The following is a 57,671-nucleotide window of genomic DNA, read 5'->3' as shown; positions in this document are numbered from 1 at the left end:
CCGTGGTCTCCTTCGTCCAGGGCAGCTGGCTCGGCATCGTGTGGGTGCTGCTGTCCGGCGTCTCGTCCAACATGGCGTGGTACTACTGGCGCCGCCGCCCGCAGCGCGTCACCAGCTGACTGCCTCCTCGCAGACCGGGGTCTGCTCCTGCCACAGGCTGCTGAAGAGGTCCCGCCCGCAGTACGTCTCCAGGTCCGAGATGCAGAGCCCGTCGAGGACGGCGTGGATCACCCCGAAGAAGGCGGCGTTCACCTCGGGGATGAAGAGGAACACGAACACCGCGAGCAGCCCGAAGGGCGCGTACGGCTCCACCTTCCGCCGGACCCGGTAGGACAGCCACGGCTCGATCACGCCGTAGCCGTCCAGGCCGGGCACGGGCAGGAAGTTCAGGATCGCCGCCGTCACCTGGAGCAGCGCGATGAACGCGAGCGCGAAGCGGAAGGGGATCGGCACGCCGTCCAGGGCGCCCAGCCAGAAGGGCGCGGTGCACACGATTGCGAACAGGACGTTCGTCAGCGGGCCGGCCGCCGAAACCAGGCTCTGCTTCCAGCGGCTGCGGATGCGGTGCTGCTCGATGAAGACCGCGCCGCCGGGCAGACCGATACCGCCCATGATCACGAAGACGACCGGCAGCACGATGCTGAGCAGCACGTGCGTGTACTTCAGCGGGTTGAGGGTCAGATAGCCCTTCGCGCCGATGGAGATGTCACCGCCGTGCAGGGCCGTGCGGGCGTGCGCGTACTCGTGCAGGCAGAGCGAGACGATCCACGTCGACGTCACGAAGAGGAAGACGGCCAGGCCCAGGTTCGAGGAGAAACCCGTCCACACCGCCCACCCGGTGACCACCATGACGGCGGCGATACCGAGGAAGACGGGGCTGATCCTCCGCTCGCTGTGGCGGGACGTGACGGTGGCCATGGGCGGCGCTCCTGGGCTCGGGGACGTAGGAGACCGTACCCGACGACCCTCTGGGCACACGCCGCCCACTGGCCACCGCCCACCCTCACGTCCGCTTGCGGAACTTGGCGACCGCGAGCGGTGCCGTCACCAGCGTGATGCCCGCCGCCCACGCCAGCGTCGTCCACACCGACTCGGCGACCGGGCCGCCGTTGACGAGGTTGCGCGCCGCGTCGGCGAGGTTCGACAGGGGGTTGTACTCGGTGAACGCCCGCAGCCAGCCCGGCATCGACGAGGGCGGCGCGAAGATGGACGAACCGAACTGGAGGGGGAACAGCACCAGCATCGCCATCCCTTGGACGGCCTGCGCCGTCTTCATCGTGAGGCCGAGCAGGAGGAAGATCCACATCAGGGACGCGCCGAAGACCACGGACAGGCCGACGGCCGCGAGGAGGGAGAGCACCGAGGTGCTGATCTCCAGCCCCAGCAGGAAGCCCATGGCGAGCAGGATGGCCGAGGCGATCACCATCCGGCCGATCTCCACCACGATCTTGGCGATGAGGACGGACGACCGGGCGATGGGCAGCGTCCGGAACCGGTCCATGACGCCCGTGCGGAAGTCGTCGTTGATGCCGGTGCCGACGGCCATGGCGATGTTCAGGCCCATCATGCCCATCAGCCCGGGCACGACGTAGTTCACGTAGGAGTCCCGGTCGCCGCCCAGCACGAGCCCGACCGAGCCGCCGAAGACGAACACGAACAGCACCGTCAGGATGATGGGCGTCAGGACGACGTCGAACATCGACTGCGGATCCTGCTTCAGGTGCAGGGCGTTGCGCCGGACCAGCGCGCCGATGTGCCGCAGGTTGGCCCGCGCGGCCCGGGTGCCGACCGCGCTCACGCGGCCACCTCCTCGACGGCGGCCGTACCGGCGGCCGGTGACGACTTCTCGCCCGTGATGGCGAGGAACACCTCGTCCAGACTGGGCAGATGGGTGCCGATGTGCGTGATGCCGAAGCCGCGCGTGGCCAGGAGGCCGACGACCGCGGTCAGTTGCTCGTCACTGAGGATCGGTACGTACAGCAGGCCGTCCTCCGGCACGACCGTGGAGCCCGCGATGCCGTCCAGGCCGCTGTCGGCGAGCGCCCGCGCCATCGCGGGCAGGTCCGCCGGGTCCACCGGCCGCACCTGGAGCGTGCGGCCGCCGACCTTGGCCTTGAGCTCGTCCACCCGGCCGGTGGCGATGACGTGGCCCCGGTCGATGACGGTGAGCTCGTGCGCCAGCTGCTCGGCCTCCTCCATGTACTGGGTGGTGAGCAGGACCGTGGCGCCGTCGGTGACCAGGCGCTTGATCTCGTCCCACACCTCGTTGCGGGACCGGGGGTCCAGGCCCGTCGTCGGCTCGTCCAGGTACAGCACCGCCGGGCGGCCGATCATGGAGGCGGCCAGGTCGAGGCGGCGCCGCATGCCGCCGGAGTACGTCATCACCGCGCGCCCCGCGGCCTCGGCGAGCGAGAAGCGCTCCAGGAGCTCGTCGGCGCGCTGCCGGGCGTCCCTGCGCGACAGGTCGAGCAGGCGCCCGATCATGTACAGGTTCTCCCAGCCGGACAGCTTCTCGTCGACCGAGGCGTACTGGCCGGTGAGGCCGATGACGCGGCGCAGTGCGCGGGGCTCGCGCACCACGTCGTACCCGGCGACGGTCGCGGTGCCGGCGTCGGGCACGACGAGCGTGGACAGGCAGCGGACGAGCGTGGTCTTGCCGGCGCCGTTGGGGCCGAGGACTCCGAGGACGGTGCCCTCGCGGACGTCGAGGTCCACGCCGTCCAGCGCCCTGGTTTCGCCGTAGTGCTTCACGAGGCCGCGTACCTCGACGGCGTTGGTGTCGGATGGTCGTGTCATGTCACCCATGTCACCAGCCGTCACCGACACGTCACCGACACGGCACCGATACGCGGCCTACGGTCGGTCAGCGCTTGGCGTAGTCGCCGAAGCCGACCCAGTCGAGCATGACGCACGGCTCGTCGCCGAGCACCCAGGCGTCGTGGCCCGGCTCGATGGACGCGAAGTCGCCGGGGCCGACCTCGCCTTCCGTGCCGTCGTCCATGACGACCTTCATGCGGCCGCTGACGACGTAGCCGGCGTGGGCGGCCATGCAGCTGTCCGTGCCGGCGATGGGCTTGACGTGCTTGGACCACTGCCAGCCCGGTTCGAAGACCGCGCGCCCGACGGGGCCGCGGTCCGTGGTGATGAGGTCGAGCTTTCCCTTGCCCTCTTCGAAGGGGCGGGTCTCGTCGGCCGCGTCGAAGTTCTTCCGGACGATTCCGGCCATGGTGACCACCTCCTCCTTCGAGGCTATGCCCAATGCCGACAGCCCGCCGATGGGGGAAGTCGGCGGGCTGTCGTCCGTACCGGGAGTGGCTTGGTGGCCTGGTGGCTCAGTGGAAGGTGTGCTCCTCCGCCGGGAACGCCCCGCCGGCCACGTCCTCGGCGAAGGCCTTCGCCGCGTCGCCGAGCGTCTGCCGCAGGCTCGCGTACTGCTTGGTGAAGCGCGGCACCTTGCCGCCGGTCAGCCCGGCCATGTCGGTCCAGACCAGGACCTGCGCGTCCGTGTCCGGGCCGGCGCCGATGCCGATGGTCGGGATGTGCAGCGACCGGGTGACCTCGGCGGCCAGCTCCGCCGGGACCAGCTCCAGGACCACGGCGAAGGCGCCCGCGTCCTGCGCGGCCTTCGCGTCGTTCAGCAGCCGGTGGGCGGCCTCGTCGCCGCGGCCCTGCACCCGGTAGCCCATGGTGTTGACGGACTGCGGGGTCAGGCCGAGGTGCGACATGACGGGGATGCCGGCCTGGACCAGCATCTCGGTCTGCGGCAGCGAGCGCTCGCCGCCCTCCAGCTTGATCGCGCCGACGCCCGCCTCCTTGACCAGGCGCGTCGCGGAGCGCAGGGCCTGGACGGGGCCTTCCTGGTACGAGCCGAAGGGCAGGTCGCCGACGACCAGGGCGCGCTTGGTGCCCCGTACGACGGCGGCGGAGAGCAGGGCCATCTCGTCCATCGTGACGGGCACGGTGGTGTCGTAGCCGAGGTGGCAGTTGCCCATGGAGTCGCCGACGAGGATGACCGGGATGCCGGCCTCGTCGAAGACGGACGCGGTCATCGCGTCGTACGCGGTCAGCATGGGCCACTTCTCGCCGCGCTCCTTGGCGGCGGCGATGTCGTGGACGGTGATGCGGCGGGTGCCCTTGCCGCCGTACAGCGCCTTGCCGGTGTCGGCGGGCCGCTGCTGTTCCCGGGCAGCCTGAAGCGTCATGGAAAACGGCTCCTTCGTCATCTCGAGGCGCCCTGACGGCGTCCCCGGACCAGGTCCATGGTGGCACTTCGTGCCGCGTGGGGGGAAGTGGGGCCCCGGCCACTCCGACTGGCGTAAGGGCCCACGGCAGGGACGGGTGGGGCGGCAAATCCACCATTACGGTCGGAACATGCCCGTACCGGAACCCGTAGCCCCCGCAGACGCCCACGCCGCCGTACCGGAAGCGGTCCACCGCCGCCGCTGGCTCATCCTCGGCGTCCTGATGTTCAGCCTGCTCATCGTCGTGCTGGACAACTCCATCCTCAACGTCGCGGTCAGGACCATCGCCGCCCCCGCGCCCGTAGGCCTCGGCGCCGCCCAGAGCGAGCTGGAGTGGGCGATCAACGCGTACACGCTCGTCTTCGCCGGCCTGCTCTTCACCTCCGGGCTGCTCGGCGACCGGCTCGGCCGCAAGAAGGTCCTGCTCGTCGGCCTGGTCGTCTTCGGCACGGGCTCCGCGCTCGCCGCGCTGTCCGACGCGCCCGGCGAGCTGATCGCCTATCGGGCGCTCATGGGGGTGGGCGGCGCGCTGGTGATGCCCGCCACCCTCGCCATCCTGATGAACGTCTTCGAGCGCGACGAGCAGCCGAAGGCCATCGGCATCTGGGCCGGCAGCGTGGGCCTCGGCATCGCCATCGGGCCGGTCACCGGCGGGCTGCTCCTGGAGCACTTCTGGTGGGGCTCGATCTTCCTGGTCAACGTCCCCGTCGTGCTCGTCGCGCTGGTCGCCATGGTCCTGCTGGTGCCGGACTCCAAGGACCCGCGCCCCGGCCGGCTCGACCCGCCGGGCGTGGCCCTCTCCATCGTCGGCCTCGTCCTGCTGGTGTACGGCATCATCCGGGGCGGCGAGCTCGCCGACTTCACCCACCCCACCTCCCTGCTGCCGCTGCTCGGCGGGCTCGCGGTGCTGGCCGGTTTCGTCCTGCACGAGAAGCGCACCGACCACCCGGCCATCGACATGGCGCACTTCCGCAAGCCCGCGTTCTCCGGCGCTGTCGCCGCCATCTCGCTGGTGTTCTTCGCGCTGATGGGCGTGACCTTCGTCGCGGCGTTCTACCTCCAGAGCCTGCGCGGCTACAGCGCCCTCCAGGCCGGGCTGCTCCTGCTGCCGCTGGCCGTGGCGCAGCTGCTCTTCGCGCCCCGGGCGCGGCTGGCGGTGGCGCGGTTCGGGGCCCGGGCCGTGTGCACGGCGGGCATGCTCGTGATCGCCGGGTGCCTCGCCTCCTTCGCCTTCTACGACGCGTCCACGCCCGTGTGGGTCCTGGAGGTGGTGCTCTTCGCGCAGGGCGCCGGGATGGCACACGTCATGCCGCCGGTGACGGTCACCGTGATGCAGTCGCTGCCACGGGCGCGGGCCGGCGCCGGCTCGGCGATCAGCAACACCTTCCGGCAGGTCGGCGGGGCGCTGGGGGTCGCGGTCCTCGGCTCGGTGCTGTCGACCGCGTACCGCGACGGCGTCGAGGGCCGCCTGGGCGCGGTTCCGCCGGGCACGGCCCGGGACGCGGCGGGGGAGTCCATCGAGGGCACCCTCGCGGCCGCCGACCGCCTCGGCGCCGCGGGGCGGGACCTGGCCCCGGCCGCGTACGACGCCTTCCTCGCCGCCATGCACCTCACCGCCCTGGTGTCGACGGGCGCCGCACTGGTGGGCGCGGCGGTGGTGGCCACCGTGCTGCCGGCCCGCAAGCCTCCGCACGGCCACGGCGGCGGCCCAGCGCCGCAGGCGCCCCACGGGGACGCGCGGGAGGAGCCGGTACGCCGTTGACACGGTGACCGCACAGCGGTCGCAAATATGCGTGTTCTGTCACAGCTGCCGCCCCGACCGCAACCTTCGGAACCCTGCTGCGCCGCAATCTCGTCCTCGAGGCAGTACGGCCGTCACCCGATCCCCTAGGGTCGGGGGTCCGGGGGACGGTGAGCACGACAAGCAAGGCAGTGAGGACGACGGAAATGGCGCAGGTGGACGCGGTGGAGACGGGGAGCGGCGGCGGCGCGGAGCGCGAACGCACCGGATCCCGGGTCCGATCGGTGGCCGGCCGCTTGCGCCGCGATCCGGGGATCTGGCGCCGGGGCGTCCTGCTCGCCCTCTGCGCGGTGCTCCTGGCGCTGCTGATGGTCTTCCACGCCGAGATCCCGAACCGCGTCGGCAACATCGGCAGCCTCATGGAGACGTTCCTGCCGTGGCTCGGCGTCTTCCTGCCGGTCCTCCTCGTCGCCGGGCTGCTGCGCCGCTCGGCGACCGCGCTGGTCGCCCTGGTGCTGCCCGTCGCCGTCTGGCTCAACTTTTTCGGCGGCCTCGCCACCGACAAGTCCGGCCCCGGCGGCGACCTCATGGTCGTCTCGCACAACGTCAACGCCGACAACCCCGACCCCGAGGGCACCGCCCGCAGCGTCGCCGACTCCGGCGCCGACGTCGTGGCCCTGGAGGAGCTGAAGCCGGCCATGGTCCCGGTGTACGAGGCGGCGCTCGCCGACCGGTACCCGTACCACTCCGTCCAGGGCACGGTCGGCCTGTGGAGCACGTACCCGCTGAAGGACAGCGCCCCGGTCGACATCCGGCTGGGCTGGACGCGCGCCATGCGCGCCACCGTCTCCACGCCCAAGGGCGACTTCGCGGTGTACGTCGCCCACCTGCCGTCGGTCCGGGTCAAGCTCAACGCCGGCTTCACCGCCAACCAGCGCGACAACAGCGCCGACGCCCTCGGCGAGGCCATCGCCCGCGAGCGGCTCGACGACGTGATCCTCCTCGGCGACCTCAACGGCACGATGAACGACCGCTCGCTCAACGCGGTCACCTCGCAGCTGCGCTCCACGCAGGGCGCGGCGGGCGACGGCATGGGCTTCAGCTGGCCGGCCGCGTTCCCGATGGCGCGGATCGACCAGATCCTGGTGCGGGGCGTCGAGCCGGTCGCCTCCTGGACGCTCCCGGCGACGGACAGCGACCACCTGCCCATCGCGGCCCGCGTGACGCTCTGAAAACGTCTTCTGCGTCTTCTACGCCGTCGTCTCGCGCCAGCGGTTGGTGATCGGCAGGCGCCGGTCCTTGCCGAAGCCCTTGGCCGAGATCTTGGTGCCCGGCGGGTACTGGCGCCGCTTGTACTCGGCGACGTCCACCAGCCGCAGCGTCCTCGTCACCAGCTCCTCGTCGAAACCGGCCGCGACGATGGCGTCCTTGCCCCGGTCGCGGTCGACGTACAGCTCCAGGATCCGGTCCAGGACGTCGTAGTCGGGCAGCGAGTCCGTGTCGACCTGGCCGGGGCGCAGCTCGGCGCTCGGCGGCTTGGTGATGGACGCCTCCGGGATCGGCGGGGTCTGCCCGCGCTCCTCGGCCGCCCGGTTGCGCCACCGCGCCAGCCGGAAGACCGCCGTCTTGTACACGTCCTTGATCGGCCCGTACGCGCCGACCGAGTCGCCGTACAGCGTCGAGTAGCCGACCGCCAGCTCGGACTTGTTGCCGGGGGCCAGGACGATGTGGCCCTCCTGGTTGGAGAGCGCCATCAGCAGCGTGCCGCGCAGCCGCGACTGGAGATTCTCCTCCGCCAGGCCCGTGAGCCCCAGGGACCCCATGTACGCGTCGAACATCGGCTCGATCGGTACGGTGCGGAAGTTCAGCCCGGTGCGGCGGGCCAGCTCGGCCGCGTCGTCCCGCGAGTGCTGGGAGCTGTACTTGGACGGCATCGACACGCCGTACACGTTCCCCGCGCCCAGCGCGTCGCAGGCGATCGCCGCGACGAGCGCGGAGTCGATGCCGCCGGACAGGCCGACCAGCACGGAGCGGAAGCCGTTCTTCGCGGCGTACGCCCGCAGGCCCACGACCAGCGCGGTGTACACCTCCTCGTCGTCGTCGAGGCGCTCCGCGTACCCGCCCGTCAGCTCCGGCTCGTACGCCGGCAGCGGCTCCTCCGACAGCACCACCCGGTCGATGCGCAGCCCGTCGTCGACCACGCCCTCCGGCGCGTCCGCGGCAGCGGCCGGCAGGTCCAGGTCCAGGATCACGCTGCCCTCGGCGAACTGCGGCGCCCGCGCGACGACCTCGCCGTCCCGGTCCACGACGATCGAGTCGCCGTCGAAGACCAGCTCGTCCTGGCCGCCGATCATCGCCAGGTACGCCAGCGTGCAGCCGGCCTCCTGGGCCCGCTTGCGCACCAGCTCCAGGCGGACGTCGTCCTTGTTCTGCTCGTACGGCGAGGCGTTGATCGAGACCAGCAGCCCCGCCCGCGCGCTGCGGGCGGCCGGGACGCGCCCGCCGTCCTGCCACAGGTCCTCGCAGATCGCCAGCGCGACGTCCACGCCGTGGACGCGGACGACCGGCATGGTGTCACCCGGCACGAAGTACCGGAACTCGTCGAACACGCCGTAGTTGGGCAGGTGGTGCTTGGCGAACGACAGCACGACCTCACCGCCGTACAGCACGGCCGCGGCGTTCTGCGGCGCCCCGGCCGGCTGACCGTACCGGGGCTGGGCCTTCTCGGCCCGGTCCAGGTACCCGACGACGACCGGCAGCTCCCCGAACCCCTCGTCGGCCAGCCGCCGGGCGAGCTCCCGCAGCGCGCCGCGGGAGGCCTCCACGAACGACGACCGCAGGGCGAGGTCCTCGACGGGGTAGCCCGTCAGCACCATCTCGGGGAACGCGACGAGGTGCGCCCCCTGCTCGGCGGCGTGCCGGGTCCAGTGGACGACGGCCTCGGCGTTGGCTGTGAGATCGCCGACCGTCGAGTCGATCTGATTCAGGGCGAGGCGTAGTTGAGGCACCCGGCCAGTGTAATCGTCAAAGCGACGCAATGTCCGGAGAGGCACGGACGAAGGGCACGGACGAAGGGCACGGCCTGCCGGCCGTGCCCTTCGTGTGCGATGTCGATGTGGGTGCTACGGCGCGTAGACCCGCTCGGCGAACTCGGCCACCTGCTGGTCCGACAGGTGCCGGGCGAGGTCGGCCTCGCTGATCATGCCGACCAGGCGCTTGTTCTCGATGACCGGAAGCCGGCGGATCTGGTGGTCCTTCATCATCTTCAGGACCTCGCTGACGTCCGCGTTGGCGTCGATCCAGCGCGGCGTGCCCTTCGCCATGTCACCCGCCGTCACCCGTGCCGGGTCGTGGCCCTCGGCCACACAGCCGACGACGATGTCGCGGTCGGTGAGGATGCCGCAGAGGCGCTCGTTCTCATCCGCGATGGGCAGCGCGCCGACGTTCTCGTCGCGCATCATCTGCGCGGCGCGGTCGAGGGTCTCGGTGTGGGGGAGCCACCGTGCGCCGGGGTGCATGATGTCCTTGGCGGTGGTCATGGGGTGCGTACCTCCGTAATGCAGGGTCATAAGGCCGTACGTCCCCGAGCGCTTCCCATTCTCGTCCCGCCCGCGTGCCCCCGCGACCGCTGTGGGCCGTCACGGGGGCAGCACGGGTGGCACCGCCGGCGGAGGTCAGCCCCGCGGCTTCGCCCCGCGCGTGGCCAGCATGTCCGTCATCAGCCGGACCTCCGACTCCTGCGCGTCGACCATGCCCTGGGCGAGCCGCCGCTCGACCGGGGTCGTGCACTTCTCGACGCAGCCGCGCGCCATGTGCACGCCGCCCTTGTGGTGGTCGATCATCAGCTGGAGGTACAGGACCTCCGCGTCCTTGCCGCTCGCCGCCCGCAGCCGGTCGAGCTCGGCCCTGGTCGCCATGCCGGGCATGAGCGCCTGCGAGCCCTGGGCCGAGCCATCGGCCGAGCCGTGGGACGAGCCATGGGACGAGCCGTGGGACGAGCCATGGGATGGCATGCCCATCCAGGCCATCGGCTCCTGGTCCATGGCCACCTTCGGCAGCCCCCACAGGTCGAGCCAGCCCATCATCATGCCGCGCTGGTTGGCCTGGGTGTTGGCGATGTCGTACGCCAGCCGGCGCACCTCCTCGTCCGCCGTGCGGTCCCGCACGATGAACGACATCTCCACCGCCTGCTGGTGGTGGTCCGACATGTCGCGCGCGAACCCGGCGTCCGCCGAGTCCGCCGCGGGCGTACGCGCCTCCCCCTCGCCGCCCCGGCCGCCGGCCGTGGCGACCGTCGCCACCCCGGCGAAGAGCAGCGCGAGCACGACCGCCACGGCGGCGGCCACGTGCGTGCGGGTCAGCTTCACTGCGACGCGCCTATTCCGCCGGTGCACGCCGCGCCCGGCTCGGGGGTCTGCGGGCCCTTCACGTACTTGGTGAGGAACTGGTCCACCCGCGGGTCGTCGGCCCCGTCCACGGTGACCTGCTTGCCCCAGGCGCTCAGCATGATCGCCCCGGCCTGGTCCTTGACCGGGCTCATCAGCGTGTAGGGGGTCTTGCCGACCTTCTCCTCCAGCTTCTTCACGTCGGCGGCCGGGGCCTTGTCGTTGTACGTCACCCACACCGCGCCGTGCTCCAGCGAGTGGACGGCGTTCTCGTTGCGGACCGGCTCCTTGTAGACGTCGCCGTCGCAGTTCTGCCACACCGGGTGGTGGTCGCCGCCGACCGGCGGCTTCATCGGGTACGCGACCGGCGTGGTGGGGTGGTTGCGCCCGAGCTTCTTCGCGTCCCAGGACTTCTCGTCCTTGATGGGCGCCTTGGCCGCGGCCTCCTCCTGCCGCTGCTGCTCCTTCTCCTCGTTCAGCACGTACACGCCGAAGCCGACGAGGCCCGCGACCACCACCGTGCTCAGGGTGATGGTGATGATCCGGTTGCGGCGCTCGCGCGCCTTCTCGGCACGGCGCATCTCCTCTATTCGGGCACGGCGGTCGGCGCTGGAGGTGTTGCGGTTGGCAGCCATGATGTCGATGTCCTTCGTAGGTAGGGGGGTGGTGTTCCACATGCGGGGCGCTGGACACCCCCTAGGTCCGCAGCACCTGAAGGACATGGAGATCGGGGGCCCGCGCCCGCACCCCGGACCGGTCCGGCCGGTCGACGGCGTACGCCTCGGTGAGCGCCGCGAGACCGTCGGTCTGCCGCGGCGGATCGAGCGGCGGGGCGGTGAGGACGGCGGGGGAGAGGTGCGGGAACAGCGCGCAGTCGCCGTGGTCGTACGGACAGGTGTACTCGGTGGCGACGGCGGCGAGCGTGATCCGACGGGGCTCGTCCTGCCGGGCCTCGGGGCGGTCGCCCCCGCCCAGACAGACGAAGAGCGCGGCGAGCAGCGTCACCACGGCGCTCCCGAGCACCATGGGACGCGCGACGCGTATGAGCCCCAGGCCCCCCATGGGCGCTGATGGTAACGGCCGGGGGCCTACGGGGCCACGGCCGCCGCCCCGCTTCCGTCCGGCGCGCTCAGCGCCAGCAGCGCCACGTCGTCGGCGATCACGCCCGCGTACGCGGACAGGTCCCGCCACACCTCGCGCACCAGCTCCACCGGGGGGCCCGCGTGGCGCGGGACGCGCGAGGCGAGCGGGTAGAACGCGCCTGCGGAGTCCCGCGCCTCCGTCACGCCGTCGGTGTGCGCGAGGAGGATGTCCACCGGGCGCAGCGCCACGGTCGTCACGGGCGGCGGCCGGTACTCCGCGAGCCCCAGGCCCAGCGGCGACCCCGGTTCCACGGCCACCTCCCGCGCCCCCTCGCCGTTCACCAGCAGCGGCGCCGGGTGCCCGCAGCTGAGCACCCGCACGGTCGCCTCACCGCCCGCCCGCGGCGGCGCGAACTCCATCAGGACGGCGGTGGCGAACACCTCCGCCTCCGCGCCCTGGCGCCCCGCCGCGTCGACCACAAGCCGCCGGTCCAGCCGGGCCGCGACCCCGCCCAGCTCGGGCTCGTCGAGCACCGCCTCCCGGAAGGTGCCGAGCAGTGCCGCCACCGTCGCGACGGCCGCGAGCCCGTGCCCCTGGACGTCGGCGACGACGGCCCGTACGCCGTACGGACCGTCCTGCACGTCGTACAGGTCGCCGCCGACGAGCGTGCCGCGCTCGGCGGCCCGGTACAGCGCCCCGCACCGCACCGGCCCCACCCGCTCCGGCAGCGGCGGCAGCACCGCGAGCTGCGCGGCCTGCGCGACCGTCCGCACGGAGACCAGCTGGGCGTCCCGGCGCGCCCGCAGCCACGCCAGGAGCACGCTGACCGCGCCGATGAGCGAGAACGCCAGCAGGTCCCCCTGGGTGACGTCGTCGGCCCGGATGTCCGGCATGAGCAGCAGCCCGAAGAGCGTGCCGGAGACCAGGGCCGTGCCGAGCATCCCGTACACCAGGGACGTCAGCGGCGGCACGACGGCGAAGGCGAAGCCGAGCTGGACGGTGGCGGGCGTGGTCAGCTGGACGACCACCAGGAGGAGCAGCGCCAGCCACGGCAGCAGGCGCAGCCAGTCCGGCACGCGGGTGCCGGGCAGCTCCTGTGCGCCACGGTCCATAAGGCCCAGTCTGCGAGGCTGCCGTTACGTACGCCACAGCCCGGCATGCAGTATGGGTTCGCAACGTGCACGAAACCGTGTGGTGGCATGCTGGCCTGATCAGCGAGGATGGGTGTTGGAAATGGACAAGCAGCAGGAATTTGTGCTCCGCACGCTCGAGGAGCGCGACATCCGGTTCGTGCGCCTGTGGTTCACGGACGTGCTGGGCTTCCTGAAGTCGGTCGCCGTCGCACCCGCCGAGCTCGAACAGGCTTTCGATGAGGGGATCGGCTTCGACGGCTCGGCCATCGAGGGCTTCGCCCGGGTGTACGAATCCGACATGATCGCCAAGCCCGACCCGGGCACGTTCCAGATCCTCCCCTGGCGCGCCGAGGCCCCGGGCACCGCCCGCATGTTCTGCGACATCCTCATGCCCGACGGCTCGCCCTCCTTCGCCGACCCCCGCTACGTCCTCAAGCGCATCCTGGCCAAGACGTCCGACCTCGGGTTCACCTTCTACACCCACCCCGAGATCGAGTTCTTCCTGCTGAAGGACAAGCCGCTGGACGGCACCAAGCCGGTTCCCGCCGACAACTCCGGCTACTTCGACCACACCCCGCAGAACGTCGGCATGGACTTCCGCCGCCAGGCGATCACCATGCTCGAGTCGATGGGCATCTCCGTCGAGTTCAGCCACCACGAGGGCGCCCCCGGTCAGCAGGAGATCGACCTGCGGTACGCGGACGCGCTGTCGACGGCCGACAACATCATGACGTTCCGCCTGGTCATGAAGCAGGTCGCGCTGGAGCAGGGCGTCCAGGCCACCTTCATGCCGAAGCCGTTCTCCGAATACCCCGGCTCCGGGATGCACACCCACCTCTCCCTCTTCGAGGGCGACCGCAACGCGTTCTACGAGTCCGGCGCCGAGTACCAGCTGTCCAAGGTGGGACGTTCCTTCATCGCGGGCCTGCTGCGCCACGCGGCGGAGATCTCGGCCGTCACCAACCAGTGGGTCAACTCCTACAAGCGCATCTGGGGCGGCTCCGCCCGCACCGCCGGCTCCGGCGGCGAGGCCCCCTCCTACATCTGCTGGGGCCACAACAACCGCTCCGCCCTGATCCGCGTCCCCATGTACAAGCCCGGCAAGACCGGCTCCTCCCGCGTCGAGGTCCGCTCCGTCGACTCCGGCGCCAACCCCTACCTGGCGTACGCGGTCCTCCTCGCGGCCGGCCTCAAGGGCATCGAGGAGAACTACGAACTCGGCCCCGGCGCCGACGACGACGTCTGGGCCCTCTCCGACGCCGAACGCCGCGCGATGGGCATCGAACCGCTCCCGCAGAACCTCGGCGAGGCGATCTCCCTGATGGAGCGCAGCGAGCTGGTGGCCGAGACCCTCGGCGAGCACGTCTTCGACTTCTTCCTCCGCAACAAGAAGCAGGAGTGGGAGGAGTACCGCTCCGAGGTCACGGCCTTCGAGCTGCGGAAGAACCTGCCGGTTCTGTAACCGCAGGTCAGGCGCAGTGCCCAGCAGCAACGGCAACCCGGGTCAGCGGCACTCAGCCGCTGACCCGGAGCCGTCTCAACGGCCCACCTTCGCCGACCGGGTCCGGCCAGATGATCAATTCCAAGGGATGCCTGCGGAGGGTGTGGGGTGGGCGGCGGCCGAAGCCACCGCGAGACGGTCAGGCGGCGGGCTGCCGGCCCTGGTTGTCGAGGTGGCAGTGGGCGGTCAGGCGTCAGGGTCGACTTCGGGGTGCGTGAAACGCAAGGGCTTGCCCAGCGACCGGGCGTAGGCGATTTCGGCTCGGGTGCTGTCTCCGATGTAGTCGCCGACTACGAGTACCTCATCAGCGAGGCGGATCTTCGCCCGGTGCAGATCGTCGAGTCGAACTTTCAGCGCCTCCGCCTCGACAGGATCGGACCAAAGTTCGTGCGGCGACTTCATGTCACAACCCGGTTTGACGACAATCTTTCCGGCTTTGGTCTCCCGCAGATCGGCCTCGTTCATCTCGGTCATGAAGCGGGTGGAGCCGCAGATCACGACGATACGCGGGAGGCTCAACAGCTTCTTCGCGTCGGCGAGCTTCTCCTCGGGGGTGAGCAGGTGCGGGTATGACACTGGTTCCTCCTGGTGGTGTGGCCCAAGGGGTGCTGCGGAGACGAGAACGAGGGTGTCCAAGATCGTTGTGTGGCGAACGACGTGGACACCCTCGCGACAGCACTCTATGCGGCGACCGACGACATGCTGACGGAGCATCCCGACCTGGCGCCGTGGCGCCCGCTAGTCGGCATTACGCCCCGCCTGAGCGATGCCGAACTGGTCACCCTCGCCACGATGCAGGCCATCGAATCGATCAACGAGGCCTTAAGGGACAGCTTGACCTCGACCGGCACCGAGGGCGCGCACACCCGAGGTGTCATCGCCCGCCTCATGCATCGCATCGTCGCGCTGACCGCCGCGATCTGGCACGACGTCCCCACCAGGCAAACGGTCCTACGTTCATTGTTCGCCTACGATCAACGACCCCTTGGAATAGATCATCTAGAGCTACGGATCAGAAGGTTGCAGGTTCGAATCCTGCCGAGTGCACAACAAGCCGGGGGCCCCGGGCGGGAGTCCGGGGCCTCTGATGTTGCCGGGGCGCGCCCCGGCGGGATCACCCGCTGGTCGGTGGGGCCCTGCGGACGACTTGGCGGCTGCATGGACTCGCGGTCAGCCGCTGCATGAGCCCTCCTCCACAGGGTGCGCTTCTTGCCAGGTGTGCTGTTCGGCGTGCCCGGCGAACAGGCAGCAGCCCTCCCGCTCGGGGCCCGGTCCGACCACCGGGCAGTCCGGCAGTACGACCAGTTCCACGTCGGCCTCGTCCCAGCGGAGCCAGAGCGCGGTGCCGTACTCAAAGTCGTCGAGAAGGCCGTAGTGCTCACCGGTTTCATGCGTGGACAGCTGGCACTGCACGGCGCGGTCTAGGCATTCTGCGGTCGACCTCGCCTGCGCTTCCCGCACGAGGTCCAGCGGCAACCGACGCCATTGCGCGCACCGCATCACGACATCGTCCGGAGAGAGTCGATGGCGCTCTGCGGCGCGCATCTGCGGCACGTACACGGCGGAAAGCCGCGGCCGTCCGGGATCATCGGTTTCTTCCCCACGCGCACCTCCACCAAGGGGCCCCATGTGCGGCCGGAGTCGCGTGACACCCGCAGTGTCATCCGTACGTCGTCCTGTCCGTTCACCATGGCCAAGAGCATCGCGATCCGCAGGAACCGCCAGAAAGGCCAGGCGGATTACCCAACCTGGGTACCATTACCCCTGGTTGGTCATGAGTAGCGATCGGTAGTCATCTCGCCGGAGCGTGCCCGATGCCCGAGCCATACCGCTCGAAGGAACTCCCGGTCAGCCTGCTCACGGATCCGGCGATGATTGAGGCATGCCAGGCCAGGGACTTCGGCCGTATCTTCCAGCTGGTCAAGGCCCGAGCGGGCATCTACCCATCGACGATCGCGCGGCGTTGCGATCTCACCCCCAGCCGTGTCGGCGAGGTGATGGCCGGGCGGCGGCAGTTGCTGCACATGGACGTGATCGAGCGGATTTCGGACGGGCTGCGCATCCCCGGGCACATGCTGGGCCTCGCCCGACGCTCATGGGAGACCCCGCAGAACCTGACCGCCGTCCCACGTGAATCCCCCGAGGAGCCGACGCCCACCGACGCCCAGGTGGCGTCGGGCTTGCCGGGGGCGGACGTGGACAGCATCCTCGCCCTGGCGGCCGAGCGGGACCTCAGCCCCTCGACGCTGGACGCCCTGCACTCGTCGATCGCGGACTACTGGCGGCGGGACGACGAGCACGGCGGCGAGACCCTACGGCCAGCCGTGGTGGGCCAGCTCCGGTACGTCGTAGGCCTCCTCAGGGAGCAGCGCCCCACGCCCATGCGGAACGGCCTGCACAGCATCGCGGCCGAGCTGGCCCGGCTCACCGGGTGGACCTACTTCGACGCCCGCCAGTACAACCAGGCCCGCGCCTACTTCACCGAAGCCCTCGGCCTGGCCAAGGCCGTGGAAGACCGCCAGCTCATGGCCAACGTCCTCGCCTGCATGAGCCTCCAGGCCACGTACCAGGACAAGCCCGGAGACGCCCTCGCACTCGTCACGGCCGCGCAGGACCAGGCCCGAGGCGCTGAGGGAACGACACCCCGCGTGCAGGCCATGCTCGCGATGCGTGAAGCCTTCGCCCACGCCGTCCTCGGGAACCGCGGCGCCACGCACCGCGCGATCTCCGAAGCCCACAGCCACTTCGGGCGGATCAGCGCCGACGATCCGGACCCGGCCTGGGTGGCCTACTTCGACGAGCCGAAGCTGATCGTGGACACCGGCATCGCACACGGCCGCCTGGGCGAAGCCGCCCTCGCCGAACCGCTCATCGCGGACGCCCTTCGCCGTGAACCCCGATCGAATCACCGAGGCCGTGCCTTCCACGCCCTCTGGCTGGCTCGCACCCAGCTCCATCGCGGCAAGCTCGACGAGGCGTGCCACACGGCGATGGATGCCCTGGCGCCGGCGGCGGCCGTCAGCTCACGACGGGTCGCCGGTCACCTCCGGGAGTTCTACGAGCAGTTGGAACCCTTTCGCCGGGAGACGGCCGCGGTGGCTTTCGAGGCCCGGCTCCGGGAGGCACTGCCCAGGCAGGTCAGCGGGTCGCCTCGTCCATGAGCACGTAGAGCAACCCGACGAGGGAGCCGCTACTGACGATCTCGCGGCGGTCGATCATCCCGCGAACATCGGCCAGCGGGATCCACTCAACCCGGTCCGACTCGTTCTTCTCGGTCGGCGGCCCCTCGTACGTCGCCCCGTCGGCGCGGAAGACGTGGTGCTGGGAGTCGGTGATGCCGTTGGCGGGCTCGGCGTAGATCAGCGGCTTGATGGGGCCGGGGCGCCAGCCGGTCTCCTCCAGGACCTCACGGGCCGCCGCCTCGGCCGGCGTTTCGCCCTCCTCGACGAGGCCCATGGGCAGCTCCCATGCCCAGGCGTCGGTGATGAAGCGGTGCCGCCACATCATCAGGACCTCGCGGCGGTCGTTGACGACGGCAGCCACGGCGAGGTGTCGGAGGCGGACGACGTGGTGCTCCCAGCGGTTGCCGTCCGGCGTCTCGATGTCGGTGAGCCACAGGTTCACCCACTTGTTCTCGTAGATCGGACGTTCCCCGTGGATCTTCCACTGCATCGCGGCGGCCCCTCTCCATCGGCCTTCAGCATCCCAGAACTGGGATGGAAGCCATCAGGGTTCGCCACGCCCGTGACGCACGGACGACTGTTGGTGCCGCTCTGCGCCTCGGCGCGTATGACGCTACTGCGGCCGTGCTTGTGACACTGGGCGCTTGCCGTGCTTCCACTTGCCCGAGCGTCGGTCCAAGGCGCCGCCACGGAAGCAACCAGAGACTCGGCAGCACGCCCCGGCCTGCGGTAAGACTTCCTCTACCTCATCAAGGCACCCGCCGCGCACAGCGCGGCGCTCGCGGCCCGTCGCCCGGGCCTGCGCTCCTGCCTACGCCCCGCTCCAACTCGGGCAGGCCCAAAGCCTGCCCGAGTTGCCAACCAGCACACGGCCCCTGATCATTATCGGCCCCGAACCGGGCAAGGCCACCGACCAAACCCGCTCCACCGACCTCAAGCACCAAGCACACCCCGGCCAGCAGCTCAGTTTAGGAAAACCCCTGCTGAGCCTATGGGTTCTACGGCAGGATGAGTTCACCGATGACGCGGATCCAGAAAAGAGGAGCAGTGGAGCAGAACGACACGCCAGAGTACGCCCAGCTGAAAGCTGGTGTCACAGGTTCAGACCTCCTCGAAGCTGTGAGGCGCTCGGGATATCCACTGCAAGCAGCGGTTGCGACTAAACTCCAACAAGCGCTCTCCGAAAATGAAATGAGGGGAGAGATGCAAGAAGAGTGGGCGTATCTTGATCGTGAGTCCGGGCAGGTTCGGGCCCTTGACGTCTTCGCGGACATCCCACTAAGTCACAGCACGGATAAGAGCGACCGGGCGCACTGCCGGTTGAATGTATTGATTGAATGCAAACAGGGCGAGCTGCCCTATGTGTTTTTCCTGCGAAAAGATGCTCCTCAAAATTCAGTCAGCTTCCCGGAGATCATTGGTACCGCGAGCCCGGATATGCAAATTTTCGCCACTGTCGAGCATGAAGAGATGCCACCAGACTTCTCTTACCTACTCAGTGTTCATGACGCGCTAGCCTGTCACGAGTTCGAGATTTTCGACAACCCTCCATTTCATGCCATATCCCTGACTAAGGCCGCCCGTCGGGGTTCAAAACTAGAGCTTACGGGTGAAGACGCTTACAGGTCGATCACGCTTCCACTATTGAAGTCCGCTGACCACCTCACTTCGATTGCCCCCACAGGGGATCGCGATCCGATTCGCTTCCTGACGCCCCTGGATGTAATCGATGCACCGATGATCGGAACGCTCCAGCATGAAGGAAAGAATATTTTTCTGGCAATACCATGGGTTCGAATGAGCTACCTTGAGCCATTTAATGAGCGGCAATCGTGGAATCGGACTTCCAGTAGAGTTAGGTACTTCGACGTGGTCCATTCAAGCCGTCTATCGAAGTACCTAGAAATCCTACTGGGAGGGGTGAAGGCGTGCGCAGATAGGGTCATTGAAAATCACTCGGTACTCAAATCCGGCGTAGCGGTGATGGGGCCAGAGGAGCGATACGTGAGAATGCGGGAGCTCGAAGAGGATAGGCGTAAATACATCCCAGAAGGTCCGATGGGGCGCGTTTCAAAGTTGTACGGAGGTCGACAGCTAGGTTTGCAAAAAGGTGTCGAAATTGATGAGGATTCAATCGCGGTTCTCGATTGGTAATTCGACCGGCCCGGCCTCATCTGTAGCAGCGAAGTACAAGAACTACCGCGCCTCCGCTCTCGGGAGAACGGGCTGGGGCCTCACCAGCTTCAGGCCCTCGTGAGAGAGCCGGGCTGCCCGGGCAGTCTGTGGGCCGTCCGCGGAGTACCGCGGGCGGCCAATAACGACCACTGGCTACCGTCCGAGCGCGGTCAGGGGTGAGCCGGTTGGGCCGGTCGCAGGTTGCTCTGGCGGCTCGTCACTTCCTCCGCAACAAGAAGCAGGAGTGGGAGGAGTACCGCTCCGAGGTCACCGCCTTCGAGCTGCGCAAGAACCTGCCGGTGCTGTAAGCACCGGGTTCTCCCTGGCCGGAGGCGGCGGTTAGAGTCGCCGTCATGGGGGCTCAGGTGCGAGTGAAGCCGTGTAAGTGGTGCAAGCGACCGGTCGTGTACCGGTCGTGGTGGCGTTCACGCCGGTACTGCAACCGGTGGCATCAGACACGGAAGTGGATCTCGCGCATCATCGACGTGACCGGAGAAGCGGCGGGCGCCTGACGCCCGCGTGCAAGCGGAAATCCAGGTGCGCGCACCCGCCCGGTGTGGCTAGCGTGCGCGCCCATGACCTCTTCTCCCGTACGGCCCGTACGGCCCCCCTTCGACGCCGACGAGCGCACCCAGCTCGTCGGGTGGCTCGACACGCAGCGCGCCATCGTCCGGTGGAAGTGCGAGGGCCTGGCGGAGGCGGACGCGCACCGGGCCGTGTTGCCGCATTCGCCGCTCATGACCGTGGCCGGTGTCGTGTCGCATCTGCGGTGGGTGGAGCACGCCTGGTTCAAGGTGCTGTTCCTGGGCGAACCGGCCGACGGGAACCCGCAGTTCGACGAGAGCGAAGAGGACCTCGACATGAAGGTCGAGGGCGTGCCGCTCGCGCGGCTGTTGGAGGAGTACGAGCGGCAGTGCGAGGTCTCCAACGAGATCGTCGCGGCGCACGCCCTCGCGGAGACGGGGCGCCACCCGGACTTCCGGTCCGGGCGGGCGAGCCTGCGGTGGATGCTCATCCACATGGTGGAGGAGACCGCGCGGCACGCCGGGCACCTGGACGCGATGCGGGAGCTGCTGGACGGGCAGAAGGGCTACTACTGAGCCGGTCGGGCTAGCGCTCCGAGAGCTCCGACGGGGCCTGCTGGACCGTCCAGCCGTTGCCGTCCGGGTCCTTGAAGAACATGAAGGAGTTCCAGGTCTCGCCCTTGCCCTCCGCCCACCCCTCCGGGCCCAGGTGCTGGACCGGGCTCACCTCCACCCCGCGTGACACCAGCTCCGCGCGGGCCGCGTCGATGTCCGTGACGCACAGCTGAAGGCCCTGGAGGGACCCCGGAGCCATGGCCTTCTCGCCGGAAGCGAGGGGCATGCCGCTCTGGAGCGTGAGGGAGCAGCGGGAGCCGGGCGGGGTCAGCTGGATGATGCGGATACCCGGGGCGACCTCCGTGTCGAGGTCCACCTTGAAGCCGCACTTCGTGCCGTAGAAGTCCTTGGCCCGGTCCAGGTCGGTGACCGGGACGAGGACGACTTCGAGGGTCCAGTTCATGCACCGGGACCGTACTGGCCGCCGCAGGCCCGGGCAAGGACCCGGCGCTCACCGCTCCCAGGGCGTCCAGCGCAGCCGGCCGTCCAGGCCCAGGGCCGCGAAGCCGTACGGGGACGCCGCCGGCGCGCCCGCGAAGAGGCCCGCGCCGGACGGGGGTTCGGTCGCCGCCCCCGTCGCCACCACGCCGCCGCGCCCGCGCAGGGCCAGCCGGTCACCGGACGCCGCCACCGCGCCGTAGCCTCCACGGCCCCCGGACCCGCCGCCGAGCACCGTCACGCCGCCGCCCGCGAACCGGGCCGAGCGCACCGCGCCCGAGTCCGGCTCGCGGAACCAGAGGCGTACGCCGTCGGCACCGTCCGGCGTGGCGCTCAACGCCACCGTGGTCGGCGGCAGGCCGGTCGCCGCCGGACCGGTCACGGGAGCGCCGGGGGCCGCCTGCGTCCAGGCCAGGACCGTCGTGGCCGTACCCGCGAAGACATGGCCGCGGCCCGTCGCGTCGCTCACCGCCACCGGGTTGCCGTGCACGCCCTTCCCGCCCGCCGAACGCCACGGCGTCCACCGCCCGTCCGGCCGCTGCGACGTCACGCTCAGGCCGTGGCCCGCGTCGCGCACGTACACCGACGCCCGGCCCGCCGCGTCCACCAGCACCGCCGGGACGCTGATGTCCGACGTGCCCGCGGCGTCGTCCGGGTCCGGCGTACCCAGCGAGCGCCACGGCCCGAACGCGCCGCCCGGCGCCGTCTGCACGGCGGTCACCACGTCGCGGCGGTACGCCTCCGGGCGCTCGCCGCCCAGGTCCGTACGCGTACCGAACACCGCGATCCGGCCGTCCGGGAGCCGGACGGACGTCACGCCGCCGTCCAGCCCCGCGCCCTCGTGGAGGACCGGGCCCGTCCACTCGGTGCCGGCCGTCCGGTGCCAGACCGCGAGGCGGCCATCGAGGACCCCGAACGCGTACAGCTCACCGGGCCGGGGCCCCTGCTGCACCCAGCTCGTCGACTCGGAGCGCGTGTAGCGGATGGACTGCGCCCAGCCGTGCCCGGCCGGCCGCGCGGCCACCTTGCGGTCGCCGCAGCCGGCCGGGTCCTCGCAGTAGTCGGTGTGGTCCGTCCACGCGTACGTCCGCAGCGAGCGCAGCTTCGCCTCGGTCGTCTCCGGGTCGAGCGAGTGCGGCAGGCCACCCGTCGCGTACCCGAGGTAGTTCTGTACGACGAAGGGCGGGTGCCCGGGCGAGTCCGCGTACCGGGCCAGCGCCGCCTGCGCGAAACGGGCGCCGTACATGTGGTCCTGGTGGTCCGAGAGCTTGCCGGTGCGGTCGTTGTGGCCGGGCGTCGGGTCCATCATCCGGACGAAGGTGGGGCGGAAGCGCTCCAGGACGGCGGTGAGGGTCTCGATCGTCTCGGCCTTGGTGTACGAGAAGTCCTCCCGCACCGGGGAACCGGCCGCCAGCTGCGACTCCAGCTCCTCGATCCGGCCGTCCCACAGGCCGTGCAGGCTGTGCGGGCGGTCGCCGGTGATGCTGCCCGCCTCGCGCAGCTGGAGCCAGACGAGGCTGACGTGCGGCTTGGCGCGCAGCGTGTCCAGCTCCGCGAGGCCGCCGCCGGCCGTGCGTATGGAGGTGCGGTCCCACGGGCTCGTGCGGTTGCCGGTCGCCATCTCGGCGTACGCGGCGCGGATGCCGTTCTGGCGCGCCTCGGCGTACGCGGCCTTGTCCGCGGGCGGGCGCGGGTCCTGGTGGCGGGCGTTGCGGCCGTCGGACTCGCCGGCCGTGAGGTAGACGGACGTCAGGCTCCGGCCGGTGGCGAGGGAGTGGGAGGTGTCCGGGTTCATGAAGAACAGGTCGTCGTCCGGGTGGGCCATGATCTGCACGACCGCCTCGCCCGCCGTCCGCACCGGCTTCACCGCGTGCGCCTCCGGCACGCCCCGGCTCGGCCAGTCGGACGCGCCCGAGGAACCGGCGGTGAGCGCGAGCGTCCCGCCGGTGAGGGCGGCGAGCACGGCGACGGGCGCGGCGAGGAACAGACGGCGGCGGGCGGGACGGTGGGCGGCGGGGCGGCGGGGCATGGGCGAGGGCTTCCGTACGCGGAGGAATGGGCGAACCGGCGGAGAAGAGAGGGTTTGCCGCGATCGGGTTCATTGGGGGCGGTGTGCGGTCCGTCACGCGTGCGGGCCGAGGCCGATTCCCGCTGGCCGGAGGCCCGGTGCGCGCCCGCCCCCGCTCCGAGGGCCGATAGGCTCGTAGCGACCCTTACTCGCGGTGGAGGGAGACCCATGACGGCGCCGGGGCGCAGGAGCAGTACCTTCACGCGGCTGCTGCGGCACGGGTTCACCGACCCCTCCGCCGCCGGGCGGCTGCTGGAGCTGCCGGTGCTGGCGGCCGTGAGCGAGAACCCGGTGCTGCTGGACGCGCTGGGCGCGACCGCCGATCCCGACCTCGCGCTGCGGGGGCTCGTACGGCTCGCCGAGGCGCAGGAGGACGGCCAGCTGCTGGCGACGCTGGTCGGCGCCAAGCCGCTGCGGGACCGGCTGCTGGGGGTGCTGGGGGCGTCCGAGGCGCTCGGGGACCATCTGGCGCGGCACCCGCAGGACTGGCGGGCGCTCGTCACGTACGAGGCGGCCGACCTGCACCCGGGGGTCGAGGAGTTCGAGCGCGGGCTCGCCGGGGCCGCCGACCCGGTGGCGCTGCGCGTGGCCTACCGCAGGTGCCTGCTGGCCATCGCCGCGCGCGATGTGTGCGGCACCATCGACGTGGCCGAGACCGCGGCCGAGCTCGCCGACCTCGCCACGGCCACCCTGCGCCGGGCGCTCGCCATCGCCGAGGCCGCCGCGCCCGAGGACGCCGCCGCGTGCCGGCTCGCCGTCATCGCGATGGGGAAGTGCGGCGGGAACGAGCTCAACTACGTCTCCGACGTGGACGTGGTCTTCGTCGGGGAGGCGGCGGAGGGCGGCGACGAGGCCAAGGCCCTGCAGGCCGCGACCCGCCTGGCCTCCCATCTGATGCGGATCTGCTCCGAGACGACCGTCGAGGGCGCCATCTGGCCGGTGGACGCCAACCTCCGGCCCGAGGGCCGCAACGGCCCGCTGGTGCGGACGCTCTCCAGCCACCTGGCCTACTACCAGCGCTGGGCGAAGACCTGGGAGTTCCAGGCCCTGCTGAAGGCACGCCCGGTGGCGGGGGACCCCGGCCTGGGGGAGGCGTACATCGACGCCGTCTCCCCGCTGGTGTGGCAGGCCGCCGAGCGCGAGAACTTCGTCGCCGACGTGCAGAAGATGCGCCGCCGCGTGGTCGACAACATCCCCGTCGCCCAGGTCGACCGCGAGCTGAAGCTCGGCCCCGGCGGACTGCGGGACGTCGAGTTCGCCGTCCAGCTGCTCCAGCTGGTGCACGGGCGCAGCGACGCCACGCTGCGCAGCGGCACCACCCTGGAGGCGCTGAAGGCCCTGGCCGCCGGCGGGTACGTGGGGCGGGTGGACGCGGCCCAGATGGACGAGGCGTACCGCTTCCTGCGCGCCATGGAGCACCGCATCCAGCTGTACCGGCTCCGCCGCACCCATCTGGTGCCGGAGGGCGAGGACGACCAGCGGCGGCTCGGGCGGTCGATGGGGATGCGGACCGACCCGGTGGCGGAGCTGAACCGGGAGTGGAAGCGGCACGCCGCCGTGGTGCGGCGGCTGCACGAGAAGCTGTTCTACCGGCCGCTCCTGGACGCCGTCGCGCAGCTCGCGCCCGGTGAGACGCGGCTGAGCGCCAAGGCCGCCGGGCAGCGCCTGGAGGCCCTCGGGTACGACGATCCCGTCGCGGCCCTGCGCCACCTGGAGGCGCTGTCGTCCGGGGTCACCAGGAAGGCGGCGATCCAGCGGACGCTGCTGCCCGTGCTGCTGGGGTGGTTCGCGGACTCGGCGGACCCGGACGCGGGGCTGCTCGGCTTCCGCAAGGTGTCCGACGCGCTGGGCAAGACGCCCTGGTACCTGCGGCTGCTGCGCGACGAGGGCGCGGCGGCGGAGAACCTCGCGCGGGTGCTGTCGGCCGGGCGGCTGGCGCCGGACCTGCTGCTGCGGGCCCCGGAGGCGGTGGCCATCCTCGGCGCGCCGGAGGGGCTGAAGCCGCGCCGCCGCGATCACCTGGAGCCGGAGATCCTCGCGGCGGTGGGCCGCGCCGACACCGCCGAGCAGGCCGTCGCCGTGGCCCGCGGCGTACGGCGCCGGGAGCTGTTCCGTACCGCCGCCGCCGACATCATCGCCTCGTACGGCACGGAGGACCGGCCCGCCGAGGTCGATCCGGGCGTGCTGGTCGACCGGGTCGGCGACGCGGTCACCGATCTGAACGCCGCGACCCTCGCCGGGGCCCTGCGCGCCGCCGTCCGCGAGCAGTGGGGCGAGACCCTGCCCACGAAGTTCGCCGTCATCGGCATGGGCCGCTTCGGCGGACACGAGCTGGGGTACGGCTCCGACGCCGACGTGCTGTTCGTGCACGAGCCGCGCGACGACGTCGACGAGCAGGAGGCGGCCCGCGCCGCGAACGCCGTGGTGGCGGAGATGCGGCGGCTGCTCCAGCTGCCGACCGCCGACCCGCCGCTGCTGATCGACGCCGACCTGCGCCCCGAGGGCAAGAGCGGCCCGCTGGTGCGCACGCTCAAGTCGTACGAGGCCTACTACCGCCGCTGGTCGCTCGGCTGGGAGAGCCAGGCCCTGCTGCGGGCCGAGCCGATGGCGGGCGACCCGGAGCTGGGGCGCCGCTTCATCGAGCTGGTCGACCCGCTGCGCTACCCGGCGGGCGGACTGGACGAGGCCGCGGTGCGCGAGATCCGCCGCCTGAAGGCGCGGATGGAGACCGAGCGGCTACCGCGCGGCGCCGACCCCACCCTCCACACCAAGCTGGGGCGCGGCGGCCTCTCCGACGTGGAGTGGACGGTGCAGCTGATCCAGATGCGGCACGCGCGCGAGGTGCCCGGGCTGCGCACCACCCGCACGCGGCACGCGCTCGCCGCCGCCCGCGAGGCCGGGCTCCTCGACGAGCACGACGCCCGCACGCTGGACGAGGCGTGGGTGCTCGCCACCCGCGTCCGCAACGGCGTGATGCTGGTACGCGGCAGGGCCGGCGACACCTTCCCGTCGGACGGGCGCGAACTGGCCGCCGTCGCCCGCTACCTCGGGTACGGCCCCGGGCACGTCGGCGAGATGGTCGAGGACTACCGCCGTACGACGCGCCGCGCGCGGGCCCTGGTCGAGGAGCTCTTCTACGGGGCGTGAGCCGCCGGTGTCGCGACGTACCGCGGCAGGTTGTGCGGGGCGCTGCGGTACCAGACGTACGCGAGCGTGTAGCCGAAGGCCAGGCACATCAGGCCGCCCACGGCGTCCAGCCAGAAGTGGTTGGCGGTGGCGACGATGACCACCAGGGTGGCGACGGGGTAGAGGAAGCCGAGGATCTTCGCCCAGGGCGCCCGGGCCAGGGCGTAGATGGTCAGGCCGCACCACAGGGACCAGCCGATGTGCATGGACGGCATGGCGGCGTACTGGTTCGACATCTGCTTCAGGTCGCCGGAGGCCATCGAGCCCCAGGTCTGGTGGACCAGGACGGTGTCGATGAACTTCTCGCTGGTCATCAGCCGCGGCGGAGCGAGCGGATACAGGTAGTAGCCGAGCAGGGCGACACCGGTGGTGGAGAACAGCACCAGGCGGGTGGCGGCGTACCGCCCCGGATGCCAGCGGTACAGCCACACCAGCACGCCGATGGTCACGATGAAGTGGAGCGTGGCGTAGTAGTAGTTCATGCCCACGATCAGCCACGTCACGGAGTCGACGGCGTGGTTGACCGTCTTCTCGACCGCTATGCCGAGTGCCTGCTCCGCACGCCAGATCCAGTCGGCGTTGCGCAGCGCCTCCGCCCTCTGCTCGGGTACGGCGTTGCGGATGGCCGAGTACGTGCCGTAGCTGACCGCGATCAGCAGGATCTCGAACCAGATACGGGGGCGGCGGGGGGCCCGCAGGCGCTCCAGGGTGGTCCGGCGCGGGGGCGCGGCCTGGGGGCGCTGCTCCTCGATGGGTGATGAGGGGGCCGTCGTGCGGCCTTCCATTGTTCTCACTGTTGTGTCACCCATGGGCCAAGAGTGTGCCAGATATGTCCACTGCGTCGATCATCCGTCAGTCGGGTCCTCGCTGCCATCGCCGCGCCGGTCCGCCCCCCGCCGGCCTTGGGGTCCGGAGGCGGTGGAGCCCCGGACGACGAGCTCGGGCATGAAGACGAACTCGCTGTGCGGGGCGGGGGTGCCGCCGATCTCCTCCAGCAGCGCGCGGACCGCGGCCTGGCCCATCGCCTGCACGGGCTGGCGGATGGTGGTCAGGGGAGGGTCCGTGAAGGCTATGAGGGGGGAGTCGTCGAAGCCGACGACGGAGATGTCGCGGGGGACGTGCAGCCCCTGCTGCCGGGCCGCCCGGATGGCACCGAGCGCCATCATGTCGCTGGCGCAGACCACGGCGGTGCAGCCGCGCTCGATGAGCGCGGTGGCGGCGGCCTGGCCGCCCTCCAGGGTGTAGAGGGAGTGCTGGATGAGCTCCTCGGTCTCCTCCGGGGAGAGGCCGAAGCGCTCGCGCATGCCGCGCCGGAAGCCCTCGATCTTCCGGACGACGGGGACGAAGCGCTTCGGGCCGACGGCGAGGCCGATCCGGGTGTGCCCGAGGGAGGCGAGGTGGGTGACGGCGAGCTGCATCGCGGCCCGGTCGTCCGGGGAGACGAAGGGGGCCTGCACCTTGGGCGAGAAGCCGTTGATCAGGACGTACGGGACGCCCTTGCCGCGCAGCTGGTCGTAGCGCGTCATGTCGGCGGTGGTGTCGGCGTGCAGACCGGAGACGAAGATGATGCCGGAGACGCCGCGCTCGACGAGCATCTCGGTGAGCTCGTCCTCGGTGGAGCCGCCGGGCGTCTGGGTGGCGAGGACCGGGGTGTAGCCCTGGCGGGTCAGGGCCTGGCCGATGACCTGGGCGAGGGCCGGGAAGATCGGGTTCTCCAGCTCGGGCGTTATGAGCCCGACGAGCCCGGCGCTGCGCTGCCGCAGCCGTACGGGCCGTTCGTAACCGAGGACGTCGAGCGCGGCCAGCACGGACTGGCGGGTGGCCGCGGCCACACCCGGCTTGCCGTTGAGCACGCGGCTGACTGTGGCTTCGCTGACCCCCGCCTGGGCTGCGATGTCGGCTAGCCGCGCGGTCATAGGATGCGACTGTACCGGCCGCACGTCAGCTTGCCCACCAGACGCAGGAATCGGGGGCGAGGAGCACCGTCCGGCCGCTCTCGGCGGGCTCGGCGCCGTCCGGCAACTCCCGCGCCGGCGCGGGTACTTTGCCCTCGGCGCCTGACCCGGACCCGCCGGCCGTCACGTCCGGGTCCTGCGGCACGAGCGGCGTGCTCGCGAGCAGCAGCCGCCCCGGGGCGGGCAGTTCCACCGCGCGGCCGCCGAGGTTCACCGTGCAGACGAAGACCGCGTCGCCGGCGCGGCGGCGGAAGGCGAGCACACCGCGCGGTGCCGGGAGCCACTCGACCCCGTCGCCCGCGCCGAGGGCGGGGTGCGTGCGGCGCAGGGCGAGGGCGGCGCGGTAGAGCTCCAGCGTGGAGGCCGGGTCGCCGGTCTGGGCCGCGACGCTCAGCCCGCCCCAGGCGGCGGGCTGCGGAAGCCAGCTGCCACCCGGCCCGAAGCCGTACGAGGGGCCCTCGGCGGTCCACGGGATCGGTACGCGGCAGCCGTCGCGCAGCCCGTCCTGGCCCTCGCCGCGCAGGAACGCCGGGTCCTGCCGCACCTCGTCCGGCAGCTCCGTGACCTCGGGCAGCCCCAGCTCCTCGCCCTGGTAGAGGTAGACCGAGCCGGGCAGGGCCAGCATCAGGAGCGTGGCCGCCCGCGCCCGCCGCAGGCCCGCCTCGCCCGCGCCGTACCGGGTGGTGTGGCGTACGACGTCGTGGTTGGAGAGCACCCACGTCGTCGTGGCGCCCACCGAGGTGGTGGCCCGCAAGGAGTCGTCGATGACGCGGTGCAGGCAGTCGGCGTCCCACGGGCAGTTGAGGAACTGGAAGTTGAACGCCTGGTGCAACTCGTCGGGGCGGACGTACAGGGCGAGGCGCTCCGCCGACGGGGCCCACGCCTCCGCGACGCCGATGCGCTCGCCGCCGTAGGAGTCGAGCAGCCGCCGCCACCCGCGGTGGATCTCGTGGACGCCGTCCTGGTCGAAGAACGGCAGCTGCTGGGTGCCGATCAGCCGGGCCTGCTCGCCGTGGCCGATGTCCGGCATGCCGGGCGCCTTGACCATGCCGTGCGCGACGTCGATCCGGAAGCCGTCGACGCCCAGGTCCAGCCAGAACCGCAGCACCGAATCGAACTCGGCCCGCACCTCGGCGTGGTCCCAGTTCAGGTCGGGCTGCTCGGGTGCGAAGAGGTGCAGGTACCAGGCGCCGTCCGGGACGCGCGTCCAGGCCGGGCCGCCGAAGACCGACTCCCAGTCGTTGGGCGGCAGCGAGCCGTCCGGGCCCTTGCCCGGGCGGAAGTGGTAGCGCTCGCGGCCCACGCCCGCGAGGGCCTCGCGGAACCACGGGTGCCGGTCGGACGTGTGGTTCGGGACGATGTCGACGATCACCCGCAGCCCCAGCTCATGGGCCCGGCGCACCAGGTCGTCGGCGTCCGCGAGGTCCCCGAAGACGGGGTCGACGGCGCGGTAGTCGGCGACGTCGTACCCGCCGTCCGCCTGGGGCGAGGCGTAGAACGGCGTGAGCCACACCGCGTCCGCCCCCAGCTCCACCAGGTGCTCGAGACGCTCCCGTACGCCGCGCAGATCGCCGATGCCGTCGCCGTCGCTGTCGGCGAAGGAGCGGACGTACACCTGGTAGATGACGGCGTCCCGCCACCAGCCCGACCGGGAGGCGCCCTCCTCGGAGGGGATCGCCGGGGAAGGGCTCGCGAGGAGCGGGTCCTCGGCTGCCTGGACGGGCGAGGTGAGCTCGTGGGCCATGTGCGGGTCCCTCTCGGGTCGGCCGGGACGGGGGCTACGTACAAGCAACGAGGTGGGCGCGGCCATGAAACGGTCCTGCAATGTGTCTGCAACAACTTCTGAAAAGGCTTGCAGAGGCTTCCAGGGGTCCGCAACCCATCCGGTACGGGCGTGTCAAGCGATGCGTCGGCAACTGTAGGGACACGCGAATGTAACGATCACCCCTGCTTGCAAAAAATTACTGCAAGGTCTTTCGGCGCGTTTTCATCCCTGTTACGTTCCTGCCAGCCCGGCGCGCCGCGAGGGAGCGGTCGGCAGGAGGCGAGTACGCCTTCGTCTTCCCGGGATCAGTTGAAGGAGTTCACATGCGGCGTGGCATAGCGGCCACCGCGCTGGTCGCGGCCCTCGGCCTCACGACGGCGGCCTGCGGCGGTGGAGAGGGCGACGGCGGCAAGAAGAGCTCGGGCGAGCTGTCCGGCACCGTCACCTTCTGGGACACCGCGAACGAAGCGGAGAGGCCGACCTACCAGGCGCTGGCCGAGGGCTTCACCAAGCTGCACCCCAAGGTGAAGGTCAAGTACGTCAGCGTGCCCTTCGGCGAGGCGAACGCCAAGTTCAAGAACGCCGCCGGCGGCAACTCCGGGGCGCCCGACGTGATGCGCACCGAGGTCGCCTGGGTCGCCGACTTCGCCAACCTGGGCTACCTCGCCCCGCTGGACAACACCCGCGCGGTGGAGAACGAGGTCGACTGGCTGCCGCAGGCCGCCGCGTCCACCAAGTTCAACGGCAAGACCTACGCCGTGCCGCAGGTCATCGACACCATGGCGCTCTTCTACAACAAGAAGATGCTCAAGGACGCCGGCGTCGAGGTCCCGAAGAACATCGAGGAGCTCAAGGCCGCCTCGAAGAAGATCAGCGAGAAGTCGCCCGGCAAGACCGGCCTCTACCTCCGCGGCGACGACCCGTACTGGTTCCTCTCCTTCCTGTACGGCGAGGGCGGCGACATGGTCGACGCCAAGTCCAAGACCGTCACCATCGACGACCCGGCGGGCGTCAAGGCGTACAAGACCATCAAGGACCTGGTCGACTCGAAGGCGGCGATCACCGACGCCTCCGACGGCTGGAACAACATGCAGAACGCCTTCAAGTCCGGCAAGGTCGCGATGATGCTCAACGGCCCGTGGGCCATCGCCGACACCCGCGCCGGCGCCGAGTTCAAGGACCCGGCCAACCTCGGCATCGCGCCCGTCCCCGCCGGCAGCGCCGCGCAGGGCTCCCCGCAGGGCGGCTGGAACCTCTCCGTCTACGCCGGGTCGAAGAACCTCGACGCGTCGTACGAGTTCGCCCGCTACATGAGCTCCGCCAAGGTCCAGCAGCAGACCACCGAGAAGCTGAGCCTGCTGCCGACCCGCCTGTCGGTCTACACGCAGCCGTCCGTCGCGAACAACGAGATGGTCAAGTTCTTCAAGCCCGCGGTCGACAAGGCCGTCGAGCGCCCCTGGATCCCGCAGGGCAACGCGCTCTTCGAGCCGGTCCGCCTGCAGATGGCCAACGTCCTCGGCGGCAGGACCGCCCCGGAGAAGGCCGCCCAGGAGACCGGCGACGCCTACCGCAAGATGCTCAAGGACTACAAGTAAGCAGTGAGAAGGGCTGACCGACCCATGGCTGTCGAGACCAGCCAGTCGGAGGCCACCGCCGCGGGCGCCCACAGCGCCCGCGGCCGCGGCCGCCGCACTGAGAAGAACCCGGGGCACCCGACCCCGGGCCGGCTGCGCAGGGCGCTGACCACTCACTGGTACGCCTGGAGCATGGTCGCTCCGGTCGTCGCCGTGATCGGCGTGATCATCGGCTACCCGCTCGTGCGCGGTGTCTACCTGTCGCTCACCGACGCGAACGAAGCCAACGTCGAGCGCACGATCGGCGTCAACCACATCCCCGCGACGTACCAGTCCGTGGGTCTCGACAACTACCGGGCGATCCTCACCGACGGCGTCTTCTGGGACCGGCTCGGCTGGACCGTGGTGTGGACCGTCGCCTGCGTGTCGCTCTCCTTCACGCTGGGCCTGGCCCTCGCCACCCTGCTCAACCGGAAGATCAAGGGCCGCGCCTTCTACCGCATGGCCCTGGTCCTGCCGTGGGCCGTGCCCGCCTTCGTCTCCGTCTTCACCTGGAAGCTGCTCTTCAACGAGCGCAGCGGCCTGTTCAACAAGCTCCTCGCGGGCGGCGGCATCGACGGCATCTCCTGGCTCAACGACCCGACCTGGGCGAAGATCTCCGTCATCGCCGTCAACGTCTGGATCGGCGTGCCCTTCATGCTGGTCGCCCTGCTCGGCGGACTCCAGGCCATCCCCGGCGAGCTGTACGAGGCCGCCGAGATGGACGGCGCCACCCCCTGGCAGCGGTTCCGCCACATCACGCTGCCCGGGCTGCGGCCGGTCTCCGCGACGGTCACGCTGCTCAGCTGCATCTGGACCTTCAACATGTTCCCGGTGATCTTCCTGCTGACCCGGGGCGGGCCCGGTGACGCCACCGAGATCCTCGTGACGTACGCCTACCGGCTCTCATTCGTCGTCAGCCCGCGCGACTACGCGGCCTCCGCGGCCTGGGGCGTGGTGATCCTGCTGCTCCTGTCGCTCTTCGCGGTGGTCTACCGCCGTGCGCTCAAGAAGCAGGGAGACATGTGGTGAGCACCGCAACCCAGATCCGCAAGACCGGTTCCGGTAAGGCCCGCAAGGTGCGCGGCCGCGAGGAGCGGTCCCCGCTGGCCTCCGTCGCGCTGCACCTGACGCTGCTGGTCGCCGGCGTCATCGCGGTCTTCCCGCCGCTGTGGCTGGTCATCACCTCCTTCAAGCCGAAGACCGACGCGTTCGACACCTCGCTCGTCAAGAACTTCACGCTCGGCAACTACACCCACGTCATCAACAACACCCAGTTCCTGTCGTGGCTCGGCAACTCGCTGATCGTCGTCGGACTGACCACCGTCATCGGCGTCTTCATCTCCGCCACCACCGGGTACGCCGTCAGCCGCTTCCGCTTCCCGGGCCTGCGCCCGCTGATGTGGATGCTGCTGATCACCCAGATGTTCCCGGTCGCGGTCCTGATCGTGCCGCTGTACAACCTGCTCGCCTCGATGGGGCTGCTCAACCAGCCGGTCGGCCTGGTGGTCACGTACCTGACCGTCGCCGTGCCGTTCTGCGCCTGGATGATGAAGGGCTACTTCGACGGCATCCCGGCCGAGATCGACGAGGCGGGCCGGGTCGACGGACTGACGCCCTTCGGCACCTTCTGGCGGCTCATCATGCCGCTCGCCAAGCCCGGTCTCGCCGTCACGGCGTTCTACACCTTCATCACCGGCTGGGCCGAGGTCGCCTACGCCTCCGCGTTCATGACCGGCGAGGAGAACCTCACCCTCGCGGGCGGCCTGCAGACCTTCGTCAACCAGTACACCGCCGACTGGGGCTCGCTGACCGCCGCCGCCGTGCTCATCGCGGTGCCCGCCACCGTCGTCTTCGGCCTCGTCCAGCGGCACCTGGTCTCCGGACTGACCGCCGGCGCCACCAAGTCCTGATCCTCCGTCCCGGTCTGCGGTGACCGGTCCGTGCCTGACGCCGGACCGGTCACCGCTCCACTCCTCATGACTCCAGGGAAGACATGACCCAGCACCTCGCTGCCCCCGCCCCCTCCGCAACCGGCACCACCGGCACGCACACGGGCTGGTGGAGAGACGCGGTGATCTACCAGGTCTATCCGCGCAGCTTCGCCGACGGCAACGGCGACGGCATGGGCGACCTGGAAGGCATCCGCAGCCGGCTGCCGTACTTGAAGGAGCTCGGCGTCGACGCCGTCTGGCTCAGCCCCTTCTACGCCTCGCCGCAGGCCGACGCCGGGTACGACGTCGCCGACTACCGCGCCATCGACCCCATGTTCGGCTCCCTGCTGGACGCCGACGCGCTGATCCGCGAGGCCCACGAGCTCGGCCTGCGCATCATCGTCGACCTCGTCCCCAACCACTCCTCCGACCAGCACGAGTGGTTCCAGCGCGCGCTGCGCGAGGGCCCCGGATCGCCGCTGCGCGACCGCTACCACTTCCGCCCCGGGCGCGGCGCGGACGGCTCGCTGCCCCCCAACGACTGGGAGTCCATCTTCGGCGGCCCCGCGTGGACCCGCGTCGCGGACGGCGAGTGGTACCTGCACCTCTTCGCGCCCGAGCAGCCTGACTTCAACTGGGAACACCCCGCCGTACGCGACGAGTTCCGCTCCATCCTGCGCTTCTGGCTCGACATGGGCGTCGACGGCTTCCGCGTGGACGTCGCCCACGGGCTGGTCAAGGCCGAGGGCCTGCCCGACATCGGCTCCCACGACCAGCTCAAGCTGCTCGGCAACGACGTGATGCCCTTCTTCGACCAGGACGGCGTCCACGAGATCTACCGCAGCTGGCGCCAGGTCCTGGAGGAGTACGACGGCGAGCGCGTGCTCGTCGCCGAGGCATGGACCCCGACCGTCGAGCGCACCGCGAACTACGTGCGCCCCGACGAGATGCACCAGGCCTTCAACTTCCAGTACCTCGGCACCCACTGGGACGCCGCCGAGCTGCGCAAGGTCATCGATGCCTCGCTCGCCGCGATGCGCCCCGTCGGCGCCCCCGCCACCTGGGTGCTGTCCAACCACGACGTGACCCGCCACGCCACCCGGTTCGCCAACCCGGCCGGGCTCGGCACCCAGCTGCGCACGCCCGGCGACCGGGAGCTCGGGCTGCGCCGGGCCCGCGCGGCCACCCTGCTGATGCTGGCGCTGCCCGGCTCCGCCTACCTCTACCAGGGCGAGGAGCTCGGCCTGCCGGACGTCACCGACCTGCCCGACGAGGTGCGCCAGGACCCGTCGTTCTTCCGCGCCAGCGGCCAGGACGGCTTCCGCGACGGCTGCCGCGTGCCCATCCCGTGGACCGTCGAGGGTTCCTCGTACGGCTTCGGCAGCGGCGGCAGCTGGCTCCCGCAGCCCGCGAGCTGGGCCGCCCTGAGCGTCGAGGCCCAGACCGGCGACCCGTCGTCGACGCTGGAGCTGTACCGCGCCGCGCTGGCGGTGCGCCGGGAGCAGCCGGGGCTCGGCGCGGGCGACGAGGTGGAGTGGCAGGAGGCGCCCGAGGGGCTGCTGGTGTTCCGCCGCGACGGCTTCGTCTGCACGGCCAACACCACCGGTGAGGCGATACGGATCGAGGTGCCCGGCCGGATGCTGCTCGCCAGCGAGCGGGTGCGCACCAGCGTCGACGGCACCACCGACATACCCGCCGACACCACCGTCTGGTGGGCGGTGTGACGGCCCTCGTGCCGTCGGGCGAGCCGCGGGGCGACGGAGGAGGGGGCGCCCCGCGGCTCGCGGACATCGCGGCGCAGGCCGGTGTCAGCGAGGCCACCGTCAGCCGGGTCCTCAACGGCAAGGCGGGCGTCGCGGGCGGGACCCGGACCCGGGTGCTCGCCGCCCTCGACGTCCTCGGCTACGAGCGGCCCGTACGGCTCAAGCGGCGCAGCGCCGGCCTGGTGGGGCTCGTCATCCCGGAGCTGACCAACCCCATCTTCCCGGCGTTCGCGCAGGTCATCGAGCAGGTCCTGGCGGGGCACGGCTACACGCCGGTGCTGTGTACACAGATGCCGGGCGGCGCCACCGAGGACGAGCTCGTCGAGCAGCTGGAGGAGCGGGGCGTCACCGGCATCGTCTTCCTGTCAGGGCTGCACGCCGACTCCGCGGCCGACCCGGCCCGGTACGCCCGGCTGGCCGGGCGGGGCGTGCCGTTCGTCCTCATCAACGGCTTCAACGAGCACATCGACGCGCACTTCGTCTCGCCCGACGACCGCTCCGCCGCCCGCATGGCCGTACGGCACCTGGTGGAGCTCGGCCACGAGCGCATCGGCCTCGCCATCGGGCCGACCCGGTACGTGCCCTCGCGCCGCAAGGCCGAAGGGTTCACGGCGGCGCTGCACGCGTTGTTGGGGGTGGCGCGCGAGAACGCCGAACTGCTCGTGCGGCCCACGCTGTTCGGCGTCGAGGGCGGCCATGCGGCGGCGGCCGAGCTCCTCGACGAGGGCTGTACGGGGATCGTGTGCGGCAGCGACCTGATGGCGCTCGGCGCGATACGCGCGGTGCGGGGGCGCGGGCTCGACGTGCCCGGGGACGTGTCGGTGGTCGGGTTCGACGACTCGCCGCTCATCGCGTTCACGGACCCGCCGCTGACCACGGTGCGCCAGCCCGTGCAGGCGATGGCGACGGCGGCGGTCGACGCGCTGCTGGAGGAGATCGACGGGAACCCGGTGCAGCGCACGGAGTTCGTCTTCCAGCCAGAGCTGGTGGTGCGGGGTTCGACCGCGCAGCACCGGTGAGGGTGGTACCCGGTCCGGCCGGCCGGGCGCGTGGGGCCCCGGGGTGAGGGGACCCTCGGCCGACCGGACCGGAGCGCTGGTTGAAAGTAGCACCGCTGCAACTGCTTGCGAAAGACTTTGCAGCGAGGGAACCCGCGGATTTCCGGGGTGTAACCGGACCGTGTTCGAGGGGTTGACCGTACGCCGACGGGCTCGTACGGTCTCGACCGAAAACCGTTGCTGCTTTCTTGCAGCAAGAACCTTCACGTCCACCGGCCTTGCGGGCATGGCGCGTTGCCGCACGAGGCTGCACCGTCGCATCCGCACCTCCCTTCCCCAGGAGGCACCATGGCCAGAAAGCCCGTGGCCGCCGCGCTCGCCCTCGCCACCCTCGTGGCGGGGGCCGCGGTCGCCCTCACGGCGCCCCCCACCCCCGCGCAGGCCGCGCCGCCCGGCACCAAGGACGTCACCGCCGTGCTCTTCGAGTGGAACTTCGCCTCCGTGGCGAAGGCCTGCACCGAGCAGCTCGGCCCCGCCGGATACGGCTACGTTCAGGTCTCGCCGCCCCAGGAGCACATCCAGGGCGGCCAGTGGTGGACCTCGTACCAGCCCGTCAGCTACAAGATCGCGGGGCGCCTCGGCGACCGTACCGCCTTCAAGAACATGGTCGACGCCTGCCACGGCGCGGGCGTCAAGGTCGTCGCCGACTCCGTCATCAACCACATGGCGGCCGGGAACGGCACCGGTACCGGCGGGACGGCGTACACCAAGTACGGCTACCCCGGTCTGTACTCCGCCCCCGACATGGACGACTGCACGGCCCAGATCACCACCTACCAGGACCGCGGCAACGTCCAGAACTGCGAGCTCGTCGGACTCGCCGACCTCGACACCGGCGAGGAGTACGTCCGCACCAAGATCGCCGGCTATCTGAACGACCTGCTGTCGCTCGGCGTCGACGGCTTCCGCGTCGACGCCGCCAAGCACATGCCGGCCGCCGACCTCACCGCCATCAAGTCCAAGCTCACGCGGCCGGACGTCTACTGGAAGCAGGAGGCCATCCACGGCGCCGGCGAGGCCGTCTCGCCCAGCGAGTACCTCGGCAGCGGCGATGTGCAGGAGTTCCGGTACGCCCGCGACCTCAAGCGCGTCTTCACCGGCGAGAACCTCGCCTACCTGAAGAACTTCGGCGAGGCCTGGGGCTACATGGAGTCCGGCAAGTCCGCCGTCTTCGTCGACAACCACGACACCGAGCGCGTCGGCGACACCCTCAGCTACAAGAGCGGCTCTGCCTACACGCTGGCCAACGTCTTCATGCTGGCCTGGCCGTACGGCTCCCCGGACGTCCACTCGGGCTACGAGTGGACCGACAAGGACGCCGGCCCGCCCGCCGGCGGCCAGGTGAACGCCTGCTACAGCGACGGCTGGAAGTGCCAGCACGCCTGGCGCGAGATCGCCTCCATGGTCGCCCTCCGGAACGTGGCCCGCGGTCAGGGTGTCACGAACTGGTGGGACAACGGCGCCGACGCCATCGCCTTCGGCCGCGGCGACAAGGCGTACGTGGCCCTCAACCACGAGACGTCCGCCCTCACCCGCACCTTCCAGACGTCGCTGCCCGCCGGCGACTACTGCGACGTCCAGTCCAACCGGCCGGTCACGGTCAACGGCTCCGGACAGTTCACGGCGACCCTCGGCGCCGGTACGGCGCTCGCCCTGCACGCGGGTGCGCGGACCTGCTCCGGCGGGACCACCACCCCGGTGACCACCGGCGCGTCCTTCGCCGTCCACGCCACCACCGTCCCCGGCGAGAACATCTACGTCACCGGCGACCAGCCCGCCCTCGGCAGCTGGAACCCGGCCGCCGCGCTCAAGCTCGACCCGGCGGCGTACCCCGTCTGGAAGCTCGACGTGAACCTGCCGGCCGGCACCACCTTCGCGTACAAGTACGTCCGCAAGGACGCCGCCGGGAACGTCACCTGGGAGAGCGGCGCCAACCGCACGGCCACCGTCCCGGCCTCCGGGAAGGTCACCCTGAACGACACCTGGCGCGCCTGAGCCCACCCGTTTCACGCCCCGCGCCCGGACCTCCCCGGGCGCGGGGCCCCTTCTCCGCAACCCTCCCCGAGGAGAACCCCCTTGATACGGCCCCCCTCCGGATCCGGCACCGGATCCAGAACCCTGCCGCGCGCAGCCGCGGCCGCCCTCGCGGCGGCGACGGTCGCCGCGCTCGTGCCCGCGCTCCCGGCCGCCGCGGCACCCAGGCCGCCCGCGCCGCCGTCGGACCAGGCGCTCGCCGCCCAGCCCGCCCGCCATGACCTGACCCGGGAGCAGTTCTACTTCGTGCTGCCCGACCGGTTCGCCAACGGCGACCCGAAGAACGACCGCGGCGGCCTGACCGGCACACGCCTCACCACCGGGTACGACCCCGCCGACAAGGGCTTCTACCAGGGCGGCGACCTCAAGGGCCTGACGGAGAAGCTCGACTACATCAAGGGCCTGGGCACCACCGCCATCTGGATGGCGCCGATCTTCAAGAACCAGCCCGTGCAGGGCGAGGGCAAGGACGCCTCGGCCGGCTACCACGGCTACTGGATCACCGACTTCACCCAGGTCGACCCCCACTTCGGCACGAACGCCGACCTGGAGACGCTCATCGACAAGGCCCACGCCAAGGGCATGAAGGTCTTCTTCGACGTCATCACCAACCACACCGCCGACGTCGTCGACTACAAGGAGAAGTCCTACGGCTACCTCTCCAAGGGCGCCTTCCCGTACCTGACGAAGGACGGCGTCCCCTTCGACGACGCCGACTACGCCGACGGGACCCGGCGCTTCCCGAGGACGGACCTCGACGCCTTCCCGCGTACGCCCGTCGTGCCCGAGGAGAAGCGGAACCTCAAGGTCCCCTCCTGGCTCAACGACCCGGCGATGTACCACAACCGGGGCGACTCCACCTTCGCCGGCGAGTCCTCCACGCACGGCGACTTCGCGGGCCTGGACGACCTGTGGACCGAGCGCCCCGAGGTCGTCGAGGGCATGGAGAAGATCTACCAGCGCTGGGTGCGCGACTTCGACATCGACGGCTTCCGCATCGACACCGTCAAGCACGTCAACACCGAGTTCTGGACCCAGTGGGCCACCGCCCTCGACGCGTACGCCGCGAAGCAGGGCCGCGACGACTTCTTCATGTTCGGCGAGGTGTACTCCGCCGACCCGGCCGTCACCGCCCCCTACGTCACCCGGGGCCGGCTCGACGCCACCCTCGACTTCCCCTTCCAGGACGCCGCCCGCCGGTACGCCTCCCAGGGCGGCCCCGCGACCAAGCTCTCCGAGCTGTTCGCGCAGGACTACCGCTACACCACCGACAAGGCCAACGCCTACGAGTCGGTGCCCTTCCTCGGCAACCACGACATGGGCCGCTTCGGCACCTTCCTGAAGCAGGACAACGCCAAGGCCGGCGACGAGGAGCTCGTGGCCCGCTACCGGCTCGCCAACGAGCTGATGTTCCTCACCCGCGGCAACCCCGTCGTCTACTACGGCGACGAGCAGGGCTTCACCGGCGCCGGCGGCGACAAGGACGCCCGCCAGACCCTGTTCGCGTCGAAGACCGCCGACTACCTCGACGACGACCAGCTCGGCACCGACCGCACGCACGCCGACGACGCGTACGACACCGGCCACCCCCTCTACCGCTCCATCGCCGCGCTCTCCCGGCTCACCAAGGCGCACCCGGCGCTCCGCGACGGCGTCCAGACCGAGCGCCACGCCGACAGCGGGCAGGGCGTGTACGCCTTCTCCCGCTTCTCCGGCGCGGAGACGAAGGCGCGCACCGAGTACGTCGTCGCCGTCAACAACGCCACCGCCCCGAAGACCGTGGAGCTCGCCACCGACTCCCCGGACACGGCCTTCCGGTACGTGTACGGCGGCACCGGCACGGTCACCGGCGGACAGACGCTGAAGCTGACCGTCCCCGCCCTGTCCTCCGTCGTCCTCAAGGCGGGCAAGCCCGTCCCGGCCCCCGCCGCCAGGCCGGCCATCGCGCTCAAAGCCCCGGCCGCCGGAGCCATCGGCACCGTCGAGGTCACCGCCGACGTCGACGGCGGAGGTCTGAACCGCGTCGTCTTCGCCGCCCAGCAGGGCACCGGGAAGTGGCAGGTCCTCGGCTCCGCCGACCACGCCCCGTACAAGGTCACCCACACCGTCACCGCCCCCGCGGGAACGGCCCTGCGCTACAAGGCCGTCGTCGTCGACAGCACCGGCCGCACCGCGAGCGCCCTCGCCACCACCACCGCCGGGCAGGCGCCGAAGCCCGGCAAGCCCAGCGCCGTCGACCGGGACTACGCGGTCGTCCACTACCAGCGCCCGGACGGCGACTACGACGGCTGGCAGCTGAGGACGGGCTCCGCCACCGCCGCCTTCGCCGGCCGTGACGCGTACGGCGCCTTCGCCTGGGTCAAGGTCGAGGACGGCGCCACGTCCGTCCCGTACACCGTCGAGAAGAACGGCACCGCCGACGGCCCGCAGCGTGTCCTCGACCTCTCCGCCACCGGCGAGGTCTGGATCAAGCAGGGCGCGGACGGCCAGGCGGACAAGGCGCCCGACGGCGCGTACCCGCCGCAGGACCCGGGCAAGGCCGTCATCCACTACCACCGCCCCGACGGGAACTACGACGGCTGGGGCCTGCACACCTGGACCGGCGCCGCCACCCCCACCGACTGGTCCAAGCCGCTCCAGCCCGTGAGGAAGGACGCCTTCGGCCTCACCTTCGAGGTACCGCTCGCCGCCGGGGCCACCTCCCTCTCCTACATCGTCCACAAGGGCGACGAGAAGGACATCCCCGCCGACCGGTCGCTCGACTTCGGCACGTACGGCAAGGAGGTCTGGCTCCTCACCGGCGACACCGGCTACCTGCTGCCCACCTCGGGCGCCGCGCCCGCCCTCGACCTCACCAAGGCCGAGGCCCAGTGGATCGACGCCGACACCGTCGTCTGGAAGGTGAAGGCCACGCCGGGGACGAGCCAGCAGCTGGTGTACGACCGGGACGGCTCCATCACCGCGACCAAGGGCGCCCTCTCCGACGAGGGCCGCTGGCTGCGGCTGAACCCCGGTGCGCTCACCGACGCCCAGAAGGCCGAGTACCCGCACCTCAAGGACTACCCAGCCTTCACCCTCGACCCGCGCGACCGCGACCGGGTGCGTGACGCGCTGCGCGGCCAGCTGATCGCCACGCACAGGGCCGCCAACGGGGCCCTGCTCGCCGCCACCGGCGTCCAGATCCCGGGCGTCCTCGACGACCTGTACGGCACGAAGGCGCAGGCCACGGCGCTCGGCCCGGTCTTCCGCAAGGGCACGCCCACCCTCTCCGTCTGGGCGCCCACCGCGCAGAACGTCGCCCTCGAACTCGACGGCAAGCGCGTGGCGATGAAGCGCGACGCCGCGACCGGCGTCTGGTCCGTCACGGGCGGCAAGAGCTGGCGGAACAAGCCGTACCGGTACGAGGTGACGGTCTGGGCGCCCAGCGTCCAGAAGGTCGTCACCAACAAGGTCACCGACCCGTACTCCACCGCCCTCACCACCGACTCGGTCCACAGCCTGGTCACCGACCTCGCCGACCCGGCCCTCGTCCCGGCGGGCTGGACCACCCTGAAGAAGCCCGCCGCGACCCCGCTGCGCGACGCGCAGATCCAGGAGCTGCACGTCCGGGACTTCTCGGTCGCGGACCGCACCTCGAAGCACCCCGGCGGCTACCTCGCCTTCACGGACACCGCGTCCGACGGCATGAAGCACCTGCGGAAGCTGGCCGCGAGCGGCACGTCGTACGTCCACCTGCTGCCCGTCTTCGACATCGGCACCATCCCCGAGAAGAAGTCCGGCCAGACCGCGCCCGCCTGCGACCTGAAGGTGTACGCGCCCGACTCCGACGAGCAGCAGGCGTGTGTGGCGAAGGCCGCCGCCAAGGACGCGTACAACTGGGGCTACGACCCGCTGCACTACACCGTCCCGGAGGGCTCGTACGCCTCCGACCCGGAGGGCATGCGCCGCACGGTCGAGTTCCGGCGCATGGTGCAGTCCCTCAACCAGGCCGGGCTGCGCACCGTCATGGACGTGGTCTACAACCACACCGTCGCGAGCGGCCAGTCGGAGAAGTCCGTCCTCGACCGGATCGTGCCCGGCTACTACCAGCGGCTGCTGGCCGACGGCACCGTCGCCACCTCCACCTGCTGCGCCAACACCGCGCCCGAGAACACGATGATGGGCAAGCTCGTCGTCGACTCGGTCGTCACCTGGGCGAAGGAGTACAAGGTCGACGGCTTCCGCTTCGACCTCATGGGCCACCACCCCAAGGCCAACATGCTCGCCGTCCGCGAGGCCCTCGACGCCCTGACCCTCGAAAAGGACGGCGTCGACGGCAAGAAGATCATCCTGTACGGGGAGGGCTGGAACTTCGGCGAGATCGCCGACGACGCCCGCTTCGTCCAGGCCACCCAGAAGAACATGGCCGGCACCGGGATCGCGACCTTCTCCGACCGGGCCCGCGACGCCGTCCGCGGCGGCGGCCCCTTCGACGCCGACCCCGGCGTCCAGGGCTTCGCCTCCGGCCTGTTCACCGACCCCAACACCTCGAAGGCGAACGGCACCCCGGCCGAGCAGAAGGCCCGCCTCCTGCACTACCAGGACCTGATCAAGGTCGGCCTGACCGGCAACCTCGCCTCCTACACCTTCACCGACACCTCGGGGAAGCAGGTCAAGGGCGCCGAAGTCGACTACAACGGCGCCCCCGCCGGCTACGCCGCCGCCCCCGGCGACGCCCTCGCCTACGCGGACGCCCACGACAACGAGACCCTGTACGACGCGCTCGCCTTCAAGCTCCCGGCGGCCACCTCCCCCGACGACCGGGCCAGGATGCAGGTCCTCGCCATGGCCACCGCCGCGCTCTCCCAGGGCCCGGCGCTCTCCCAGGCGGGCACCGACCTGCTGCGCTCGAAGTCGCTGGACCGCAACTCGTACGACAGCGGCGACTGGTTCAACGTCCTCAACTGGGACTGCCGGGCCGGCAACGGCTTCGGGCGCGGCCTGCCGCCGGCCGCCGACAACAAGGACAAGTGGTCCTTCGGCAAGCCGCTCCTGTCGTCTCCGTCCCTGACGGTGGGCTGCCCGCAGATCACCGGAGCCTCCGCCGCCTACCGGGACCTGCTGAAGATCCGTACGACGGAGAAGGCCTTCAGCCTCTCCACGGCCGACCAGGTCCAGTCCGCGCTCGCCTTCCCGCTCTCCGGCAAGGAGGAGACCCCCGGTGTGATCACCATGCGCCTGGGCGACCTGGTCGTGGTCTTCAACGCCACCCCCAAGGAGCAGGCCCAGAAGGTCCCCGCGCTCGCCGGCCAGGGCTACGCCCTCCACCCGGTCCAGGCGGGGGGCGCCGACGCCACGGTCAAGTCGTCGTCCTACGCGGTGACTTCGGGCACCTTCACGGTTCCGGCCCGCACGGTGGCGGTTTTCAGCCGCAGCTGAGGCGAACGGTGACGGATTGACCGCGGGCGCCCTGCCGACGGCAGGGCGCCCGCCTATCGTGAAGCGGCGCACCACTCACACGAGACAGGAGTGACCACCCCCATGCCGCACATCAGAGTCGACTACTCGGCCTCCCTGGAGGACGCCTTCGACCGGCGGGGCTTCGCCCTCGCCCTGCACCCGGTGGTGGCCGACACCGTCAGCACCCACGTCTCGAACTGCAAGTCCCGCTTCCGCCGCGCCGAGGAGACGGTCGTGGGCGACGGCTCCGTCGACGGCGCGGTGATCCACGTCGCGATCAGGCTCGCGCCCGGCCGTACGGACGAGGTCAAGGGACGGCTGACGGAGGCCGTCCTCGCGCTCCTCCCCGCGCACGTGAAGCCGGTGGAGGGCCTCGCCGTGCACCTCTCCGCCGAGGCCCACGACTTCGAGCGGTCCTACCGCAGGCGCTGAGACGGAACCTGCGACAGGGCCCGCGCCCTCGGCAGCAGCGCGTCGAGCCGGCCGATGAGGTCGCCCAGCGGCCCGTCGGCCGGCTCGTCCGCGAACATGCGGAGCACCAGGGCCGCCATCTCGTCGTCGTACGCGGCGCTCACCGCCGCCAGCGCCGCGAAGTCGTGCACCAGCTGGAGCTCCAGCTCGGCGCGCGGGATGCGGCGCCCGTCCAGCCACAGCAGCGCGGTCGACTCGGCGAGCGACACCCAGGACCGTACGACCAGCTCCAGCCGGGCGGGCGGGTCGGCCACGCCCAGGTGGGAGAGGATCTGCTCGTACGCGGCCTGCCGCACCTCGTCGATCATCGCGTTCGTCGTGGAGACTGTGCTTGCTGAGCAGGCTCCGCCTGCGGGGACGGCCGGACCGCCGCGCATCAGCGCCGCGAAGCCCGGCCCGTGCTCCTCCACGAAGCCGAAGAACCGCCCCATCACGCGCAGCAGCCGCGCGCCCAACGGGCCCTCGTGCGGCTCCTCGAAGCGGGCCGCCAGCTCGTCCGCCGCGCGCCGCAGGGCGGCCTCGTACAGGCTCTGCTTGCCGGGGAAGTAGTGGTACACCAGCGGCCGGGAGATGCCCGCGGCGGCGGCGACCTCGTCGATCGACACGTCCTCGGGGGAACGGTGGCTGAACAGCTCCAGCGCCACACCGATCAGCTGGCGTCTGCGCTCCTCGACGCCCATCCTGCGGCGCACCCCGGTCGTCATGCCGAACAGCCTAACCGTCCCTTCGAACAGTGCCCGCTACACCTTCCGTTACGCTGCCGGACATGAGCCTCTCCGACGAGGAAACCCCGCACGCTCCGGACGCCGGACCGCACCCTGAACCGCACGCCGGACTCAGCCCGCGCCAGGCGCGGCGCCTGCGGATCGCCGCCGCCTCGGTCCTCCTGGTGGCCATGGCGGTCGTCCTGGTGCTGCGGCTGGCCAGCCGCACCTCCGTGCTGGTGGTCGGAGTGTACGGACTGGCCATGATCCTGTGCGGCGTCGTGATCGAGCTCAGCCGCAACGGCCGTACCCGGCTGGGCACCTGGCTGCTCGGCGGCGGCCTGCTGGCCGCGCTGGCCGCCGACTGGCTGCTGCTCCCGTAGGCCCTGTTGTCCTGGGCCTACAGGTCCAGGACCAGCCGTTCGCCGCGGCAGCGCGAGACGCAGATCAGCATCGAGTCGTGCCGCTCGTCGTCCGTCAGCAGCTCGTCCCGGTGGTCCACCTCGCCCTCCAGCACCCGCTGCTGGCAGGTCCCGCAGAACCCCTGCTCGCACGAGTACGACACGTGCGGCACCTCCGCGCGCACGGCGGCGAGCACGGACTGGTCCGCCGCCACCGCCACCGTACGGCCGGAGCGGCGCAGTTCGACCTCGAAGGCCCCGCCGCCCGCGCCGGGGGCGCCGCCCGGCGCGAACCGCTCCAGATGGAGGGTGGCGCCCGGGGGAAGCGCCCCGGCCACCGCGTCCATCAGCCCGTCCGGGCCGCAGCAGTAGACCTGGGCCTCCTCGGGCACGTCCGCCAGGAAGGCGCCCACGTCCGGCAGCCCGGCCTCGTCCTCGGCCACCACCGTGACGTTCCCCAGCGCCTCCACCTCGTCCAGGAACGGCATGGTCGCGCGCGAGCGCCCGCAGTACAGCAGCCGCCATTGCGCGCCCGCCGCCCGCGCCGCGCGCACCATCGGCAGCACGGGCGTGATGCCGATGCCGCCGGCGACGAAGACGTACGCGGGCGCGGCGACGAGCGGGAAGCGGTTGCGCGGCCCCCGGATCTCGACCTCCGTGCCCTCGTGCAGCTGCTCGTGCACCTCCCGGGAGCCGCCCCGCCCGTCCTCGACGAGTCGGGTCGCGATGGTGTATGTGTCCGCGTCGGCCGGGTCGCCGCACAGCGAGTACTGCCGCACCAGCCCCGACGGCAGCACCACGTCCAGGTGCGCGCCCGGCTCCCACGGCGGCAGCCCGGTGCCCTCCAGCCGCAGCTGGACCACCCCTTCGGCGGGCGAGCTCCGCCCGGTGACGAGCACGCGGCGGCGCACGGTGGACGCCCGGCGGCCCCGGCCCGAGACGGGCTCCTCCAGGGCGGGCAGCGGCCACAGCGGAGCCGCCTGGATGCGGCGGCGCAGAGCCCGCCTCGCCAGCAGCGCCGCTCCGGCGGCGAGGACGACGGTACGCAGACGGGGTGGCATGGCTCAGTGACCTCCGTGGGCGGCGTTGACTGCGTTGGCTCCCGGGGAGGAGGCGAGGTAGGCGACCGCCTGGGCCGTACTGCCCTCCTGGGAGGGGTGGTAGGCGCGGCTCAGGTAGCGGGGTATCGAGCGCAGCATGTCCGGTGTCGACGGCAGGACGCCCTGCCGCCCGCGCCGGACGAAGTCCCCGAGCGTCGCCTTGCCGTCCAGGAGGGAGGGGTCGTTCTCCATGAAGAACCGCACCCCGCGCTGCCACAGGAACACCAGCGCCGAGAACGCCGTCGCCCACGTGCGGACGCGCCGCCGGTAGCCGCCGTCGACGTGCAGGAACAGCTCGAAGGCGACCGCGCGGTGCTCGACCTCCTCCGCGCCGTGCCAGCGCAGCAGGTCCAGCATCACCGGGTCCGCGCCGCGCCGGTCCAGCTCCTCGGCGTTGAGCACCCAGTCGCCGAGGAAGGCGGTGTAGTGCTCGATCGCGGCGATCAGCGCCACCCGCTCCATGAGCCACCACTGCCGCGCCTTGCCGGGCGGCAGCGTCCGGTCCCCGAGGAGCTTCTCGAAGAGCCAGTCGACCTGCGCGGTGTACGGGGTCGGGTCGAGCCCCAGCTTCTTCAGGTGCGGCAGCACGTCGTCGTGCGCCTGGGAGTGCACGGCCTCCTGGCCGATGAACCCGATGACGTCCGCACGCAGCCGGTCGTCCCGGATGTACGGCAGGACCTGCCGGTAGACGTGGATGAACCAGCGCTCCCCGGCCGGGAGCAGCAGGTGCAGCACATTGATGGTGTGGGTGGTGAACGGGTCGCCGGGAACCCAGTGGAGCGGGGTCTCCTCCCAGTCGAAGGAGACCTTCCGGGCCTTCAGCTCGATCCGCTCCGACGTCCTCGCCGCCGGCTGCGTGTTAGACATGGCGTCAATGTACTGATGGGTACGCCGTCGGCAACAGGGTCGTGCACGGGGTACTTCAGCGCAGGCTGTTGACCCGCGTACCGTCCTGGAGCCGCCCGCCGAGCTCGATCCGCTTGGCCGGCTTCTCCTCCACCGCCACGGCCAGCAGCCGGTCGTCCGACGCTCCCGTCACCGCCCCGGAGACGGCGATCGACGTCACCTCGGGGCTGCCGGCCGCGACCATGTACCACTGCCCGGCGGGCGCCTTCCACAGGGCGCCCGCCAGGACGTGCGGATCGCGCGCCCCGCACGCCGGCGAGTCGTCGGCCTTCGCGACGACCGCGCCCGCCGTGACCGCACCCGCGTGCGGCTCGGACGACGCCGCGGCCTCCGGCGCCTGGAACTGGGCCAGCACCTTGCCGCCCGTACCCCGCCAGGTCTCCGCGCGGGTGCACAGCCACCGCGCGGTGCCCCCCTCGGCGGGCAGCTCCTGCTGCGCGAACCGCCAGGAGTTCACCGTCCGTACGCCGTGCGAGCGCACCATCGGCAGGAGGCAGGCCGTACGCGCCCACTCCGCGCGCGCCGCGTCGTCCGTCACGTCCACCGGGGCCGACGGCGGGCCCGAGGTGAGCCGGGCCGGGGTGAGCTCGCCGAGGTCGGTCAGCACGCGCGTGGACACGCCGTCGCGCACCTCCAGGGCGTCCCACGTGCGGCACTGGCTCGGCGCGACGGGGCTGAGCATCGGCCCGGTCACGCCGTACGCGTCCCGCTCCAGCGGCCGCGTGGCCTCCGACGGCCTGAGCAGGTCCCGTACCGCCACGTCCCGCACCCAGGGCGCCGTCAGATAGCGGACGTTGGCCTTCGTACGGCCCACCACCAGGGCGCCCGCCGACGCCGTGTCGGCGCCGTCCGTACGGACGAAGTCCAGCGCCGCCCCGGCCGTACCGCTCGTCGGCTCCGCGTACCGCACCACTCGCAGGCCGTCGTGGAACAGCACCACCCGCGCCTGGTCGACCTCCCCGGCGAACAGCAGCTGCGGCGGGCCCATCGGCGGCCCCGGCGGCGTCCCCGGCGCCGCCGACACCTGCACCGTCCGCCCGGGCCGCGCCCAGACGGCGAGCGCCCGCCGCAGCAGCGCGGTGTCGTTCACCAGCCCGCCCCGCGCGGGCCACACCGAGAAGTCCGTACGGGCCGAGCGCTGCCACATGGCCGGGGACACCCTGCGCAGATGGGTCGGGTCCAGCGCCGCCTCGGAGACGGGGTTGCGGGCGTACGCCGGAGCGGCCGCGCCGTCCGGCCCCCAGCCCTCGCCCGGCAGCGCCAGGAGCGCCCCGCACACCACCGCGGCCGCGAGCGCCGCCAGCGCCGCCTTGGTGTGCTGGCGCCGCCGCATCAGGTCCGTCGGTCGGGCCTGGAGCGAGCACGGGTCGAACTCGGGGGACTCCAGGAGGGCGTGCCCCGCCGTGATGGTGTCCGCCTCGGCGAGCGCCGCCTCCGGGTCCTCGACCCCCGCGGCCTTCAGCACCCGGCACGCCTCCGCGTCGCCCTGCCGCTCCACCCCGCGCAGCACGTACGCCGCGCGGCCCGGCCCGGACAGCGCCGAGAGCCGCTGGTCCAGGGCCAGTTCGTCGGCCCCGCCGGAGCGCGGGAACAGCCGCAGGCCCCACACCTGGGGCAGCAGCGGCGGCAGCTGCGCCCGCTTGGGCCAGGCCCGGCGCCTCAGCGGCAGGCCCGCCTCCAGCGCCTGGCGCAGCACCTGGCCGCGTACGTACGCGTACCCCGGGTCGACCGCGTCCTCCGCCGTCCGCCGCTGCCCGGGCATCCCGCCCTGGCCGCCGGCGCCGCGGCGGCGGGGCAGCGCGCGCTGCACGAGCGCGTGGGCGGTCAGGACGCGGCGGTTGCGGCCGAGGGAGGGCGGCAGCACCAGATAGGCGATGCGGACGAGCCGGGGGTAGTGCTCGACGAGCGCCGCCTCGGCCTGTTCGACGTCGACGGGGGCGGGGGTAGCCAGTTCCTGGGTGCTCACGTTCAGCAGAACGAGCGAATCCTGGGATGGTCACCTGGCGCCCGTGACTCCCGGTCCCGGGCTACCAGCCCGTCAGTCCGCTGAACACCACCGTGCCGCGCGCCCCGCTGCCGCCGTTCGCGGCCGTCATGAACAGGCCCGCGTCCTGCACGGCCGCCGCGCCCGGCACGCGCACCGTGGCGACCGTACGCCACGTCGTGCCGCCGTCCGTGGAGCAGGCGCCGGTGTACGCGCCGCCCGCGCGGGACAGCCGCAGCAGCACCGGGGCCGTGACGCCGGTGATCCGCCGGTAGGTGTCGACGGCGCCGTCGCCGTCCGCGTCGTACGTCAGCGCCACGCCGTTCGCCGGGGTCACCGCCAGGTTGAGGAAGCCGGGCGACCGCGGCGCGGCGAGGGAGTCGCGGACGACGATCCCGGCCCGCGCCCAGGCGCCGGTCGCGTCCTGTGAGTCCACCCGTACGGTCAGGGCGGAGCCGTCCGCCAAAGCCCCCTCCCTGTAGAGGGCGCCGAACTCGGCGGTGGCCCTCCACAGGTCCGCGCCGCCCCCGTTGACGGCGTACCGGTCGCCGAGCTGCCCGAAGACCGCGCCGTTGGTGGCGTACGTACGCCACGCCGTGTCCCGGAGGGGCCCGGCGACGTACAGGCTGCCCTGCTGGACGGCGGTGACCGGTTCCTCGCCCTCGGGGCCGTACGTCGTGCGCAGCTCGTAGGGGAGCGGCTCGACGGGGGCGGAGAGGGGGCGGGCGGGGGCGGTGACGCCCCAGGAGACCTCTCCGGTGCCGGCGGGCGGGACGGGCGGCAGCTCCAGGGGCGGCTGGTCGCCGAAGCCCGTGAGCGTGAAGCCGACGCGGCCGGTGGCGCGCAGACCGTTGGTGTTCCGGAAGGCAGCCGTGAGCAGCGCGGTGCCGCCGGGGGAGAGCGCGGCGGGCTCGGCGGAGACGGTGACCGTGCCCTGGTAGGGCGCGCGGGCCAGGACGTCGTGGACCCTTCGCGCCGTTGCGTACGGATCGTTCCGCGGCCGCAGGGGGTAGGTCTTCGTCCCGTACGTCCAGGCCTCTTCGAGGGCGTACCAGTCGAAGGCCTTCGGGGCGCGGCCCTGGGCGAGGGCGTCCTCCAGTTCCTCCAGGTACGCCTGCCACTGGGGGAGGTGGACGTCGGCGATGAGGCCGGACCAGTCGCGGTTGGCGTAGTTGGCGAGGCGCCCGCCGTCGGCGGTGGGGCGGTCCGCCCAGGTGGTGACGAGCACGCGCGCGGTGCGCTCCAGCCCTTCGCGGCGCGCGTCCGCGAGCCACGGCCCCAGCAGGAACGCGCGGTGTGAACCGGTCATCTCGTCGCTGAGCCGCATCAGCCGCAGCCACAGCCGGGACAGGGCGCGGAAGGTATCCGGGTCTTTGCGTGTGAACGCCGCTTTCAGCTGTCCGATCAGGTGCCAGGAGCGGTTGGCGAGGACCTGCCGCCCCAGGTCGGTGAGGTCGTGGCGGTACGCGTCCGAACGGCGCAGCGGCTCCCGTACGCCGAGCAGCGCGGCGAAGGCCCTGTCGAAGTCGGCGGAGTCGAAGGCGGGGGAGTGGGTGGCGTAGTGGGCGCCCGAGCGGGCGTCCAGGCTGGGGCGGGCGGCGAAGACGGAGTCGTGGGGGCGGCCGTCGCGGCTGGTGATCCGGTACGCGGTGTCCCGCAGGACCGCGAACGCCTCCCGCGCGTCCGCGTCCCGGCCGCCGTACCGCAGGTCGGCGTACGCCTCGAACCAGCGGACCCGGTCGACGGGTTCGCGCCGCCAGGCCAGCTCCGAGAACAGCTCCAGGGCGGCGGGGTCCCGCTCGGCGGCTTCCGGCATGTACGCCGTCCCGGCGAGCGCCGAGCCGGCCTTGTCGCGCCAGGCGGTGAAGCGCTCCGCCCACACGTGGGTCTTGGCGCCGAGGGTGGTGCGGCCGCCGAAGTTGGGGATGGTGCCGAAGGCGTACGGGGCGCCGCCCCAGTCGCGCTCGCGGTCGGTGACCGTCTCCAGGTCGGAGAGCCCGTCCACGACCAGGACCCTGGTGGTGTCGAGGGCGTCGAGCAGCTCGCGGCGCGGGTTGGACTGCCAGCCGAGGATCACCCAGAGCGCGCCGGGCCGGGCCTCCCGGAGGGCGGCCTCCACGGCCCGGGCGGCGTCCGGGACGGGCACGTCGCCCGCCGAGCCGCCCTCGTGCAGCAGGTCCATCTTGAAGTGGCGTACGTCGCCGAAGAGGTCCGCCTGGTGGCGGTAGAACGCCGCCGCCACGCGCCGGAACGCGGGCGTGCGCGGGTCCAGCCAGTCCGGGCGCCGCAGGCCCGCCCAGACGCCCTGCGGAACGGTGCGGGCATCGGGGTTGCGGGCGGCGAAGCCCTCCGGGACGGTGCCGAAGTACCCGGGCAGGACCGGGGCCATGCCGAGCTCGCGCAGCCGGTCCGCGATGCGGCGGCCCAGCGCGGCGCGGCGGGCGATCAGCCCGGGGTCGAGCGGTCCGCCGTACGCGCTCATGTTCTGCAGCAGCCACCAGGGCTGGTGCGAGGGCGCCGGGAGCCAGGCGCGGGCCTCGGCGTCGGAGTAGCCGAAGTCCCTCAGCAGCCGGTGGTAGACGGCCTCCTGGCCGACGGTGACGAGGACCTCGTTGAAGCCGTGCAGGGCGAGGACGTCGATGAGCCGCTCCCAGCGCGCCCAGTCGGCGTACGGCGCGGTGTAGCCGTCGTGCGTGTCGTTGAAGGCGAACCGGTGCGGGACGGTCGCCTCGTGCGCGAGCGGCTCGCGCGGGGCCGGGAGCGTGCGGGGCAGGCGGAGCTGGGAGCCGGACCAGGAGATGTGGGCGCCGCAGACGTACTTCAGGTACCAGTGGACGCCCGTGAGGAGGGTGGCGGGGCCGGTGCCCGCGACCTCGACGCGGCCGGGGCCCGGGCCGGGGGCCCCGGTGACGCGGAACCGCTCCGGGCCGCCCCCGAGGTGGCGGAGGCGGAACTGGTCCGCGTGGTCCGGCAGGAGCCGCGCGAGGGCGGCGCGGGCCGCAGCCGTACCGCTCTTGCTCCCGGGCGCGTCCTCCTCGGTTCCGTACGCCATGGCGTGCTGCCCGTTCCCGGCGAGGGCGGCACCCGCGCCGATCGCTCCGGCGGTCCCCAGCAACGTACGTCTCGACACTCCGGTCGGTACTCCGGCCACGGCGCTCCTCCACGGTGCTGACGAGCCATCAGGTGCGTGAGGGGTCGCACGTTACCTCGGGTTCGCACCCGGAACAGGGGTGCGAACCGGCACGATGGCCAGATGCGCACGGAACGACGAACGCGTACGGCCCGGGTGGCGGCGGCCGCCCTGATATCCCTGACCCTTCCGGCCCTCGCGGCCTGTGAGGCGGAGAGAAAGCCCGATGCGGCGCCGCCGACGGCGCCGACCGCGACGGGCACCCTGGAGCAGCTCGCCGAGAAGGCCGCCTGCGAGCCGGAGATCTCGACGGACGCGAAGGAACTGCGCCAGGCGAGGTGCGAGACGAAGGACGGCACGTACGTCCTGACCACCTTCGCCACCGACCGCGGCCAGCGCGAGTGGATCAACGCGGCGAACGACTACGGCGGCGCCTACCTGGTGGGCCGCAAGTGGGTGCTGTCCGGCGACCAGAAGGTGGTCACAGCACTGCGCGGCCGGCTCGGTGGTGAAGTGGAGACCGGTGCGTCGCACGAAGGGTCCCACTCGGGTCACCACGGGAGCTGACCGCGCAGGGGGGGAGGGCTGGTGGATCAGATGGTGATCAGGCGCAACGGCGACCGCCGTTGATGCAGTTCACCATCTGGTTCATCAGCCTGCTGTTGAAGACATTGATGAAATCTCCATGGTCGGTGATCGGCTTGTGGAGCTGCTCGGGGAACGAGTCGACCGCGAAGACCGTCCCTTGCGGTACGTCGTAGACAATGCGCTGCACGAGCTGGGGAATGGCCCGGAAGCCCTGCGGACAGCGTCCGCTCCCGTCGGCGAAGGCGACATGCGTGCGGTGATTCGCGCTGTCGGTGTTCTGGCCGTCCCAGCAGCTCTGGAACTTGAAGGTGCGCACCACTTGGCTGCCCTGCGGGCAGATCGGGTACTTGTCCTTGAGCTGGCGGTTCTCGAATCCGGTACAACTCCAGGACGCGTTGGCATTGGCGTCACCGTTCGTGAACGCCTTCGCGTCCCCGGTGATGATGCGCAGGAAGCGCGGCATCGGGGACACCTTGGAGACCGGGTTGCCGACGAAATTCATGGTGACCTGGGAGGGGGTCAGAATCTCGCCGACGTTCTGGTCCTTTCCGCCGCCGTCGGCATTGGCGTCGTTCTCGTTCTGGCCGTTCTGCAGGCGCAGTACGGGCCAGAAGTAGGTCGACTTGTCGCCCTGGTTGCGACAGGTGGTCTGCCCGCGGGCGAGATCGCCGTCGCTCGCGAAAGCGTCGTTGGCCTGGTTGCCGACGTAGTCGTGCATATGGTGGGCGCCATTGCTCACGCCCGGCGCGACGATGACGTTGTCCGGGTTGAACTTGCCGTTCTCGTTGCGGCCGCAGTCGGTGACGAAGCTGCCGCGGGAGGCGCCGCGCAGCTGGCGGGGGGTGCGGACATTCGGCTGGACGGACTGGATGTCGACGAAGTCCCCGGCGACGGGCCCGTTGCCGGCCTGCCCCTGTCCTTGTCCCTGCCCCTGCCCTTGTCCTTGGTTCTGGTCGTCGCCCTGGCCGTCCTGACCCTGGTTCTGGCCTTGGTTCTGACCCTGGTCCTGACCTTGGTTGTCGCCCCCACCGAACGTGGCGGCGTCGTCCGCGCGCAGGGTGCAGGGCGCCATGCTCTGCAGCCCCTCGGGGCGGTCCGCGCTCCGGCCGATGGCGACGGCGATCCGTTCGATGGCGGCCAGCCGCTTGTCCTTGAGCGGATTGAGAATGGCATTGTCGGCGAACCGGGGATCCTGCCGGATTCGTTGCTTCTCCTCGGCGAACCGCTGATACGCCTCGGTGATCTGGCTGTCCATGTTGGCCAGTTCCCGGTCCACCTCCCCGCGTGCCTGCGCGGGCACCTGAGGAAGGCCGTTGGCGACTTCGGGACAGTCGATCGTGGAGATCTGCTGCCCGGCATTGAGGGTGTTCTGCTGCCGAGGCGGCGGGCTGGACCAGCCCTCGCCCGCGGATGCGTAGAAATTGGCCGCTACCAGCCCACCCCCGCCCAGTATCAGGGCAGCCGAGGCGGCGATCGCCCGGTTGGCCAGTGTTGAGCGTTTTCGTGTGCGTCCCATGGAACTCCAATCCCGGGAGGGGAGAACCGCTCCGTTCCATACGGAAGGCGCGCGCGGCCCGTTCAGCCCCTGCCCGGGTTCGTAGAAATCCACATCCGCAAAGGGGGCGTACTACTCCAGCCGTGTCGGCTTCTTCACCTTTCCAGCCCCAGCGCCTTGGCCTCGTGTTCCGGGCTCAGCCCCACCTGCGCCCGGTCGGGGCGCTGCGGCGCGGCGCCGCGGAGCGCGCGCAGCCACGCCCAGGTGTCGGCGACCGTCTCGTCCACGGGCCGGCACCGCAGCCCCGCCGCGAGCGCCTTCGACACATCGGCCCGGTGCATCGCGTCGTGCAGCTCGCCCGGCGGCGTCCAGACCGGCAGCTGCGTCCAGGGCTCGACGCCCGCGTCGGCGATCGCCTCCGGCTCGGTCCAGCGCAGCTCGGCGTCCGCACCGGTGGCGCGCACGCAGGCGTCCAGCAGCCCGCCCATGGTCGTGTGCCCGGACGGGGAGACCAGGTTGTACGCGCCCGAGCGGCCGGCCTCCGCGGCGTCCAGGGTCCACTCCGCCAGGTCGCGTACGTCGATGTACTGCAGCGGCAGGTCGCGCGGGCCCGGCGCCAGGACCGGGCCGCCCCGGGCGACGCGGCCCAGCCACCACGGCAGCCGGCCCACGTTCTCGCCGGGCCCGAGGATCAGGCCCACCCGGACCAGCAGCGTCCGCTCGTCGCCGAACTCCGCGAGCGCGGCGAGCTCCCCGCCCCGCTTGGCCTCGGCGTACGGCACGTCCACCGCGTCCGGTGAGCCCTCCACCAGGGGCCCGTCCTCCGCCAGCCCCGGCGCTGGGGGCCAGGCGTACACCGAGCGGCTGGAGACGTACACGTACCGCCCCGCCCGGTCGGCGAGGAGCCGCGCCGCGTCCCGTACGGCGGCGGGCGCGTCCGTCCAGGTGTCGACGACCACGTCCCAGGGGCCGGCGTCGGCGAGGGCGGCGAGGCCGAGCCCGTCGGGCGCGGTGCGGTCGCCGAGCAGGGCGGTCACCCCGGCGGGCGGCTCATGGCGGCCCCGGTGGAACACCGTCACCTCCCAGCCCCGGGCGAGGGCCGACTCCGCCACCGCGCGCCCCGCGAATTCCGTACCACCGAGGATCAGAAGTCTCATGACGGTGACTCTGCCTCGCGCGCCCCGCGCTGACCAGCGGTTCCGCTGCGGGAGGAACACCGCCGCGGACGGAACCACGGACCCCGGGGTTCCCGCCCCCGGCGCGGGGGTGGCAGCATGAGCGGACGATGACGGAGCCCCGGTCGCCGTTGCGCGCCTTGCGTGCCGCACTTTTCGCGGCGGTGTGCGTGACCTTGGCTGCGGTGGGGCATTCGTCCATGTCTGCGCACGACATCCCGCTGCCCGCGCTGTTCGCCGCCTTCGGCGCGACGGCGGCCCTGGCCTGGCTGGCGGCGGCCCGCCGCAGGGGAGCGCCCTTCATCGCTACGGGCCTCCTCGGCCTCCAGGCGGCGCTGCACGTCACCTTCGGCGCGGGCCGCCCGCACCACCACGAACACGGCACCGCACACGACACCGCACACGGCAGCCTTCACGGCCACGGCGGCATGACGTCGAGCGCCGTGGGCCACGGGCCCGCCTCGCTCCCCGAGCCCGCCTCGCTTCTCGACACCGTCGGCCTCGACGCCGTCGGCCTCGGCGGCGCGTCCGCCGGGATGCTGGCCGCGCACCTGCTCGCCGCGGGCGCCTGCGCCCTCTGGCTGGCCCGTGGCGAGGCCGCGTTCTTCCGGATCGCCCGCGCCGTCGGCGCCCTCGCCTTCACACCGCTGCGACTGCTCCTCGCCCTCGTGCGGTTGCCCGAGGCCCCGCGCCCGCCGCGCGGCGCCCGCCCGCGCCCCGCGCGCCGGCACCGCGGCGTCGTCCTCGCGCACAGCCTGTCGCGGCGCGGGCCGCCCGCGCTCGCCGTACCCCGCGCCACGGCCCCCGGAGCCGCGCACGTCTGACCTGGGGGCCGCTTCCCCCTGCAGACAACGCCGACTCCTAGGACAGTCATGGCCATTGACGACCGCACCACCACCCCTATACCGGAATCAACCGGCACGAAACAGACCGCGTCGACGTGGAGCGCCCTGCGCCCCCTCCTCCTGCGCGTCCACTTCTACGCGGGCCTCCTCATCGCCCCGGTCCTTCTCGTCGCCGCCGTCAGCGGACTGCTGTACGCCCTCTCCTTCCAGGTCGAGAAGGTCCTCTACGACCACGAGCTGCGGGTCCCGGCCGGCGAGCGCGTCCTGCCGCTCTCGGAGCAGGTCGACGCCGCCCGTACGGCCCATCCCGAAGGGACGGTGACGGCCGTGTGGCCGTCACCGGAGGAGGGCGCCACCACCCGCGTCCTGATGAGCAGCCCGGACGTCGAGGAGGGCAAGTCCCTCGCCGTCTTCGTCGACCCCTACACCGCCGAGGTGCGCGGGGACTTGCCGAGCTACGGCAGCTCGGGCGCCCTCCCGCTGCGTGCCTGGCTCTCCGAGTTCCACGCGGACCTGCACCTCGGCGAGCTCGGCCGGAACTACAGCGAGCTGGCCGCCAGCTGGATGTGGGTCGTCGCCCTCGGCGGCCTGCTGCTCTGGATCGGCCGCCGGCGTGCCGCCAAGCGGTCCCTGTTCCTCCCCGAGCGCGGCCCCAAGTCCCGCCGCCGCACCCTCTCCTGGCACGGCGCGGTCGGCCTGTGGGCGGTGACCGGACTCGTCCTGCTCTCGGCCACCGGCCTGACCTGGTCGCGGTACGCGGGCGAGAACGTCGACGTGCTCCAGGCCCGGCTCGGCGGCACCACGCCCACCGTCTCCGCCACCCTCGACGGCGCCGCGCCCGCCGCCGGCGGCGGCCACGAGGGCCACGGCACGGGCCACCAGCAGCCGCAGGCACCGGCCGGGGCGGACGTCGGCATCGACAGGGCCGTCGAGGCGGCCGCCGCGCAGGGCGTCGCCGGGCGGATCGCGGTCACCCTCCCGGCCGACGGCAAGGGGTACGTCGTCAAGGAGACCGACACGCAGTTCCCCGCCCACCTCG

48 protein-coding genes (2 of these 48 cut by a window edge) are annotated in these 57,671 nt (G+C 71.7%); 22 read left to right on the top strand and 26 right to left on the bottom strand.

The features are described 5' to 3' along the window. On the top strand, positions 1–119 hold the 3' portion of the coding sequence (locus ABZX67_RS04575) for a hypothetical protein (RefSeq protein ID WP_355354419.1). It extends 106 nt beyond the left edge of the window; only the last 119 of its 225 coding nucleotides appear in the window; its start codon lies beyond the left edge, outside the window; the stop codon is at positions 117–119. On the opposite strand, the gene ABZX67_RS04570 is transcribed toward ABZX67_RS04575, so the two are convergent. From ABZX67_RS04570 to panB, 5 genes are all read right to left on the bottom strand, one after another. Next, positions 109–918, bottom strand: a complete 810-nt coding sequence (locus tag ABZX67_RS04570; RefSeq protein ID WP_355354416.1) for a site-2 protease family protein — start codon at positions 916–918, stop codon at positions 109–111. The two genes, ABZX67_RS04575 and ABZX67_RS04570, sit on opposite strands and share 11 nt — an antisense overlap. 85 nt (positions 919–1,003) lie before the next feature. Further along, positions 1,004–1,798, bottom strand: coding sequence for an ABC transporter permease (locus tag ABZX67_RS04565; RefSeq protein WP_355354413.1), 795 nt, complete (start codon positions 1,796–1,798; stop codon positions 1,004–1,006). Continuing rightward, positions 1,795–2,796, bottom strand: coding sequence for an ATP-binding cassette domain-containing protein (locus ABZX67_RS04560; protein ID WP_355354410.1), 1,002 nt, complete (start codon positions 2,794–2,796; stop codon positions 1,795–1,797). Before ABZX67_RS04560 ends, ABZX67_RS04565 begins: the two co-directional genes overlap by 4 nt. Before the next feature lie 67 nt (positions 2,797–2,863). Next, a complete protein-coding gene (locus tag ABZX67_RS04555) occupies positions 2,864–3,226 on the bottom strand; it encodes a cupin domain-containing protein (protein WP_355354407.1) in 363 nt (120 codons plus the stop codon). A 106-nt stretch (positions 3,227–3,332) separates the two neighbouring features. Next, a complete protein-coding gene (gene panB, locus ABZX67_RS04550; RefSeq protein WP_355354404.1) occupies positions 3,333–4,202 on the bottom strand; it encodes a 3-methyl-2-oxobutanoate hydroxymethyltransferase in 870 nt (289 codons plus the stop codon). 169 nt (positions 4,203–4,371) lie between these two features. Between panB and ABZX67_RS04545 the strand changes: the two genes are divergently transcribed. Both ABZX67_RS04545 and ABZX67_RS04540 read left to right on the top strand, forming a co-directional pair. Next, positions 4,372–6,003, top strand: coding sequence for an MFS transporter (locus ABZX67_RS04545; RefSeq protein ID WP_355354401.1), 1,632 nt, complete (start codon positions 4,372–4,374; stop codon positions 6,001–6,003). Between the two features lie 185 nt (positions 6,004–6,188). After that, complete coding sequence (locus ABZX67_RS04540; RefSeq protein WP_355354398.1) at positions 6,189–7,214, top strand: endonuclease/exonuclease/phosphatase family protein; 1,026 nt, start codon at positions 6,189–6,191, stop codon at positions 7,212–7,214. An 18-nt stretch (positions 7,215–7,232) separates the two neighbouring features. Here ABZX67_RS04540 and ABZX67_RS04535 read toward each other — a convergent pair whose 3' ends face one another. The 6 genes from ABZX67_RS04535 to ABZX67_RS04510 all read right to left on the bottom strand — a co-directional run bounded on the left by ABZX67_RS04535 (position 7,233) and on the right by ABZX67_RS04510 (position 12,562). Then, positions 7,233–8,990 carry an NAD+ synthase gene (locus ABZX67_RS04535; RefSeq protein ID WP_355354395.1) on the bottom strand — a complete coding sequence of 586 codons (1,758 nt, stop codon included), beginning with the start codon at positions 8,988–8,990 and terminating at the stop codon, positions 7,233–7,235. Between the two features lie 114 nt (positions 8,991–9,104). Beyond that, the gene (locus ABZX67_RS04530; protein ID WP_355354392.1) at positions 9,105–9,521 is read right to left on the bottom strand and encodes a CBS domain-containing protein; all 417 of its coding nucleotides are present in this window, start codon (positions 9,519–9,521) and stop codon (positions 9,105–9,107) included. Between the two features lie 135 nt (positions 9,522–9,656). Further along, the gene (locus tag ABZX67_RS04525; RefSeq protein ID WP_355354714.1) at positions 9,657–10,343 is read right to left on the bottom strand and encodes a DUF305 domain-containing protein; all 687 of its coding nucleotides are present in this window, start codon (positions 10,341–10,343) and stop codon (positions 9,657–9,659) included. A gap of 2 nt (positions 10,344–10,345) precedes the next feature. Next, the gene (locus ABZX67_RS04520) at positions 10,346–11,002 is read right to left on the bottom strand and encodes a DUF3105 domain-containing protein (protein WP_355354389.1); all 657 of its coding nucleotides are present in this window, start codon (positions 11,000–11,002) and stop codon (positions 10,346–10,348) included. Positions 11,003–11,063: 61 nt separating this feature from the next. Then, entirely contained in the window at positions 11,064–11,429 is a 366-nt protein-coding gene (locus ABZX67_RS04515; RefSeq protein WP_355354386.1) for a hypothetical protein, read from the bottom strand. Between the two features lie 26 nt (positions 11,430–11,455). Further along, positions 11,456–12,562, bottom strand: coding sequence for a PP2C family protein-serine/threonine phosphatase (locus tag ABZX67_RS04510; protein WP_355354383.1), 1,107 nt, complete (start codon positions 12,560–12,562; stop codon positions 11,456–11,458). A 121-nt stretch (positions 12,563–12,683) separates the two neighbouring features. Here ABZX67_RS04510 and glnA point away from each other — a divergent pair, with 121 nt between their 5' ends. Beyond that, positions 12,684–14,045 (top strand): type I glutamate--ammonia ligase, encoded by a 1,362-nt coding sequence (gene glnA, locus ABZX67_RS04505; protein WP_355354380.1) that lies wholly within the window; start codon positions 12,684–12,686, stop codon positions 14,043–14,045. Positions 14,046–14,270: 225 nt separating this feature from the next. Here the strand turns inward: glnA and ABZX67_RS04500 are convergent, their stop codons facing one another. Then, positions 14,271–14,660: a hypothetical protein gene (locus tag ABZX67_RS04500; RefSeq protein ID WP_355354377.1), complete on the bottom strand. Its 390-nt coding sequence runs from the start codon at positions 14,658–14,660 to the stop codon at positions 14,271–14,273. A gap of 69 nt (positions 14,661–14,729) precedes the next feature. Here ABZX67_RS04500 and ABZX67_RS04495 point away from each other — a divergent pair, with 69 nt between their 5' ends. Beyond that, positions 14,730–15,269, top strand: coding sequence for a hypothetical protein (locus ABZX67_RS04495; RefSeq protein WP_355354374.1), 540 nt, complete (start codon positions 14,730–14,732; stop codon positions 15,267–15,269). On the opposite strand, the gene ABZX67_RS04490 is transcribed toward ABZX67_RS04495, so the two are convergent. Then, positions 15,255–15,644 carry a hypothetical protein gene (locus tag ABZX67_RS04490; protein WP_355354371.1) on the bottom strand — a complete coding sequence of 130 codons (390 nt, stop codon included), beginning with the start codon at positions 15,642–15,644 and terminating at the stop codon, positions 15,255–15,257. The two genes, ABZX67_RS04495 and ABZX67_RS04490, sit on opposite strands and share 15 nt — an antisense overlap. 254 nt (positions 15,645–15,898) lie before the next feature. Between ABZX67_RS04490 and ABZX67_RS04485 the strand changes: the two genes are divergently transcribed. Beyond that, a complete protein-coding gene (locus tag ABZX67_RS04485) occupies positions 15,899–17,245 on the top strand; it encodes a hypothetical protein (protein WP_355354368.1) in 1,347 nt (448 codons plus the stop codon). On the opposite strand, the gene ABZX67_RS04480 is transcribed toward ABZX67_RS04485, so the two are convergent. Further along, positions 17,223–17,756, bottom strand: coding sequence for an NUDIX hydrolase (locus ABZX67_RS04480; RefSeq protein ID WP_355354365.1), 534 nt, complete (start codon positions 17,754–17,756; stop codon positions 17,223–17,225). The two genes, ABZX67_RS04485 and ABZX67_RS04480, sit on opposite strands and share 23 nt — an antisense overlap. A gap of 557 nt (positions 17,757–18,313) precedes the next feature. Here ABZX67_RS04480 and ABZX67_RS04475 point away from each other — a divergent pair. The 3 genes from ABZX67_RS04475 (at position 18,314) to ABZX67_RS04465 (ending at position 20,541) form a co-directional block, all read left to right on the top strand. Further along, a complete protein-coding gene (locus ABZX67_RS04475; protein ID WP_355354362.1) occupies positions 18,314–19,420 on the top strand; it encodes a hypothetical protein in 1,107 nt (368 codons plus the stop codon). 206 nt (positions 19,421–19,626) lie between these two features. After that, positions 19,627–19,749 carry a glutamine synthetase gene (locus tag ABZX67_RS04470; protein ID WP_355354359.1) on the top strand — a complete coding sequence of 41 codons (123 nt, stop codon included), beginning with the start codon at positions 19,627–19,629 and terminating at the stop codon, positions 19,747–19,749. Positions 19,750–20,016: 267 nt separating this feature from the next. Beyond that, positions 20,017–20,541 carry a DinB family protein gene (locus ABZX67_RS04465; RefSeq protein WP_355354356.1) on the top strand — a complete coding sequence of 175 codons (525 nt, stop codon included), beginning with the start codon at positions 20,017–20,019 and terminating at the stop codon, positions 20,539–20,541. Positions 20,542–20,551: 10 nt separating this feature from the next. Here ABZX67_RS04465 and ABZX67_RS04460 read toward each other — a convergent pair whose 3' ends face one another. Next, a complete protein-coding gene (locus ABZX67_RS04460; RefSeq protein WP_355354353.1) occupies positions 20,552–20,983 on the bottom strand; it encodes a VOC family protein in 432 nt (143 codons plus the stop codon). Positions 20,984–21,031: 48 nt separating this feature from the next. After that, positions 21,032–23,047, bottom strand: coding sequence for a PIG-L family deacetylase (locus ABZX67_RS04455; protein WP_355354350.1), 2,016 nt, complete (start codon positions 23,045–23,047; stop codon positions 21,032–21,034). Between the two features lie 207 nt (positions 23,048–23,254). Here ABZX67_RS04455 and ABZX67_RS04450 point away from each other — a divergent pair, with 207 nt between their 5' ends. Further along, positions 23,255–26,233: a bifunctional [glutamine synthetase] adenylyltransferase/[glutamine synthetase]-adenylyl-L-tyrosine phosphorylase gene (locus tag ABZX67_RS04450; protein WP_355354347.1), complete on the top strand. Its 2,979-nt coding sequence runs from the start codon at positions 23,255–23,257 to the stop codon at positions 26,231–26,233. On the opposite strand, the gene ABZX67_RS04445 is transcribed toward ABZX67_RS04450, so the two are convergent. From ABZX67_RS04445 to ABZX67_RS04435, 3 genes are read right to left on the bottom strand one after another with little or no spacing between them, the layout of a single operon-like run. Next, positions 26,221–27,081, bottom strand: coding sequence for a phosphatase PAP2 family protein (locus ABZX67_RS04445; protein ID WP_355354344.1), 861 nt, complete (start codon positions 27,079–27,081; stop codon positions 26,221–26,223). The genes ABZX67_RS04450 and ABZX67_RS04445 overlap by 13 nt on opposite strands. 36 nt (positions 27,082–27,117) lie before the next feature. Continuing rightward, positions 27,118–28,188, bottom strand: coding sequence for a LacI family DNA-binding transcriptional regulator (locus ABZX67_RS04440; RefSeq protein WP_355354341.1), 1,071 nt, complete (start codon positions 28,186–28,188; stop codon positions 27,118–27,120). Between the two features lie 25 nt (positions 28,189–28,213). Then, the gene (locus ABZX67_RS04435) at positions 28,214–29,971 is read right to left on the bottom strand and encodes a glycoside hydrolase family 13 protein (RefSeq protein WP_355354338.1); all 1,758 of its coding nucleotides are present in this window, start codon (positions 29,969–29,971) and stop codon (positions 28,214–28,216) included. Between the two features lie 344 nt (positions 29,972–30,315). Between ABZX67_RS04435 and ABZX67_RS04430 the strand changes: the two genes are divergently transcribed. From ABZX67_RS04430 to ABZX67_RS04395, 8 genes are all read left to right on the top strand, one after another. Then, positions 30,316–31,587: an extracellular solute-binding protein gene (locus ABZX67_RS04430; protein ID WP_355354335.1), complete on the top strand. Its 1,272-nt coding sequence runs from the start codon at positions 30,316–30,318 to the stop codon at positions 31,585–31,587. Between the two features lie 24 nt (positions 31,588–31,611). After that, entirely contained in the window at positions 31,612–32,637 is a 1,026-nt protein-coding gene (locus ABZX67_RS04425; RefSeq protein WP_355354332.1) for a sugar ABC transporter permease, read from the top strand. A gap of 14 nt (positions 32,638–32,651) precedes the next feature. Beyond that, a complete protein-coding gene (locus ABZX67_RS04420) occupies positions 32,652–33,518 on the top strand; it encodes a carbohydrate ABC transporter permease (RefSeq protein ID WP_355354711.1) in 867 nt (288 codons plus the stop codon). A gap of 83 nt (positions 33,519–33,601) precedes the next feature. After that, on the top strand, positions 33,602–35,263 hold the full coding sequence (locus tag ABZX67_RS04415) for a glycoside hydrolase family 13 protein (protein ID WP_355354329.1): 1,662 nt from the start codon (positions 33,602–33,604) through the stop codon (positions 35,261–35,263). Continuing rightward, the gene (locus tag ABZX67_RS04410) at positions 35,260–36,321 is read left to right on the top strand and encodes a LacI family DNA-binding transcriptional regulator (RefSeq protein ID WP_355354708.1); all 1,062 of its coding nucleotides are present in this window, start codon (positions 35,260–35,262) and stop codon (positions 36,319–36,321) included. Before ABZX67_RS04415 ends, ABZX67_RS04410 begins: the two co-directional genes overlap by 4 nt. A 327-nt stretch (positions 36,322–36,648) precedes the next feature. Then, the gene (locus ABZX67_RS04405) at positions 36,649–38,355 is read left to right on the top strand and encodes a carbohydrate-binding module family 20 domain-containing protein (protein ID WP_355354326.1); all 1,707 of its coding nucleotides are present in this window, start codon (positions 36,649–36,651) and stop codon (positions 38,353–38,355) included. A 123-nt stretch (positions 38,356–38,478) separates the two neighbouring features. Beyond that, positions 38,479–43,812, top strand: a complete 5,334-nt coding sequence (gene pulA / locus ABZX67_RS04400; protein ID WP_355354705.1) for a pullulanase-type alpha-1,6-glucosidase — start codon at positions 38,479–38,481, stop codon at positions 43,810–43,812. 102 nt (positions 43,813–43,914) lie between these two features. Further along, entirely contained in the window at positions 43,915–44,265 is a 351-nt protein-coding gene (locus tag ABZX67_RS04395) for an isomerase (RefSeq protein WP_355354323.1), read from the top strand. On the opposite strand, the gene ABZX67_RS04390 is transcribed toward ABZX67_RS04395, so the two are convergent. Continuing rightward, positions 44,250–45,008, bottom strand: coding sequence for a TetR/AcrR family transcriptional regulator (locus tag ABZX67_RS04390; RefSeq protein ID WP_355354320.1), 759 nt, complete (start codon positions 45,006–45,008; stop codon positions 44,250–44,252). The two genes, ABZX67_RS04395 and ABZX67_RS04390, sit on opposite strands and share 16 nt — an antisense overlap. Positions 45,009–45,070: 62 nt before the next feature. On the opposite strand from ABZX67_RS04390, the gene ABZX67_RS04385 reads away from it, so the two are divergent. Beyond that, a complete protein-coding gene (locus ABZX67_RS04385; protein WP_355354317.1) occupies positions 45,071–45,391 on the top strand; it encodes a hypothetical protein in 321 nt (106 codons plus the stop codon). 17 nt (positions 45,392–45,408) lie between these two features. Here ABZX67_RS04385 and ABZX67_RS04380 read toward each other — a convergent pair whose 3' ends face one another. The 4 genes from ABZX67_RS04380 to ABZX67_RS04365 all read right to left on the bottom strand — a co-directional run bounded on the left by ABZX67_RS04380 (position 45,409) and on the right by ABZX67_RS04365 (position 52,451). After that, on the bottom strand, positions 45,409–46,470 hold the full coding sequence (locus ABZX67_RS04380) for a PDR/VanB family oxidoreductase (protein WP_355354314.1): 1,062 nt from the start codon (positions 46,468–46,470) through the stop codon (positions 45,409–45,411). Between the two features lie 3 nt (positions 46,471–46,473). Continuing rightward, positions 46,474–47,376, bottom strand: a complete 903-nt coding sequence (locus tag ABZX67_RS04375; protein ID WP_355354311.1) for a metal-dependent hydrolase — start codon at positions 47,374–47,376, stop codon at positions 46,474–46,476. Positions 47,377–47,431: 55 nt separating this feature from the next. Further along, entirely contained in the window at positions 47,432–49,381 is a 1,950-nt protein-coding gene (locus ABZX67_RS04370; protein ID WP_355354308.1) for a hypothetical protein, read from the bottom strand. Between the two features lie 61 nt (positions 49,382–49,442). Next, positions 49,443–52,451: an alpha-N-acetylglucosaminidase gene (locus ABZX67_RS04365; RefSeq protein WP_355354702.1), complete on the bottom strand. Its 3,009-nt coding sequence runs from the start codon at positions 52,449–52,451 to the stop codon at positions 49,443–49,445. A gap of 201 nt (positions 52,452–52,652) precedes the next feature. On the opposite strand from ABZX67_RS04365, the gene ABZX67_RS04360 reads away from it, so the two are divergent. Continuing rightward, a complete protein-coding gene (locus ABZX67_RS04360; RefSeq protein WP_355354305.1) occupies positions 52,653–53,096 on the top strand; it encodes a hypothetical protein in 444 nt (147 codons plus the stop codon). A 37-nt stretch (positions 53,097–53,133) separates the two neighbouring features. Here ABZX67_RS04360 and ABZX67_RS04355 read toward each other — a convergent pair whose 3' ends face one another. Both ABZX67_RS04355 and ABZX67_RS04350 read right to left on the bottom strand, forming a co-directional pair. Continuing rightward, entirely contained in the window at positions 53,134–54,633 is a 1,500-nt protein-coding gene (locus ABZX67_RS04355; protein WP_355354302.1) for a DUF1996 domain-containing protein, read from the bottom strand. 134 nt (positions 54,634–54,767) lie between these two features. Further along, entirely contained in the window at positions 54,768–55,769 is a 1,002-nt protein-coding gene (locus ABZX67_RS04350; protein ID WP_355354299.1) for an NAD-dependent epimerase/dehydratase family protein, read from the bottom strand. A gap of 218 nt (positions 55,770–55,987) precedes the next feature. Between ABZX67_RS04350 and ABZX67_RS04345 the strand changes: the two genes are divergently transcribed. Together ABZX67_RS04345 and ABZX67_RS04340 are read left to right on the top strand one after the other, a co-directional pair. Continuing rightward, complete coding sequence (locus tag ABZX67_RS04345; protein WP_355354296.1) at positions 55,988–56,611, top strand: hypothetical protein; 624 nt, start codon at positions 55,988–55,990, stop codon at positions 56,609–56,611. 48 nt (positions 56,612–56,659) lie between these two features. Then, a protein-coding gene (locus ABZX67_RS04340) for a PepSY domain-containing protein (RefSeq protein ID WP_355354293.1) crosses the window boundary here: on the top strand, positions 56,660–57,671 show its 5' portion. Its footprint extends 422 nt past the window's final position; only the first 1,012 of its 1,434 coding nucleotides appear in the window; the start codon lies at positions 56,660–56,662; its stop codon lies beyond the right edge, outside the window.

The sequence above is a fragment of the Streptomyces sp. NPDC003036 genome, assembly GCF_040611175.1.
Lineage (GTDB): Bacteria > Actinomycetota > Actinomycetes > Streptomycetales > Streptomycetaceae > Streptomyces.
Note: the sequence above shows the minus strand (reverse complement) of the source record. Positions and strands in the feature narration are given on the sequence as shown.

Coding starts and splice junctions, on each gene's coding strand:
- ABZX67_RS04545 (WP_355354401.1), top strand. CDS start 4,372: ATGCCCGTACCGGAACCCGTAGCCCCCGCAGACGCCCACGCCGCCGTA.
- ABZX67_RS04345 (WP_355354296.1), top strand. CDS start 55,988: ATGTCTGCGCACGACATCCCGCTGCCCGCGCTGTTCGCCGCCTTCGGC.
- ABZX67_RS04425 (WP_355354332.1), top strand. CDS start 31,612: ATGGCTGTCGAGACCAGCCAGTCGGAGGCCACCGCCGCGGGCGCCCAC.
- ABZX67_RS04555 (WP_355354407.1), bottom strand. CDS start 3,226: ATGGCCGGAATCGTCCGGAAGAACTTCGACGCGGCCGACGAGACCCGC.
- ABZX67_RS04485 (WP_355354368.1), top strand. CDS start 15,899: ATGCCCGAGCCATACCGCTCGAAGGAACTCCCGGTCAGCCTGCTCACG.
- ABZX67_RS04390 (WP_355354320.1), bottom strand. CDS start 45,008: ATGACGACCGGGGTGCGCCGCAGGATGGGCGTCGAGGAGCGCAGACGC.
- ABZX67_RS04530 (WP_355354392.1), bottom strand. CDS start 9,521: ATGACCACCGCCAAGGACATCATGCACCCCGGCGCACGGTGGCTCCCC.
- ABZX67_RS04415 (WP_355354329.1), top strand. CDS start 33,602: ATGACCCAGCACCTCGCTGCCCCCGCCCCCTCCGCAACCGGCACCACC.
- ABZX67_RS04460 (WP_355354353.1), bottom strand. CDS start 20,983: ATGAACTGGACCCTCGAAGTCGTCCTCGTCCCGGTCACCGACCTGGAC.
- ABZX67_RS04430 (WP_355354335.1), top strand. CDS start 30,316: ATGCGGCGTGGCATAGCGGCCACCGCGCTGGTCGCGGCCCTCGGCCTC.
- ABZX67_RS04570 (WP_355354416.1), bottom strand. CDS start 918: ATGGCCACCGTCACGTCCCGCCACAGCGAGCGGAGGATCAGCCCCGTC.
- ABZX67_RS04375 (WP_355354311.1), bottom strand. CDS start 47,376: ATGTCTAACACGCAGCCGGCGGCGAGGACGTCGGAGCGGATCGAGCTG.
- ABZX67_RS04480 (WP_355354365.1), bottom strand. CDS start 17,756: ATGCAGTGGAAGATCCACGGGGAACGTCCGATCTACGAGAACAAGTGG.
- ABZX67_RS04515 (WP_355354386.1), bottom strand. CDS start 11,429: ATGGGGGGCCTGGGGCTCATACGCGTCGCGCGTCCCATGGTGCTCGGG.
- ABZX67_RS04520 (WP_355354389.1), bottom strand. CDS start 11,002: ATGGCTGCCAACCGCAACACCTCCAGCGCCGACCGCCGTGCCCGAATA.
- ABZX67_RS04445 (WP_355354344.1), bottom strand. CDS start 27,081: ATGGGTGACACAACAGTGAGAACAATGGAAGGCCGCACGACGGCCCCC.
- ABZX67_RS04365 (WP_355354702.1), bottom strand. CDS start 52,451: ATGGCGTACGGAACCGAGGAGGACGCGCCCGGGAGCAAGAGCGGTACG.
- ABZX67_RS04510 (WP_355354383.1), bottom strand. CDS start 12,562: ATGGACCGTGGCGCACAGGAGCTGCCCGGCACCCGCGTGCCGGACTGG.
- panB (WP_355354404.1), bottom strand. CDS start 4,202: ATGACGCTTCAGGCTGCCCGGGAACAGCAGCGGCCCGCCGACACCGGC.
- ABZX67_RS04450 (WP_355354347.1), top strand. CDS start 23,255: ATGACGGCGCCGGGGCGCAGGAGCAGTACCTTCACGCGGCTGCTGCGG.
- ABZX67_RS04395 (WP_355354323.1), top strand. CDS start 43,915: ATGCCGCACATCAGAGTCGACTACTCGGCCTCCCTGGAGGACGCCTTC.
- ABZX67_RS04385 (WP_355354317.1), top strand. CDS start 45,071: ATGAGCCTCTCCGACGAGGAAACCCCGCACGCTCCGGACGCCGGACCG.
- ABZX67_RS04360 (WP_355354305.1), top strand. CDS start 52,653: ATGCGCACGGAACGACGAACGCGTACGGCCCGGGTGGCGGCGGCCGCC.
- ABZX67_RS04465 (WP_355354356.1), top strand. CDS start 20,017: ATGACCTCTTCTCCCGTACGGCCCGTACGGCCCCCCTTCGACGCCGAC.
- ABZX67_RS04560 (WP_355354410.1), bottom strand. CDS start 2,796: ATGACACGACCATCCGACACCAACGCCGTCGAGGTACGCGGCCTCGTG.
- ABZX67_RS04435 (WP_355354338.1), bottom strand. CDS start 29,971: ATGGCCCACGAGCTCACCTCGCCCGTCCAGGCAGCCGAGGACCCGCTC.
- ABZX67_RS04350 (WP_355354299.1), bottom strand. CDS start 55,769: ATGAGACTTCTGATCCTCGGTGGTACGGAATTCGCGGGGCGCGCGGTG.
- ABZX67_RS04455 (WP_355354350.1), bottom strand. CDS start 23,047: ATGCCCCGCCGCCCCGCCGCCCACCGTCCCGCCCGCCGCCGTCTGTTC.
- ABZX67_RS04405 (WP_355354326.1), top strand. CDS start 36,649: ATGGCCAGAAAGCCCGTGGCCGCCGCGCTCGCCCTCGCCACCCTCGTG.
- ABZX67_RS04380 (WP_355354314.1), bottom strand. CDS start 46,470: ATGCCACCCCGTCTGCGTACCGTCGTCCTCGCCGCCGGAGCGGCGCTG.
- ABZX67_RS04440 (WP_355354341.1), bottom strand. CDS start 28,188: ATGACCGCGCGGCTAGCCGACATCGCAGCCCAGGCGGGGGTCAGCGAA.
- glnA (WP_355354380.1), top strand. CDS start 12,684: ATGGACAAGCAGCAGGAATTTGTGCTCCGCACGCTCGAGGAGCGCGAC.
- ABZX67_RS04355 (WP_355354302.1), bottom strand. CDS start 54,633: ATGGGACGCACACGAAAACGCTCAACACTGGCCAACCGGGCGATCGCC.
- ABZX67_RS04540 (WP_355354398.1), top strand. CDS start 6,189: ATGGCGCAGGTGGACGCGGTGGAGACGGGGAGCGGCGGCGGCGCGGAG.